The sequence below is a fragment of the Bacillus sp. ISL-7 genome (assembly GCF_018613065.1).
Genome location: NZ_JAGGQW010000040.1, coordinates 1 through 57671 on the forward strand (window position 1 = coordinate 1; position 57671 = coordinate 57671).

At 33.2% G+C, this 57671-nt stretch carries 69 protein-coding genes and 2 pseudogenes (1 of these 71 running past the window's edge); 62 read left to right on the top strand and 9 right to left on the bottom strand.

Features of this window, described 5'->3' with window-relative positions; translation table 11 throughout:
- Window positions 1–138 precede the first annotated feature (138 nt).
- Genes J7E66_RS15515 through J7E66_RS15530 form a run of 4 tightly spaced genes read left to right on the top strand, consistent with a single transcriptional unit; the run spans window position 139 to window position 3601 of the window.
- Window positions 139–963, top strand: coding sequence for an electron transfer flavoprotein subunit beta/FixA family protein (locus J7E66_RS15515; RefSeq protein ID WP_215001481.1), 825 nt, complete (start codon window positions 139–141; stop codon window positions 961–963).
- A gap of 34 nt (window positions 964–997) precedes the next feature.
- Window positions 998–2029 carry an electron transfer flavoprotein subunit alpha/FixB family protein gene (locus J7E66_RS15520; RefSeq protein ID WP_215001483.1) on the top strand — a complete coding sequence of 344 codons (1032 nt, stop codon included), beginning with the start codon at window positions 998–1000 and terminating at the stop codon, window positions 2027–2029.
- Window positions 2022–3317 carry an FAD-dependent oxidoreductase gene (locus J7E66_RS15525; RefSeq protein ID WP_215001485.1) on the top strand — a complete coding sequence of 432 codons (1296 nt, stop codon included), beginning with the start codon at window positions 2022–2024 and terminating at the stop codon, window positions 3315–3317. The genes J7E66_RS15520 and J7E66_RS15525 overlap by 8 nt, the downstream gene beginning before the upstream one ends.
- Window positions 3317–3601, top strand: coding sequence for a ferredoxin family protein (locus tag J7E66_RS15530; RefSeq protein ID WP_168242623.1), 285 nt, complete (start codon window positions 3317–3319; stop codon window positions 3599–3601). The genes J7E66_RS15525 and J7E66_RS15530 overlap by 1 nt, the downstream gene beginning before the upstream one ends.
- 270 nt (window positions 3602–3871) lie before the next feature.
- On the opposite strand, the gene J7E66_RS15535 is transcribed toward J7E66_RS15530, so the two are convergent.
- Window positions 3872–4099, bottom strand: coding sequence for a helix-turn-helix domain-containing protein (locus J7E66_RS15535; RefSeq protein ID WP_215001487.1), 228 nt, complete (start codon window positions 4097–4099; stop codon window positions 3872–3874).
- A gap of 129 nt (window positions 4100–4228) precedes the next feature.
- On the opposite strand from J7E66_RS15535, the gene J7E66_RS15540 reads away from it, so the two are divergent.
- The 14 genes from J7E66_RS15540 to J7E66_RS15600 all read left to right on the top strand — a co-directional run bounded on the left by J7E66_RS15540 (window position 4229) and on the right by J7E66_RS15600 (window position 13397).
- Window positions 4229–4465 (top strand): hypothetical protein, encoded by a 237-nt coding sequence (locus tag J7E66_RS15540; RefSeq protein WP_215001489.1) that lies wholly within the window; start codon window positions 4229–4231, stop codon window positions 4463–4465.
- Window positions 4466–4512: 47 nt separating this feature from the next.
- Window positions 4513–4758, top strand: coding sequence for a hypothetical protein (locus J7E66_RS15545; protein ID WP_215001491.1), 246 nt, complete (start codon window positions 4513–4515; stop codon window positions 4756–4758).
- A gap of 15 nt (window positions 4759–4773) precedes the next feature.
- Window positions 4774–5088, top strand: a complete 315-nt coding sequence (locus J7E66_RS15550; RefSeq protein ID WP_215001492.1) for a hypothetical protein — start codon at window positions 4774–4776, stop codon at window positions 5086–5088.
- 33 nt (window positions 5089–5121) lie between these two features.
- A complete protein-coding gene (locus J7E66_RS15555) occupies window positions 5122–5346 on the top strand; it encodes a hypothetical protein (protein WP_215001494.1) in 225 nt (74 codons plus the stop codon).
- A 273-nt stretch (window positions 5347–5619) separates the two neighbouring features.
- The gene (locus J7E66_RS15560; RefSeq protein ID WP_215001496.1) at window positions 5620–5820 is read left to right on the top strand and encodes a helix-turn-helix domain-containing protein; all 201 of its coding nucleotides are present in this window, start codon (window positions 5620–5622) and stop codon (window positions 5818–5820) included.
- Window positions 5821–5844: 24 nt separating this feature from the next.
- Window positions 5845–6228 (top strand): hypothetical protein, encoded by a 384-nt coding sequence (locus tag J7E66_RS15565; RefSeq protein ID WP_215001498.1) that lies wholly within the window; start codon window positions 5845–5847, stop codon window positions 6226–6228.
- A gap of 356 nt (window positions 6229–6584) precedes the next feature.
- Complete coding sequence (locus J7E66_RS15570; protein WP_215001501.1) at window positions 6585–6761, top strand: hypothetical protein; 177 nt, start codon at window positions 6585–6587, stop codon at window positions 6759–6761.
- 45 nt (window positions 6762–6806) lie between these two features.
- The gene (locus tag J7E66_RS15575; RefSeq protein ID WP_215001503.1) at window positions 6807–7496 is read left to right on the top strand and encodes a replication/maintenance protein RepL; all 690 of its coding nucleotides are present in this window, start codon (window positions 6807–6809) and stop codon (window positions 7494–7496) included.
- Between the two features lie 400 nt (window positions 7497–7896).
- Window positions 7897–10731 (top strand): hypothetical protein, encoded by a 2835-nt coding sequence (locus J7E66_RS15580; RefSeq protein ID WP_215001505.1) that lies wholly within the window; start codon window positions 7897–7899, stop codon window positions 10729–10731.
- A 355-nt stretch (window positions 10732–11086) separates the two neighbouring features.
- Window positions 11087–11794: a BRO-N domain-containing protein gene (locus J7E66_RS15585; RefSeq protein ID WP_215001507.1), complete on the top strand. Its 708-nt coding sequence runs from the start codon at window positions 11087–11089 to the stop codon at window positions 11792–11794.
- A gap of 117 nt (window positions 11795–11911) precedes the next feature.
- Window positions 11912–12484 carry a hypothetical protein gene (locus tag J7E66_RS15590; protein ID WP_215001508.1) on the top strand — a complete coding sequence of 191 codons (573 nt, stop codon included), beginning with the start codon at window positions 11912–11914 and terminating at the stop codon, window positions 12482–12484.
- Window positions 12481–12609 carry a hypothetical protein gene (locus tag J7E66_RS32320; protein WP_285289225.1) on the top strand — a complete coding sequence of 43 codons (129 nt, stop codon included), beginning with the start codon at window positions 12481–12483 and terminating at the stop codon, window positions 12607–12609. The genes J7E66_RS15590 and J7E66_RS32320 overlap by 4 nt, the downstream gene beginning before the upstream one ends.
- 110 nt (window positions 12610–12719) lie before the next feature.
- Complete coding sequence (locus tag J7E66_RS15595; protein ID WP_215001510.1) at window positions 12720–13118, top strand: hypothetical protein; 399 nt, start codon at window positions 12720–12722, stop codon at window positions 13116–13118.
- 54 nt (window positions 13119–13172) lie between these two features.
- Window positions 13173–13397 carry a hypothetical protein gene (locus J7E66_RS15600; RefSeq protein ID WP_215001512.1) on the top strand — a complete coding sequence of 75 codons (225 nt, stop codon included), beginning with the start codon at window positions 13173–13175 and terminating at the stop codon, window positions 13395–13397.
- An 88-nt stretch (window positions 13398–13485) separates the two neighbouring features.
- Here the strand turns inward: J7E66_RS15600 and J7E66_RS15605 are convergent, their stop codons facing one another.
- Entirely contained in the window at window positions 13486–13656 is a 171-nt protein-coding gene (locus tag J7E66_RS15605) for an aspartyl-phosphate phosphatase Spo0E family protein (RefSeq protein WP_215001514.1), read from the bottom strand.
- A gap of 154 nt (window positions 13657–13810) precedes the next feature.
- On the opposite strand from J7E66_RS15605, the gene J7E66_RS15610 reads away from it, so the two are divergent.
- The 20 genes and pseudogenes from J7E66_RS15610 to J7E66_RS15705 all read left to right on the top strand — a co-directional run bounded on the left by J7E66_RS15610 (window position 13811) and on the right by J7E66_RS15705 (window position 30322).
- Window positions 13811–14062: a hypothetical protein gene (locus J7E66_RS15610; protein WP_215001516.1), complete on the top strand. Its 252-nt coding sequence runs from the start codon at window positions 13811–13813 to the stop codon at window positions 14060–14062.
- A 502-nt stretch (window positions 14063–14564) separates the two neighbouring features.
- Complete coding sequence (locus tag J7E66_RS15615; protein WP_215001518.1) at window positions 14565–15056, top strand: phage terminase small subunit P27 family; 492 nt, start codon at window positions 14565–14567, stop codon at window positions 15054–15056.
- A complete protein-coding gene (locus J7E66_RS15620; protein WP_215001520.1) occupies window positions 15049–16743 on the top strand; it encodes a terminase TerL endonuclease subunit in 1695 nt (564 codons plus the stop codon). The genes J7E66_RS15615 and J7E66_RS15620 overlap by 8 nt, the downstream gene beginning before the upstream one ends.
- A 13-nt stretch (window positions 16744–16756) precedes the next feature.
- Window positions 16757–18022 (top strand): phage portal protein, encoded by a 1266-nt coding sequence (locus tag J7E66_RS15625; protein ID WP_215001522.1) that lies wholly within the window; start codon window positions 16757–16759, stop codon window positions 18020–18022.
- Window positions 17985–18591: pseudogene (locus J7E66_RS15630) on the top strand (HK97 family phage prohead protease). Before J7E66_RS15625 ends, J7E66_RS15630 begins: the two are co-directional and overlap by 38 nt.
- Window positions 18592–18615: 24 nt before the next feature.
- Entirely contained in the window at window positions 18616–19767 is a 1152-nt protein-coding gene (locus tag J7E66_RS15635) for a phage major capsid protein (RefSeq protein WP_215001526.1), read from the top strand.
- 64 nt (window positions 19768–19831) lie between these two features.
- Window positions 19832–19990: a hypothetical protein gene (locus J7E66_RS15640; RefSeq protein WP_215001528.1), complete on the top strand. Its 159-nt coding sequence runs from the start codon at window positions 19832–19834 to the stop codon at window positions 19988–19990.
- On the top strand, window positions 19980–20264 hold the full coding sequence (locus J7E66_RS15645) for a head-tail connector protein (RefSeq protein ID WP_215001530.1): 285 nt from the start codon (window positions 19980–19982) through the stop codon (window positions 20262–20264). The genes J7E66_RS15640 and J7E66_RS15645 overlap by 11 nt, the downstream gene beginning before the upstream one ends.
- A gap of 14 nt (window positions 20265–20278) precedes the next feature.
- Complete coding sequence (locus J7E66_RS15650; protein WP_215001532.1) at window positions 20279–20614, top strand: phage head closure protein; 336 nt, start codon at window positions 20279–20281, stop codon at window positions 20612–20614.
- The gene (locus J7E66_RS15655) at window positions 20607–20966 is read left to right on the top strand and encodes an HK97 gp10 family phage protein (RefSeq protein ID WP_215001534.1); all 360 of its coding nucleotides are present in this window, start codon (window positions 20607–20609) and stop codon (window positions 20964–20966) included. The genes J7E66_RS15650 and J7E66_RS15655 overlap by 8 nt, the downstream gene beginning before the upstream one ends.
- The gene (locus J7E66_RS15660; RefSeq protein ID WP_215001535.1) at window positions 20963–21277 is read left to right on the top strand and encodes a hypothetical protein; all 315 of its coding nucleotides are present in this window, start codon (window positions 20963–20965) and stop codon (window positions 21275–21277) included. The genes J7E66_RS15655 and J7E66_RS15660 overlap by 4 nt, the downstream gene beginning before the upstream one ends.
- Window position 21278: 1 nt before the next feature.
- On the top strand, window positions 21279–21845 hold the full coding sequence (locus J7E66_RS15665) for a major tail protein (protein ID WP_215001537.1): 567 nt from the start codon (window positions 21279–21281) through the stop codon (window positions 21843–21845).
- A 10-nt stretch (window positions 21846–21855) separates the two neighbouring features.
- Window positions 21856–22209: a hypothetical protein gene (locus tag J7E66_RS15670; RefSeq protein WP_215001539.1), complete on the top strand. Its 354-nt coding sequence runs from the start codon at window positions 21856–21858 to the stop codon at window positions 22207–22209.
- A 253-nt stretch (window positions 22210–22462) separates the two neighbouring features.
- A complete protein-coding gene (locus tag J7E66_RS15675) occupies window positions 22463–24880 on the top strand; it encodes a phage tail tape measure protein (RefSeq protein WP_215001541.1) in 2418 nt (805 codons plus the stop codon).
- Complete coding sequence (locus J7E66_RS15680; protein WP_215001543.1) at window positions 24877–25020, top strand: phage tail family protein; 144 nt, start codon at window positions 24877–24879, stop codon at window positions 25018–25020. Before J7E66_RS15675 ends, J7E66_RS15680 begins: the two co-directional genes overlap by 4 nt.
- 15 nt (window positions 25021–25035) lie before the next feature.
- Window positions 25036–25695: pseudogene (locus J7E66_RS15685) on the top strand (phage distal tail protein); the annotation flags it as partial.
- A gap of 54 nt (window positions 25696–25749) precedes the next feature.
- Window positions 25750–27294 carry a right-handed parallel beta-helix repeat-containing protein gene (locus J7E66_RS15690; RefSeq protein WP_215001545.1) on the top strand — a complete coding sequence of 515 codons (1545 nt, stop codon included), beginning with the start codon at window positions 25750–25752 and terminating at the stop codon, window positions 27292–27294.
- A complete protein-coding gene (locus J7E66_RS15695; RefSeq protein WP_215001547.1) occupies window positions 27291–29102 on the top strand; it encodes a phage tail spike protein in 1812 nt (603 codons plus the stop codon). Before J7E66_RS15690 ends, J7E66_RS15695 begins: the two co-directional genes overlap by 4 nt.
- A 153-nt stretch (window positions 29103–29255) precedes the next feature.
- The gene (locus tag J7E66_RS15700; protein WP_251032949.1) at window positions 29256–29648 is read left to right on the top strand and encodes a phage holin family protein; all 393 of its coding nucleotides are present in this window, start codon (window positions 29256–29258) and stop codon (window positions 29646–29648) included.
- Window positions 29648–30322 carry a M15 family metallopeptidase gene (locus tag J7E66_RS15705; protein ID WP_215001549.1) on the top strand — a complete coding sequence of 225 codons (675 nt, stop codon included), beginning with the start codon at window positions 29648–29650 and terminating at the stop codon, window positions 30320–30322. Before J7E66_RS15700 ends, J7E66_RS15705 begins: the two co-directional genes overlap by 1 nt.
- A gap of 41 nt (window positions 30323–30363) precedes the next feature.
- On the opposite strand, the gene J7E66_RS15710 is transcribed toward J7E66_RS15705, so the two are convergent.
- From J7E66_RS15710 to J7E66_RS15725, 4 genes are all read right to left on the bottom strand, one after another.
- The gene (locus tag J7E66_RS15710; RefSeq protein WP_215001550.1) at window positions 30364–30711 is read right to left on the bottom strand and encodes a hypothetical protein; all 348 of its coding nucleotides are present in this window, start codon (window positions 30709–30711) and stop codon (window positions 30364–30366) included.
- Window positions 30712–30815: 104 nt separating this feature from the next.
- Window positions 30816–31175 carry a YhjD family protein gene (locus J7E66_RS15715; RefSeq protein ID WP_215001552.1) on the bottom strand — a complete coding sequence of 120 codons (360 nt, stop codon included), beginning with the start codon at window positions 31173–31175 and terminating at the stop codon, window positions 30816–30818.
- Window positions 31150–31317: a hypothetical protein gene (locus tag J7E66_RS15720; protein ID WP_215001554.1), complete on the bottom strand. Its 168-nt coding sequence runs from the start codon at window positions 31315–31317 to the stop codon at window positions 31150–31152. Before J7E66_RS15720 ends, J7E66_RS15715 begins: the two co-directional genes overlap by 26 nt.
- The gene (locus tag J7E66_RS15725; protein ID WP_215001555.1) at window positions 31289–31504 is read right to left on the bottom strand and encodes a helix-turn-helix transcriptional regulator; all 216 of its coding nucleotides are present in this window, start codon (window positions 31502–31504) and stop codon (window positions 31289–31291) included. Before J7E66_RS15725 ends, J7E66_RS15720 begins: the two co-directional genes overlap by 29 nt.
- 281 nt (window positions 31505–31785) lie before the next feature.
- Here J7E66_RS15725 and J7E66_RS15730 point away from each other — a divergent pair, with 281 nt between their 5' ends.
- The 22 genes from J7E66_RS15730 to J7E66_RS15830 all read left to right on the top strand — a co-directional run bounded on the left by J7E66_RS15730 (window position 31786) and on the right by J7E66_RS15830 (window position 51896).
- On the top strand, window positions 31786–33063 hold the full coding sequence (locus tag J7E66_RS15730; RefSeq protein ID WP_215001557.1) for an FtsK/SpoIIIE domain-containing protein: 1278 nt from the start codon (window positions 31786–31788) through the stop codon (window positions 33061–33063).
- Complete coding sequence (locus J7E66_RS15735; RefSeq protein WP_215001559.1) at window positions 32999–33592, top strand: replication-relaxation family protein; 594 nt, start codon at window positions 32999–33001, stop codon at window positions 33590–33592. Before J7E66_RS15730 ends, J7E66_RS15735 begins: the two co-directional genes overlap by 65 nt.
- Before the next feature lie 13 nt (window positions 33593–33605).
- Window positions 33606–34088, top strand: coding sequence for a hypothetical protein (locus tag J7E66_RS15740; RefSeq protein ID WP_215001561.1), 483 nt, complete (start codon window positions 33606–33608; stop codon window positions 34086–34088).
- A 296-nt stretch (window positions 34089–34384) separates the two neighbouring features.
- On the top strand, window positions 34385–35026 hold the full coding sequence (locus J7E66_RS15745; RefSeq protein ID WP_215001563.1) for a hypothetical protein: 642 nt from the start codon (window positions 34385–34387) through the stop codon (window positions 35024–35026).
- Window positions 35027–35170: 144 nt separating this feature from the next.
- On the top strand, window positions 35171–35995 hold the full coding sequence (locus tag J7E66_RS15750; RefSeq protein WP_215001565.1) for an ATP-dependent DNA ligase: 825 nt from the start codon (window positions 35171–35173) through the stop codon (window positions 35993–35995).
- A gap of 137 nt (window positions 35996–36132) precedes the next feature.
- On the top strand, window positions 36133–36603 hold the full coding sequence (locus J7E66_RS15755; RefSeq protein WP_215001567.1) for a hypothetical protein: 471 nt from the start codon (window positions 36133–36135) through the stop codon (window positions 36601–36603).
- A gap of 125 nt (window positions 36604–36728) precedes the next feature.
- A complete protein-coding gene (locus J7E66_RS32885; protein ID WP_374103854.1) occupies window positions 36729–37241 on the top strand; it encodes a CBO0543 family protein in 513 nt (170 codons plus the stop codon).
- A gap of 160 nt (window positions 37242–37401) precedes the next feature.
- On the top strand, window positions 37402–37959 hold the full coding sequence (locus J7E66_RS15760; protein WP_215001569.1) for a CBO0543 family protein: 558 nt from the start codon (window positions 37402–37404) through the stop codon (window positions 37957–37959).
- Between the two features lie 302 nt (window positions 37960–38261).
- Window positions 38262–38612, top strand: a complete 351-nt coding sequence (locus J7E66_RS15765; protein WP_215001571.1) for a hypothetical protein — start codon at window positions 38262–38264, stop codon at window positions 38610–38612.
- 161 nt (window positions 38613–38773) lie between these two features.
- Window positions 38774–38968, top strand: a complete 195-nt coding sequence (locus J7E66_RS15770) for a helix-turn-helix domain-containing protein (protein ID WP_308162515.1) — start codon at window positions 38774–38776, stop codon at window positions 38966–38968.
- A gap of 4 nt (window positions 38969–38972) precedes the next feature.
- A complete protein-coding gene (locus J7E66_RS15775; protein ID WP_215001573.1) occupies window positions 38973–39140 on the top strand; it encodes a hypothetical protein in 168 nt (55 codons plus the stop codon).
- A gap of 132 nt (window positions 39141–39272) precedes the next feature.
- Window positions 39273–39458 carry a hypothetical protein gene (locus tag J7E66_RS15780; protein WP_215001575.1) on the top strand — a complete coding sequence of 62 codons (186 nt, stop codon included), beginning with the start codon at window positions 39273–39275 and terminating at the stop codon, window positions 39456–39458.
- 244 nt (window positions 39459–39702) lie between these two features.
- Entirely contained in the window at window positions 39703–39969 is a 267-nt protein-coding gene (locus J7E66_RS15785) for a hypothetical protein (RefSeq protein WP_215001577.1), read from the top strand.
- A 79-nt stretch (window positions 39970–40048) separates the two neighbouring features.
- The gene (locus tag J7E66_RS15790) at window positions 40049–41182 is read left to right on the top strand and encodes a site-specific integrase (RefSeq protein WP_215001579.1); all 1134 of its coding nucleotides are present in this window, start codon (window positions 40049–40051) and stop codon (window positions 41180–41182) included.
- Window positions 41183–41291: 109 nt separating this feature from the next.
- Entirely contained in the window at window positions 41292–41576 is a 285-nt protein-coding gene (locus tag J7E66_RS15795) for a ferredoxin family protein (protein WP_168242623.1), read from the top strand.
- Window positions 41577–42385: 809 nt separating this feature from the next.
- On the top strand, window positions 42386–42742 hold the full coding sequence (locus J7E66_RS15800; RefSeq protein ID WP_215001581.1) for a hypothetical protein: 357 nt from the start codon (window positions 42386–42388) through the stop codon (window positions 42740–42742).
- Window positions 42729–43886 (top strand): type I restriction enzyme HsdR N-terminal domain-containing protein, encoded by a 1158-nt coding sequence (locus J7E66_RS15805; RefSeq protein ID WP_215001583.1) that lies wholly within the window; start codon window positions 42729–42731, stop codon window positions 43884–43886. Before J7E66_RS15800 ends, J7E66_RS15805 begins: the two co-directional genes overlap by 14 nt.
- A gap of 1013 nt (window positions 43887–44899) precedes the next feature.
- Window positions 44900–45088 (top strand): hypothetical protein, encoded by a 189-nt coding sequence (locus tag J7E66_RS15810; protein WP_215001585.1) that lies wholly within the window; start codon window positions 44900–44902, stop codon window positions 45086–45088.
- 349 nt (window positions 45089–45437) lie between these two features.
- A complete protein-coding gene (locus J7E66_RS15815; RefSeq protein WP_215001587.1) occupies window positions 45438–46910 on the top strand; it encodes an AP2/ERF family transcription factor in 1473 nt (490 codons plus the stop codon).
- Between the two features lie 434 nt (window positions 46911–47344).
- Window positions 47345–48613: a phage lytic cycle repressor MrpR family protein gene (locus J7E66_RS15820; protein WP_215001589.1), complete on the top strand. Its 1269-nt coding sequence runs from the start codon at window positions 47345–47347 to the stop codon at window positions 48611–48613.
- Between the two features lie 359 nt (window positions 48614–48972).
- On the top strand, window positions 48973–49932 hold the full coding sequence (locus J7E66_RS15825; RefSeq protein ID WP_215001591.1) for a hypothetical protein: 960 nt from the start codon (window positions 48973–48975) through the stop codon (window positions 49930–49932).
- Between the two features lie 656 nt (window positions 49933–50588).
- Window positions 50589–51896, top strand: coding sequence for a DEAD/DEAH box helicase family protein (locus J7E66_RS15830; RefSeq protein WP_215001593.1), 1308 nt, complete (start codon window positions 50589–50591; stop codon window positions 51894–51896).
- 589 nt (window positions 51897–52485) lie between these two features.
- On the opposite strand, the gene J7E66_RS15835 is transcribed toward J7E66_RS15830, so the two are convergent.
- Window positions 52486–54216: an Ig-like domain-containing protein gene (locus J7E66_RS15835; RefSeq protein ID WP_215001595.1), complete on the bottom strand. Its 1731-nt coding sequence runs from the start codon at window positions 54214–54216 to the stop codon at window positions 52486–52488.
- A 1136-nt stretch (window positions 54217–55352) separates the two neighbouring features.
- The gene (locus J7E66_RS32890) at window positions 55353–55745 is read right to left on the bottom strand and encodes a transposase (protein WP_215001597.1); all 393 of its coding nucleotides are present in this window, start codon (window positions 55743–55745) and stop codon (window positions 55353–55355) included.
- Window positions 55746–56308: 563 nt separating this feature from the next.
- Here J7E66_RS32890 and J7E66_RS15845 point away from each other — a divergent pair.
- Window positions 56309–56455 (top strand): hypothetical protein, encoded by a 147-nt coding sequence (locus tag J7E66_RS15845; RefSeq protein WP_215001599.1) that lies wholly within the window; start codon window positions 56309–56311, stop codon window positions 56453–56455.
- A 253-nt stretch (window positions 56456–56708) separates the two neighbouring features.
- Here the strand turns inward: J7E66_RS15845 and J7E66_RS15850 are convergent, their stop codons facing one another.
- Window positions 56709–57200, bottom strand: coding sequence for a hypothetical protein (locus J7E66_RS15850; protein ID WP_215001601.1), 492 nt, complete (start codon window positions 57198–57200; stop codon window positions 56709–56711).
- 336 nt (window positions 57201–57536) lie between these two features.
- Here J7E66_RS15850 and J7E66_RS15855 point away from each other — a divergent pair, with 336 nt between their 5' ends.
- Window positions 57537–57671, top strand: partial view of a GNAT family N-acetyltransferase gene (locus J7E66_RS15855; RefSeq protein ID WP_215001603.1) — the start only. Its footprint extends 390 nt past the window's final position; only the first 135 of its 525 coding nucleotides appear in the window; its start codon is at window positions 57537–57539; the stop codon falls past the right edge of the window.

Consider the following 57671-nt stretch of genomic DNA (forward strand, 5'->3'; position numbering starts at 1 on the left):
GATTTTAGTTTAGCGTTTACAACTGTTTGGTACTATGCTTGTGTTGCGATTCATATATCGTAAATAAAAGCATTTTTAAACCATAGGAAGCAAACGCTTTCAATAATCTCAGATCATATGGAGGAGGGAAAGTCCTACATGCATATTGTCGTATGTGTCAAACAAGTACCAGATACAAAAATTATTAAAATTAATCCTAAAACCAACACACTCGACCGTCGCAGTGCACCAGCCATCTTGAACCCTTACGATGCCCATGCAGTTCAGGAGGCCGTAAAAATTAGGGAAATAACAGGAGGTACCATTTCCGTCTTATCAATGGGACCACCGCAAGCGACTGATATTATCAAGAAGAGTGTGGAAATAGGTGCTGATAAAGGATATTTAATTTCTGACCGTGCCTTTGCAGGGGCAGATACACTGGCAACTAGTTATGCGATTTCGAAAGCTTTAGAAAAAATCAATAAGGAACACCCAGTTGACATGATTATTTGTGGGAAGCACGCGATTGATGGTGATACAGGACAAGTTGGACCTGGTATTGCAAGAAGAATGGATATCCCGCCAATCACTAATGTAATTGAAGTGTCTGAAGTCAATCAGAAAGAAAACACCGTTCTTATTAAACGGAAATTAACCAATGGCTATGAATTGATTCAATCCAATCTTCCATGTTTATTGACGGTTGAAAAAGAAATTAATGACATCGATTATTCGCCAATGCCGAACATGATTAAAGCGGCAAGGTACGAACCAATTATTTGGGCAGTAAGTGACTTTGAAAATGTAGAACGGTCGCAACTAGGACTAAAAGGTTCACCAACCATTGTTGGAAAAATGTTTACGCCACCACGTCCAGAAGGCGGGAAAAGACTAGAGGGTACTAGTGATGAACAGGTTAACCAGTTAATGGCGTTGTTGATGGAGAAAAAGGACCTGTTAACAATCCAATCATCTAAATAAAAACGATTATCTTTTGTCATGGGGGGGAATATACATGAATCTAGACGATTATCGGGGAGTCTGGGTATTCATCGAACAAAACGATGGTAAAGTAGAAGGCGTTTCTCTAGAATTACTTGGTGCTGGAAGGAGGCTAGCGGATAAATTACAAGTTCCTTTAGCGGGCTTTTTACTAGGCAATGAAGTAAAAACTTTAGCAAATAAAATTATTTCTTATGGTGCAGATATCGTATACATGGTCGACCACCCTGTATTGAAGAATTACCGTACTGAATCATATATGAAGGGCGTAATGCTCCTCGCTGAAAAATATAAGCCAGAAATTATCCTTTATGGCGCAACACCAAACGGTAAAGATTTAGCTAGTGCCGTAGCAACAGATTTAAACACAGGATTAACTGCGGATACTACAATGCTTGATGTGGATGTTGATAATAGATTACTAGAAGCTAGCAGACCTGCCTTTGGCGGTAATATCATGGCGACAATCCTATGTAAAAAACATCGCCCGCAAATGGCAACCGTCAGACCAAAGGTAATGAAGGCACTAGAACCGGTATCAGGAAGAACAGGTAAGATTATTGAAGAAAAAATATCACTGCAAGAAGAAGACATGCGTACAAAAGTGTTACAAATTGTGAATGACGTAACAAAAAAGGCCAATCTAGCTGATGCACATGTAATCGTCTGTGGAGGGAAAGGAATGGGAGATGTGCAAAACTTCCAGCTCCTTTATGAATTTGCGGAAACGATTGGAGCGACTATTGGAGGTACTCGTGATGTGGTTGAAGCAGGCTGGCTGCCACACCATCTTCAAGTTGGCCAAACTGGTGAAACAGTTACACCCAAAATTTATTTTGCTATAGCACTTTCTGGTGCAATTCAGCACGTTGTCGGCATGAAAAATTCGGATGTAATTATCGCTATAAACAAAAATCCAAATGCACCAATTTTTGATGTTGCCACATATGGAATCGTAGGAGATGCTATGGAAATTCTCCCAAAACTTATCGAGCAATTTAAGCAGCTTAGAACTGAAAAAGGTGGTGAAATAAGCTATGCATGAAAAATTTGATGTGATTGTCGTTGGGGCAGGTCCAGCTGGAAGTGCATGTGCCCTCACGTGTGCCAAAAATGGACTAAACGTTTTGCTTATTGAACGTGGAGAATACCCAGGAGCCAAAAACGTGATGGGAGGGGTATTGTACCGCAAACAAATGGAAGAATTAGTTCCTGAATTTTGGAAAGAAGCACCACTTGAGAGACCTGTCATTGAACAGCGCTTTTGGATGATGGATAAGGAATCGGTCATTCAATTCGGCTATAAAGGTCTTGAATGGGGAATGGAACCATATAATAACTTTACAGTCCTTCGGGCTCAGTTTGACCAATGGTTTGCTAAAAAGGCAGTAGACGCCGGGGCATTACTTATTAATGAAACGGTAGTAACTGAATGTATAGTTGAAAATGGCAAGGTTGTCGGGGTTCGTACTGATCGTCCGAATGGAGAGGTATTTGCAAATGTCGTGGTGCTTGCAGACGGTGTTAACTCTCTTCTTTCAAAACAGTTAGGCTTTCATAAAGAATTTCGTCCAGATGAAGTAGCCTTAACAGTAATGGAAGTTGTTAATTTACCAAAAGAAAAAATAAATGACCGTTTTAATTTGGAAGATAACCAGGGTTGTACAATTGAAATCTTTGGTGATTCAACAAAGGGTAATCTTGGAACCGCTTTTGTTTACACGAATAAAGAGAGCTTGAATATCGGAGTGGGTACAACACTATCGAGCATGATCAAAGCGAAAATCAAGCCATATGAGCTTCTAGACTACTTAAAAACTCACCCCATGGTCAAGCCAATGCTTGCTGGTGGAGAATCTGCTGAGTATCTTGCTCATCTTATTCCTGAAGGTGGTTATCGTTCGGTACCGAAAGTAGCTGGTAATGGAGTTATAGTCGTCGGTGATGCAGCACAGCTAGTAAATGCCATTCATCGTGAAGGTTCGAATATGGCGATGTCATCAGGAAAGATGGCTGCTGAAGCCGTAGTTCAGGCACATAAAAGTGGGGACTTCAGTGAATCAAGCTTAAATAGCTACCGTGACGCGCTTAATAGTAGTTTCATAATGAAGGATTTAGAGAAGTACAAGGATGCGGCACATACGTTTGAGAAATACCCACAATACTTTAATGAATATGTTCCAATGATGAATAAAGCGATGAGCAAGTTCTTTACAGTTGATGGGACTCCAAAGCGTGAAAAACAAAAACAAATAATGAAGAGTGTAACTGCGGAAAGAGGAACAATTAGAGTATTGCAAGATATCTATCGTGCTTGGAAGGCGGTGAAATAATGTCAACGAAGAATATCGAGGAAAAACAGTATCTGCTCCGTTTTAAGTGTGATACAAAGTCTCATTTGACCGTAATGGATCATGACGTATGCATGACAAAATGTCCCGATAAAATTTGTACAGTATTTTGCCCAGCGGAGGTTTATAAGTGGGAAGGAACACGGATGCAGGTTGGCTATGAAGGATGCCATGAATGTGGAAGCTGCCGGATCGGCTGCCCATACCAGAACATTAAATGGGAATATCCAAAAGGCGGACACGGGATTGTATTCCGTTTAGCGTAAATTGGATATAAATGAAAATGTGACCGTGTGTGACCAATCCGTGAGCATTTTGTGAGCAATTGTGAACAAAAAAAAATACTCTTAACTATTCGTATGGGTGCTATTTATTCGCCAAAAACTGATTACATTCTCAGACATCATATACGTCCATATAAGCCTTCTTGGGAAAAATAAGGTAGTTGTACCTGAAATGGATTTAAACAACCTGAATGAACCAATAGACTATTCAGAACACAAAAAAGAGCCTTCAGTTAATTGAGGCTCTTTTGTTTATTCATTTTCTTCATACTGGAATAAATCTTCAACGTTACATTCAAGTGCTTTGCATATCTTATCCATATTATCTACTGAAATTGATTTTACTTGATCCTCTAAATTTAGAGCATTATTATTTGCCCACTGACTTATTGTGTTTGGTCGGATACCTGTAGTTTTAGAAAGCCAATACATTGTTTTTCCCTTTTGATTCAATACTTCATTAAGTTTGAATTTAATCATTTCTACAACCTCCAATTTTTTTCATTATAACATTAAATTTAACGCTTGACGATAATAACTCAAGATGTTAGTATTAACTCAAGAGGTTAATAACTTCCAAAAAATTAGAAGAAAAAGGGAGAGATTTGAATGATGAAAACTCAAACAGAAAAGAAAAGCTTTACTGTATTTACTGAAATCCAAATTCCCGTTTCCGTATCCCTTGAAGCACATGATGAATTTGAAGCAATTCAAGCAGCAACATTGAAACTAGACCAAAACGCAATATCAGCAATTGTAATGAACTTCATTTTAAGTAATGGAACAGTTTATACCCCTAATGTTCTTGATTGGAAAACTACTGGTTATGAGGTATTTGAAGACTAATACATACCCCTTCTTTTGAAGGGGGTTTACACTAGGAGGGTTTTATAGTGTTTGACTTACAACTTTACAGACAATTGATCATCAGAACAGAGTTTATAATCCAACAGGATAAAAATTTAGATGAACAATATGTCCAGTTCCTACAAACAATTAAAGATAGTCCAGAGTTTGAGGAATTTCAAGTTGAGATAGAGGAAGACATAAGGGAATTTGGAGTTTCAGAAGATGAAGTTTACTTATACATGGATGTAATGGAAAGTTTCGTTAAGGTTAAACCAATACCTGCTTTTTAAAATGGGGGAGATAATATGGTAACAATGGTTCAATTACAAGAAGCGTATAAGGTAGGCATGGCAAAAAGGAAACCTAGCATCAAGAATTTCCTTAGACAATGTGTTCAGGATAATAAAGATGAAATTATCAAAGCCCTAACAAACATGACACAATTCGATTCTATATACATAATGGAAACATTTGCTTTTCAAATCTTAGGTGGGATGTTCAGTGAGAAGGAAAAAGAGGAGTTAATTGAAATTATCAAAAGTGGAAGTCTATTCAAGATTAAAGATCAACTTATAGATGCTTTTTACAATGATAAAGACATTAACCAACTACTAATTTAAGTTTAGTAGTTATTTTTTTAAGGGAGGTATTGAATGATGGTTGATTTCGAAGGATTAGACATTCAAGGTGCTTATCGAGAAGTTAGTATTGACCGTGATTGTTGTATGCAGGGGATGAGACAGGCAGAGGAAACATTTTCAGAAGGTTCAGTTGAATGTGACAGGTCATATAGTTATTGGTATGCACGGTACAAAAGAATGACAAGTGTTTTAACATCCATAAGGGCATTAATCGAACAGGGTTGTATGGGACGATAAAGAGAATCGTTTAAAGGTTAATTGGAACGGATAGATTGGCTACATTAGAAATGGAGTGGCATTAACTCTGTAATAAAATTGTAATATTTAAAAGGCTTGACATGAAAAGGACGATAATATTAATCATTCTGTATATTTATTAATCGAATCGCAATTATAATATTTCTTCTAGGTGTTATTGGAATTGTTTTATAACATGATTTAAATTTTTTACTCGAAAAATTGCAAAAATGGCAAAATGCTATACTAAAAGTAGCAAAGGGAGGTGATGAAATGACAGGTCAGGTTATAAAGGAAATCATTAAGAAGAAGGGATTCAAACAGAACTACATAGCAAGTGAAGTCGGGCTACATCCAGTAACACTGAATAAATATTTAAATGGTAAAACGGAAATTAAAGATACAAAGATTTATAGGTTATGTGAATTGTTGGAAGTTGAATTTATTTTGGAGAAAAACGCTAAGAAAAATTAACTATTAAACAAGGGAGAAGAACAAATGGAATATTATAAAAAACTTTTTGAAAAATATGGAGTTATGGTTGATGATACCGATTGCGACAATGTTATTTACTATAATGACAAAACAGAAAGTGAATTTTTAAAAATAACGGAAGGTATGTTAGAACCAGAAAACTCAAGATACATTGTAGTAGAAGTTTATGCTGACAAAGAACTGTTTGATTATAGTAAAGAATGGATAATCGAAGATCTTTATGATAATCCAAAAATTCAAGTATATAAGATTAAAGAAACAGTTAAAAATGAATTTTCGGAAATTGATCTTTTCAACTATATTAAAACATTATTTGAACTAGATTCAACTGTAACAAAAGAGGAATTTGTAAGTATTCTTAAAGACTTAAATTGTTGGTATTTATAAATAAAATAAGCCAGTGCGTGGGAACACTGACTAAAATATTTAAACTTTCATTTGCTAAATCGAAATAAATCGCTACAATAATAGTATGTAAATACAAATAGGACAGTACCAATTTGGTATTGTCTAACTTTTTCATCTATTTTTGGGTTTAAACCCAAATTTAATAATTTAATAGTCTACTTGAATCCTTACTAAGAGTATATATTCAATCCGATTTTTTGTAAAGGAAAAATTGGAACGAAATAAAAATTAATTTAAAAATGGTTCAAGAGGCAAATTTTAATAGAATAAAATTACAGTTTTATTCGATAATCACCATTTAAAATGAAAGTTTTAACCGAAGGGAGGTGTGGAAGATGGAATTTAACAAGAATATGCTGTTTTTCTGCTATGATTTCAGCTTGAAAAATAAACTGAAGGCTAATGGTATTAAATTCATTACAACGGCCATATCGAACGATGAGAGACGTTTCTGGTTGTTCTGGAGGACTGAAGAAGTAAATGTAATTATGCAACAGCACATTAATCAATAGGTTAATGCCTACAACTTAAACAATTATACAAAGGAGAAATGATAAATGGCAAAGGATTTTAAGATTCAGGTTCCAACAGAAATAGTAAGAAGTAACAGTTTGTCTTCAGGAGAGTTTGTATTATTGCTCAAGCTTATAGATGCCTACTACGGGCAAACAACTAAATCATTAGAAATCTCAGTTGATTATAAGGCATTAATGTTTTATTCAGCAATAAAGGATCAAAGTACATTTAAAAAGCGTCTCGAAGGATTACATAAGCTAGGAATAGTTGAAAATGAGATAGGAGACCTTCCCCGTAAAGGTGAATTGAAAATTAGCTTAAACAAAGATGTCATTCCTCAATTAAGAGATGCTAAAGGAGTTTTTACACAACTACCTTCCATTGTTATAAGTCGAAAGATGATTGAAAGTGTGGGGGACACTGGCATAAGGCTTCTTTATTATTACATGAGTTATATTAACCCTAAAAGTGTAAATAAAAATAAATGTTACGCTGCTGAAAAAACGATTGCTGAACATTTAGGGATAACTGAGAAGACTGTGATCAAACATAATAAGATTTTAAATAAACTTAAGTTTATTAAAATTGAAAAGCATGAAGTTGAAAAGGATATATACACAACCGTAAACGGAAAGGAAAAATATCTCTTCCAAAAATATAACAATCATTATTCTTTGAGGTTGGATAAGATTCAGGAATTTTACAATAAAACAACTTCAATTACTGCTTAAATTACCTACCTGTAATTTATCGGAGATAATCGGAAAACTTTCGGAGATAATTTGACACTTTATCGGAGATAATCGGAAAACTTTCTGCGATAAACTACACACTAATAAGACCTAATAAATATACAAGTAATATACATAGAAAGATACAAGTTAGATACAGTATTACACCGTCAAGAAAAATCGTTTTGACGGATGTGAATAAACTTTTTCTTTCTCATTTGTTGTTATGTTCCTGTACGTTTAATTTCAACTTTTACATAATTTATTAATTTAGTAGTTTCAAATTGTTATAGCTTATTTTTTTACATAATTTTTCACCTGTATCCGAACGATTTTTACATACTTGGTTTTAAATGTACGTCTTATACAATTACCCAACTTTAAAGGAGAATGATAATCAATGACAAATTTATCAAATAGAGTATTAGTTTATTCAGTGAGTACGGATGCTTTCTTTAATGAAGAGGAAACTGAAATTTCACAAGTGTTAATGAATTTGCGTCTTGCTAAAACTGAATTGGAAAAAGTTAATGATAAAACTAAAAATACTAAAAAAATTACTGATACATTTGCTAAGTTAGTAGAAATTTTCAATACTAATGAAGTTGAGGTGAATATTGCTGATATGCAAGACGTATTCGCTAAAATTGACAAGTTAGTTGAATCATTGGGTACTAAGCTAAAATTAGAAATTGGAAAGAAAATAATTAAATCAGATGCAAATAAACCTAAACAAGAACCGATTATTCCTCGTTCATTAAGACGTGATCATCTTATTACTTATAGTAAAATGAGGAATAAAGAAGTTAATAAAACTAACAATGTTGTAGCATTATTTGAAAGCAGCCTTACTAGAACGTTAAATTTAAGTAATACAGAAGTAAACGATGAAATTATTATTGTTAAAGCATACCATTACAATGTACTTGAAGATTTAATCCTAAATGGTTTCAAATATGGTGATGATAAGGAGTACGTATTCTTCTCTGCTAGTAGTGGACAGATGAAAAAGAAAAAATGTGTATTCATCAGAAAAGATAAGTGGGAGAAACATCAGGGAACATTCTTATGTGGGTTAACTTGGGATAGAATCAATTCCACTGAGTTTACGAAGGGTGACAAAGTTGAATCAGGTATTAACATTAATAAATTTTTGGCATATTTGAGCCTCCTAAACACCGCAACAACTAAAATGACTAACTTTGATATTAATCAAGTTGTGGTTGTTCCAGATTTAGAAATGAATGTTAAAGGTATGCTTCAATTTATTGACCATAAAACATACATAATGGATAAACCTGAAATGAAGGAAGTTCCAATGAATGTATCAGATGGTGTTGGGATTTGCTTGCCAACTGTTAACAAAAAGGCATTTCAGATTCGTGCCAATTGGACGAAGGGCTTAGTCGTACCGTTCGATTTTAAGACTTTCGCTAAAACAGAAGCAAAAGGAAACTACACTATTACAGACGTTTGGGGAAATCCTCACCATATCATAAATGATAACGTAAAAATTATCCTATCAGCTTCACAACTGAAGACTTGGAAGTACTACGAGAACATGGATGAATTCAGACGATTCTTTAATGATAATAAGTGTGAAGCTGGTAAGACAAATGAGGAAGTGGAGACAAAGGATATTCACCTAAATTACCAGTACCTTCAATCATTAACTAACATGGAAAAATCTGATTTAGTGAAAATTGCTGAAACTACAAATAACGATATTGAACAAATTGGGAGCAACCTAGACGTAATGTTACGCTCCATTGGTGCTACGAAGGAGAATGATAAGAAAGACGCTTTACAATCTTCCATATACATCTACAACAATTTACTCAATGATCCATACGTTAAGGAAATGATTAAAAGTAAAAAAGCAGCAATGGTTAAGGAAGGTAAAGCAGGTTCATTGAGAATAGAAGAAGGTAAACGCATGTTCATCATTCCTGACCTTTATGGATATTGCGAATTTCTATTCAAAGGGGATAAGAACCCTAAAGGACTACTTGGTGATGGTAAGGTATTCGGAAATAAAATTCCTTCTGGTAAGGTCAATCTAATGCGTTCACCAGCACTTTCAAGAGAGCATGGAGTGCGTGATAGCATTAAGAATGATACATTGGAAAATTGGTTCATTACTGGTGGATTGTTTATTTCTAATCATGACCTTGTTGGACGACTTCTGCAAGCAGATTTTGACGGGGATCAGGTAAATGTGTGTTGGAACTCTACGTTCGTAGAAAAATGTGAAGAAGCAATGGAAGGTGTATATCCACTATATTACAATATGGCTACTTCACCAATTCAAAACATTGATGAAAAGTCCATCTACACCAGTTTGATTAGCAGTTTTGGTGGTTCAATCGGAATTATTTCAAACCAAATCACGAAAATCTGGAATTCATCAGGAAAGTTTACTGAGGAGAAATTAAACGCAATCAAGTTACTCTGCATGTACAATAATTACATGATAGACGCATGTAAGACCAACTATTTGCCAAAGCCACCTACACACATCAAGAAAGCTATTAAGGAATTTACCAATGATAAGACACCGTACTTTTTCCAATTCGCCAAGGGTAAGAAAGCGACTGAGGTTGCTAATAAGTCATTGGTAAGCGTTAAAAGAGTAAATGGTGAAAAGGGTATCTACTTTGTAGTTAGCAAGAAAAAGTATACACCAGTGGTTAATATGCTAAGTGACATTATCACTAAAAAGAATATCTCCTTCAAATCAGTTGCAGATAAAATGGATTATAAAATGCTTATGAGTGTTAATAAGATTAAAAGTAAAGGTAAGTTAGTGGATGACATAATCAAGGAAACTTACGATACTATTAACAAAAGTAAAAAGTGGATGCTTGATAAGGAATCTGACGATTACAAGGAAAATAAATACACTTACATTGCAAAAGTGATCAAGGATGAAATCATGGAAATGGTTCATTACGTGGATGAAAAAGTCACTGATGGTTACGTGGCTAATGTATTGGTTGAATACTTATACAAAACTAAGGACGCAAGCAATAAGAAAACTCTTTGGGAATCATTTGGAAAAATTCTATTCGCAAACTTGAAGTTTAATTTGGAAGGATTGAGGGATTGTGGATGTTGTGGTGATGAATTTAAGCCTGACTCACACAAAGATAAGTATTGTTCAGAGGATTGCAGGTCTAAAATGAACAGTCGACTTACCAATAACAACGCGAAAAAGGAAAGGAGTAAAAAATAATTTGATTGAGGAACTACTAGAGTGCTAGAAACATTGATTTGACGGTCTTTCTGTCACTCTAGTAAATATCCTATATAGGGAAGGGAAAACTAACGGCACAAAAGAGAGTTAGTACCTTCTCTTAATTTTTAAAAATGAACATAGTTATCTCTTTGATATAATTATAACACTTTTATTTTTAGAAAGCAAGGATTATTTTATTTGTATATTTCAATGGGTCTCATCCACCCAATATTGGTAGTGCGGACTGCAGTCTAATTAACTGTAGTCCTATTTTACATTACTAACATTATGATGAGGTCGATTGAAGTGTATAAGGGATTATGCGCTATCAATATAAAAAGGATGATGAAGTATGAAGAAATTTGAAAGTCGTGTTGTTTTAGGTCATGAGTTTGGTATTTATGGAAATGCAGAGGAGCCTTTATTTTTAGCTAAAGATGTAGCAGAGTGGATAGGGCATAGTAATGTAAGTAAAATGATTAAAGATGCGGAATTAGATGATTCGGAGACTATTAAAGCTAAGGTAAGCACTCTAACTAATAGTTATAATGCTATGTTTCTAACAGAAGATGGTATTTATGAAGTTTTAATGCAATCGAGAAAACCTATTGCTAAACAAGTAAAAAAGGAAATTAAAGTGATCCTTAAGGAAATTAGGCAAACTGGTGTCTATATACCTGATACAGCCACAGAAGAACAAAAATCATATCATTACAATATGCTGGATATAACATTCAAGAAAATCGGTGCTGAGTATTTTATGGAAGAGTATAAAGCTTGTATTAAGTTTCATGAGTCCGTTAAGACTAGATTAGATTATGAACGTTCAAGTAAAGATAGACGATCTGATAAGAAACGTACTGTTGCAGAGTCTAAAATTAAGGTTATGGAAAAGGTATTGAGGATTGCAGAGGAACGTGAGCATCAATATAGAATGAACTTCCAGTGGGAATTGAAGTCATTGATCAGTGAAGTTGTAAAGGTCATTCAATTGGATATTAAGACGGTTAAGCACAATCAAACAAGAGGTAAGTTATCTCAAGTTAATAAGATCGGATGATTTTTCTTTAACTGATTTTTGTACATACTTCTACAAATTAAATTATAAATAATCAGATAGATAGAGTCAAGAGGTTTATTTTCTCTTGGCTTTTTTATTTTATTGGGGGGAATAAAGATGAAAGGAAAATCAGAATACGAAGAAGTAATTTTAACACCAATTCCAGCGTATAGAGGATTTAGTAATTACCTAGCTGATACGATGAGTGGTCGCATATGGTCAAAGAAAAGCAATAAATTTTTAGCATGTACACCGAATGATAACGGCTATGTGTATGTCACTTTAATTGATGATAATGGTAAATCAAATAGTTATGGAGTTCATCGTTTGATAATGGCTTCCATGTCAGGTATCCCAATTGAACAGTTTAAGCGTGGTGGTATCGAAGTGGATCATTATCCGAATGAAGAGGAAAAACACAATAATAGTATAAGTAATCTTCAGATGTCTAGCCGAAAATTACAATATCGTGAAAGCATTCGGGCTAAAATGGGGAAAGGTAAACGACTTAAAGAGGAACAAGTCTGTGAAATACTTGAACAATTGCAGGAATGGGAATCTGACGAGAATAATAAGTTAAGTGATTTCATACACATGGCTGCGGAAGCTTACGGTCAGGGTTACAGAAATCTTTGGAATATTGTTTATGGTAAGACATGGAAGCATTTGCATAATGAGGTTTCAGTATGATTAAGGATAGTACATACGAGAAGAACAAACAAATTAAGGATAATTACATAAGCGATACTAAAAAAATAGCAAGTTATCAAGTGGAAAATGGCGTTGTGGTTAATGTGAAGTACATTGAAGAATAATAATTACATAACTTTGTAACAAATATTTACATAATCTTGCAGGACTATTGTCACTCTTTGTTGAATATTGGGAAAGTAACTATCTTACTATTCAATAAGGAGTGTTATTAATGAGTTGGAATAATGATGATTTTACTAATTATCACAATGCCCCATCTGCATGGTATAGTGTTCAAGCTAATGGTAAGGTTGATATTAGTGAAGAAATGGGAACTGATGGAAAGATTAGCTTGCAACCTTGGGGAATGTACAAGTTGGTAAAGGATTGGTTGAAATCTGGTCATCAATTACCTGAGGACGAAAGACAAGAATTAATCGACCTTTTAACTAAAAATAAAAAAGAATCTGTGAAGCTGTTATCAAGGGATGAATTTGTATCACTCGATTTAGGTAATAAAATTATGGAGCATATAAAAAACAATCCAATTGATCCTATACAAGGAATTAGAGAATATACAGCCAAAAATCAGGAAGAAATTAAAAATATTATTAATAGTATTAAAAAGTAGAGCAAGTCCTTCGGGATTTGCTTTTTTATTTTGTCTAAATGGGGGAATTAAACAGTGAAAGAAATTGAAAGGTTACAGTTAGAAAATAAAGAACACTTTAGGGCAATTGAAGAAGGGCATAAGAAGATTGAAGATTTAACGTTTAGTGAAATAGTAATAGATACAAAAAGGTTGGTACGTGATGCAATCAAACAATGCAATGAGATACAGTTTTATCATGAAAAAGCGATTAACCTTTATGATGAGATGTTGAGTCTGTGTGAGAAGTTGAATAGTTGACCCATATTGTGTAATAAAGAACTTGGATTTAAAAATGAAAAAATACAGGGTAGATACTGAATCTGGTAGAAAAGCCAGCGATGGGGAATTAGTTAATGATCATTTGATATTTTACTATATATTCATCTAGCTTGTGGCTGAGTGCAACTGTTTTTTTACTTGATAAACCTTCTTTAAGTCCAGTTTGGATCATTTCTTGACGTATGGACTCAATAACATTCTTTAGTTCCCTTTTTTCTACACTATTTAACACATGCATCCTAAATTTTGCTCCTTTTTACAAAATACTTGAAAATAATAACATTAAAAGAAGGGGTAGGACAAGAATATAGACATTTAATTTAAATGGTAAATCAAACCAAATGTATTTAATGACCGATGAAAAAGACGTAACAAAAAGGGGGAAAGTAATCATGGATAGATTTCAAGATTTATTATTTGAACAGAATGAATTACATACTATTTATGATTATATTAAAAATGGTGATGAACTAAGTAATGACATGTTAGAAAAGCTTAGTAATTTATGTTCAGATAGAATGTATGAGATTGATGGACAATTAGATTACTTAGAGTTTGAAGCAGAACATGGTACAGGTGTACTTAATGATGATGGAACCATGATGACACTCGAAGAATTAGATGCTCATGTTAAAGAGTTGTAGTTATTGTGGTAACATCCATGACATAAAGTATCAATGTCCAAAGAAACCTATTCGTGAGAAGAAGGTAACACTTGTAGATAAGTTTAGATGGGGTCGGAGCTGGCAAAACAAACGCAAACAGATTAGAGAAGACAGGGATAAACACATGTGCCAACTTTGCATTAGAGAACTGTACGGCACACAACAGAAGTATAACTTTACTAATATACAAGTTCATCACATAGTACCAGTGGCAGAAGATTATAGTAAACGATTAGATGATAACTGTCTCATCAGTCTTTGTCCATATCATCATTCAATGGCTGAACGTGAAGAGATAAGTAGAGATGAATTGTTAAAGATTGTAATTGAACAAGAAGAAAAATTTAATATTTAGTCCCCCCGGTCTTTTAAAATAAAAAAATTTAAAAAATAAATACACCGACTGGGAACTTTTCTTCACGATGTTTTCCGAAATGGGTAGTTTGAAAATATTAACAAATAATGAAAGGTAGGTGATATTGTGGCACGAGCATCTAAACCAGTAGATTTACAAACCGCACATTTAACAAAAGAGGAATATAACCAACGCAAACAAGTTGAACAGAAATTGAAAGGTCACGATGACTTAGTGTACAAGCCACCAAAACACCTTTCAAAAGAGGAAAAGAAATTATACAAATTTCTGGTTGAGGAATTAAGGACTTCTGGAATATTAAATAACTTAGATATTACAATTTTAGAGACTACAGTTGATGCTGTTGTAAGAATGCAGGAGTGTAAGAACATTATAGATGAATATGGACTTGTAACCACTAAAGAAGATGGTACATTGATCAGGAATCCTGCGAGTATCATATATAAAGATTACAATTCTATATTCAATAAATGCTGTATGGAGCTTGGTCTAAGTCCTTCTGCAAGGTCTAAATTAGCCGTACTGAATGTGAAAAATGAACAGGATAAACAAGATCCATTGTTGCAGCTTCTTAGCGGAAGTGATGTAAATGGATAGTGTTAAAGACAGTAAAGCTTATCAGTATTGCCAATGGTGCATTGAAGGAGATAATCAATATGTTAGTAAATACGTTAAGAAACAGGCTAAAGCATGGATAGATATTGTTGATGGTAACAATGATGAAGCTTATGTAGATGAATCCATGTTCAATAAAATATGTGGCATACTTAAATTAATGGTACATCCAGATTTAGGGTGTTCTATTTATGAAGGTATGGAAAAGTATCAATGGTTCTTTATTGTAGCTACATTGTGTACAGTTAGTAAATCTGAAAAAAGCAGATATTATGAGACTAGCTTACTTGAAATCAGCAGAAAAAATTATAAAACTTTTGGTAGTGCGATTGTATTTATAATTGGCATGTTATTAGAACCTAAATTTTCTCGGTTCTTTAGTGTTGCACCTGATTATAAGTTGTCATCAGAATTAAAATTAGCTGTTAGGAAAATCATTAAGTCTAGTCCATTACTTGAAAACAGATTTAAAATTAAACGTGATGTTATTGAGTGTAAGCTCACAGAGAGTGAATATACACCCTTGGCTTACAGTAATGATGGTATGGATGGGAAACTTGCTAATATATATCTAGCTGATGAAGCAGGAGTACTTGATGATTATCCAGTTGAAGCAATGAGAAGTTCACAAATCACTTTAAAGAATAAACTAGGTATAATAATCAGCACACAGTATCCAAATTTCAAAAATGTAATGTTAACTGAGATTGATTATGCAAAACGTGTATTAGATGATTTAGTTGAAAATAAGAGATATTTTAGTTTATTGTATGAACCTGATGAAAGTATTAGGAAGCAATGGGAAAATAATGATTTCGTAATTTATCAATCTAATCCTGTTTCCGTAGACAATAAAAAAGTATTTGAAGCTATAGTCGATAAACGGACTATGGCTATTTTGTATGAGTCCAAACGTGAGAATTACTTATGTAAGCATAATAATATCCAATACAAAGGCTTAGGTGCTGATGGTTATGTGTCTAGTGATCAAATTAAGGCATGTAGAGCAGTTAAAGAGTGGAGTTGGTACGGCAAAGACGTATATATCGGAGCAGATGGAGCGGAAAGCTTTGATAATTCTTCGGTCAGTATGCTTGGATATGATGAAGAAACAGGTATAGTTCACTCGAAAACATGGTGTTTTGTACAGGAAGATTACATCGATGAAAAGAGTAAGAAGGAAAAGTTTGACTACAGAAAGTCTATTCAAGACAAAAACACAATTATTTGTGGTGAATCTGTACTTGATTATGCTCAATTTGAGAAGTTTGTGGTCGATTTACATGAAGAATATGGTGTAAATATTGTTGGTATAGGCTATGACATTAGGAATCTTAGAAACTCTGCTCAGAAGTGGGAAAGAGATCATGATTTAGTGACAGTTGAAGTAAAGCAGCACAGTAGTGTTTTACATCCTACAATAAAGTGGCTTAAAGAGTTGATTCTAGATAAAAAGTTTTCTTATTACAATAACTTAGCCTATGAGAATAACTTTACTAACTCCAGACTCACTGAAGATACAAACTTAAATAAGTATATTAATAAGAAAGTTAGTGTTAAAACAGCCGGAAAAGTCGATATGGTATTTGCTACTGTAAATGCTCTGTATCTCCTTCAACAAGATGTAATCTTTAATTCTGATAGTGGTTGGACTGCTCAAGTCATTTAAAGGGGGTGATAAATTGGGACTAATAAAAGAATGGAAAGAATTTAGACAGTATCAAAAAGAGGAAAGAGCAACTCTTGAGGAACTTCTTTTAAGTGCAGGGATAACGACTGGTGATATATCTAAACAACAAGCCCTTAGTATTCCTGCTGTTAGTGCTTGCACAGACATCATATCTGATACTATTGCAAGTCTGCCTGTTTATCTTTACAAAGAAGAGAATGGGAAAGTTGTAAAAATAGAACAAGATAATCGAGTTAGTCTTTTGAATGATGATACTAAAGATACTCTCGATGCTTTTCAATTTAAGAAGGCTTTAGTTGAGGATTATTTGTTATGTGGAGCTGGCTATTCTTACATAAAACGAGAGAGAAATACGGTAAAAAGTTTACATTATGTTAGTAATCCTAATCTTTCTGTCAACATTAACGCTGATCCGATTTTTAAAAGTTACGATATCTTAGTTAATGGTGCAAACTATAGAGATTTTGAATTTATTAAACTCGCTCGAAAATCTAAAGATGGTGTGTCAGGAACTGGCATAATCAAAGAAAACAATACAATTTTATCTGTAGCCTACAATTCATTAATTTTTGAAGAAGTGTTAGTTAAAACGGGTGGAAATAAAAAGGGGTTTTTGAAAAGTCAAGGTAAATTAAGTAAAGAAGCTATAGATGAACTTAAATTAGCTTGGAATAACCTTTATAAAAATAACAGTGAAAACGTTGTTGTTTTGAATAATGGATTGGATTTTCAGGAAGCTTCAAATACATCTGTTGAGATGCAATTGAATGAGCAAAAGAAAACTAATTCAGCGGAAATTTGTAAGATATTCCTTACACCTTCTTCGATACTGGATGGAAATGCTTCTGATGATGTTTATAACAATTGGATTAAGAATTGCATACTGTCTAAATTAAAAGCAATTGAAACAGCTTTAAACAAAGACTTACTTCTGCCATCTGAGAAGGAGTCTTTTTATTTTGCGTTCGATACAAATGAATTGCTTAAAGGTGATGTCGAAAAGCGCTTTAAAGCTTATGAAATAGCGTCTAAAAACGGAATTATGCAAATTGATGAAATCAGGTATCGTGAGAACCTTGAACCTTTAGGTCTAAACTTCATCAAATTAGGGTTACAAGATGTCTTGTACAATCCGAAAACCAAAGAAATTTATACTCCAAATACAAATAAAAGTGCAAGCATGGATAGTCCAAACGGTAACTCGGAGGGGGGTGATAATATTGCGGATAGAAATAAGGGGGAATCAGGTAATACTTGATGGATATGTGAATGCAGTAGGTCGAGAATCTAGAATTCTACCTTCAGCAAATGGTCGATTTAAAGAGCAAATTGTACCTAAAACATTTGAAAAGGCATTATTAAAATCTCAAAATGTGGATTTACTCTTTAATCATGACAAAAATAAAAAACTTGGTTCTACTCAAGATAAAAACCTCGAATTACGTGAAGACAACATTGGATTACGGGCAATTGCTATTGTAACTGATGAAGAAGTAATTCAAAAAGCCAAAAATGGAGAATTAAGAGGCTGGTCTTTTGGTTTTATTGCTAATAAAGACAAATGGGAAGAAGGCTCAGATGGAATTCAAAGGAGATTTGTTGAAGATTTAGACCTTTTGGAAGTGTCTGTTTTGGATAAAACACCTGCTTACATTGCTACATCCATTGAAGCTAGAGGAGAAGACTCTTACATAACCGAGCAGAGAAATGAAGAATTTACTGCTTCTGTATCTGTTGAAGATATTTCTAATGATCAAAAACATAACGAAAAACGTGAGGAAAGTCAAATTGACTACTCAACTTATGAAAATGAAATTGAATTCCTAAAATTGAAAGGTGGAAAATAATATTATGAAACAACTAATTAAAAAAGTAGAAACTAGATCAATGCCAACACTTGTGGAGCAACGTAACAATTTACTTGATGAAATGGAAGGACTAGTTAACAAATCTAAAGCTGAAACTCGTTCATTTACTGATGAAGAAAGCAACCGTTTCGATGATATCAAGAAAGAAATTGCTAAGATTGATAAGACTTTAGTTGCTGAAGAAGAGTCAAGAGCATTCGAAAAGAAAGAAATTAAAAAGGTTAATGCTGATGAAGAACAACGTGCATTAGAAGTTGGAGAAGAAAAACGCTTTTTAGAATTCGTTAAAGGTGATTTCCGTGCATTGGATGCAGCTTCAAACGGTTCAGTTATCCCAACCATTATTGCTAACAAAATCATTGATAAAGTTCGTGAACTGTCTCCAATTTACACTAAAACTACTATTTACAATGTTGGTGGAGACCTTCAATTCCCTGTGTATGATTACACACAACACACTTCATCTTATGCAACTGAATTCACAGATTTAACTGTATCTGGTGGAACTTTCACTAACGTTAAATTAACTAGTTTTGTAATTGGTTCTCTTGCTAAAGTTTCTCGTTCTTTAATGAACCGTTCTGATTTTGATGTACTTAGTTACATTGTAAATGCTGTTGCTAAATCAATTGCAGATTTCTTAGAAAAAGAACTAATTGTTGGAACTGCTGGTAAAATGACTGGTGTTTTATCTGCTCCAAATGGTGTTCAAACTGCAACAGTTGCGACTCTTGTTGCTGATGACATTATTGATTTACAAATGACTGTACCTGAAGTATACCAAGCTCAGTCTGCATTCCTTATGCACAAAAATACACTTAAAGCTCTTCGTAAGCTAAAAGACGCTAACGGTCAATATATTCTAAATGCTGATGTAACTCAAGCTTTCGGATTCTCATTGCTTGGTAAACCAGTTTATATCTCTGAATCTATGCCTAGTACAATTGCTACAGGTAATAAAGCGATTGCTTACGGAGATTTATCAGGACTGTACGTTAAACTATCTCAAAATGTAGAAGTACAAGTATTAAATGAATTATATGCTGCTCAACATGCTGTTGGAATTGCTGCATTTGTAGAAGCCGATTCTAAGATTGTTGAACCACAAAAACTTGCTGTATTAACAGTTAAGTAATTTAGTTATTTAAAAGGGGTTTAGGGTTTCCTTCCCCTTTTTCCTTATTTTAAGGGGTGATTTTTTGAAAGTAAAAGCATTAATAAGCATTATTGGTAAGTATTCATTAAACGCTGGTGATGTAGCAGTAATAGTAGATAAGAACATACTTAAAGACCTTTTAAAGCATGGATATGTTGTAGAAGTCAAGAATAAGCAGAAGGTGAAAACTGATGGTAATTAGTGAAATCACCATTCAAGATTTAAAGGATTATGCAAGGATTGATCATATTGAGGATGATTTTTTGTTCTCTAGTATACTTGAAGCTTGTAAATCTTATATTAAATCCTACACTGGTCTCACATTGGAACAAATGGACGAAAAAGAGGATTTGCCAATAGCTTTATTTGTTCTTTCTAATGAGTTATATGAAAATAGGACATTTACTGTAAAAGATGACAAAGTGAATGTAGTTATAAAATCTATTTTAGACATGCATTCTGTTAACTTGTTGTAGGGCGGTGAAGGTTAATGAATCCAGGAGAATTTAAACACCGTATCATATTTCAACAGATAAATATTGTAAAAGATGAATTAGGACAAGAATTGAAAGAGTGGACGGATTTTAAAAGTGTTTGGTGCATGATTAAAACTATTCAAGGTCGTGAATACTTGGCGGCTGCAGCTACACAAAATGAAAATACAGTTCGTTTTGTTGTTCGATATGCATCAGATATTGATTCCTCTATGCGTATTGTGTATAAAGGAAGATTATTTGAAATAGTAGCCCCACCAATCAATGATGATGAACAAAATAAAACATTAACTATAATCACCCGTGAAAAAGTAGGTGAAAATAATGTCTAATATTAACGATTTAACAAACGAAATTATGAGGGAATTACAGCGATATACCAACTTAGTAGAAGAAGAAGTTGAAATATCTAAAAATGAAGTTGCAGATCAACTTGTTGAAGAATTAAAGCAATCTAGTCCTGAAGGGATAACAGCTAAGTATAGTAAAGGTTGGAGAGTAAAAGAAGTAGGTAATAAAATGATTGTTCACAATAAGACACGGTATCAATTAACCCATCTTTTAGAAAAAGGACATGCAAAAACTGGTGGAGGACGTGTACCAGCTAAAGTTCACATTGCTCCAGCTGAAGAAAAAGCCGTAAATGAATTTTTGGACAGAGTAGAGCAGGCGATTAAACAATGACACTAATTGAATTAAAAGCAATTCTTGAAGCAAGCGGTTATCCGGTTGCTTATTCACATTTCAATGAATCTATCACTCCACCCTATATCTGTTACTTAATCACTTATTCTTCAAATCTTATGGCTGACGATAAAGTTTATAAGAAAATTGACAATGTTCAAATTGAATTATACACATCCAAAAAGGATTTAGTCGCTGAGAACAACCTTGAAACATTATTAGATGAAAATGAAATTCCTTATGAAAGCATTGAGACTTTCATTCAGGCTGAACAAATATTCCAAAAAATTTACGAAGTGAGGTTATTATAAAATGGCAGAAAATAAAATTGTTTTTGGTTTAAAAAATGCAAATTATGCAGTCATTACAGAAGGTGTTGATGGTACTTTCACATATGGTACACCAGTGCCGTTAAAGGGTGCTACATCATTAACATTAGAACCAAAAGGAGAACAAACGAATTTTTACGCAGACGATTTATTATATTATACTGCATCTACTAACAGTGGTTACGAAGGAACTCTTTCATTAGCAAGCCTTACAGAAGCGTTCCGTAAAGACGTACTAGGGGAAATTTTAGTTGCTACAGATAATGTTTTATCTGAGAGTGCTAATGCTAAACCAAAGAGTATTGCTTTATTGTTTGAGTTTGATGGGGATCAAAAAGCAGTACGTCACCAATTGTTAAATGTTTCAGTTTCTCGTCCTGGTCTTTCTGGATCAACTAAAACTGAATCAGCAGAACCAACTACATCTGAATTGAAATTTGTTGCTGCTCCACGTCCAGAAGATGCACTTGTTAAGCGTTCAACAACAGCTACTACTACAGCAGCAGTTTATGATGCTTGGTACTCAGCAGTTTACGAACCAACAGTGTAGGTGATAACTAATGGAAAAAACAATCTTAATAGATGGTAAACAAGTTCCTTTTAAATCAACAGGTGCATTACCATTGCGTTATAAAATGCAATTTGGAAAGGACTTTTTCAAAGAATTTTTAAAATTAATCCCTCAGGATAAGTTGAATAATGTTCAAGATGGAAGGCTGAAAGCAGAAGATATTCAAGATTTAGATTTTGAATTGTTTTATAACATTACATGGGTATTAGCAAAAACTGCTGATCCCTCAATACCTGATTTATTAACTTGGTTAGATAGTTTTGAAGAATTTCCAATTGGTGACATTATTGAAGAAACACAGGATTTGTTAATGAAATCTCTTCAACAATCAAAAAAAAAGTAAGTGAGCAAGGGAATGATGATGATGAGGAAATTTCCACTGAATTATATCAAGCCCTTGCCTATAAATGTGGATTGAGACTAGAAGATTTAGAATCTATGACAATGGGTATGGTTCTGGATTATGTTAATGATTATATTGAGATGCAAAAACCAGCAGAAGAAAAAGTAAGAAAAGCTAAACAAACTGACTTTGATAACTTTTAACCCTTACTTATGTAGGGGTTTTTTTAGTTCCTTAAAAGCGAGGTGAGATAATGGCAGGAAGTAGAATTAAGGGCATTACCGTCGAGATTGGTGGCGATACGGTAGGCTTACAAAATGCCTTGAAGGATGTTAATAAGAAAAGTAAAGACCTTCAAAAAGAATTAAAAGACGTTGATAAATTGTTAAAGTTTAACCCTAACAGTGTTGAATTATTAGCACAAAAACAACAACTTTTAAATGATCAAATTGAAGCTACAGCAGAAAAATTAAATCAATTAAAAGAAGCTGAACGTCAAGTTCAAGAACAATTTGAACGTGGAGATATAAACGAAGAACAATATAGGGGTTTCAGACGTGAGTTAGAACAAACAGAACAATCTTTAAATCGTTTTCAAAATGCACTTCAGGACATAGATACAGAACAGCAAAATCTCGGTCAAGCAACTACTCGATTGAGTAACTTAATTGAGGTATCAGGTTCATCTATTGAAGATTTAGCAGATACTTTAGGTACTCGTCTTGTTAGAGCAATCCAAAATGGTACTGCAACATCAAGAGACTTAGAAACAGCTTTTCAACGGATTGGTAGAGCAACAATTGGAACAAGGGGAGACATTAACCGATTACGTTCTGCTATTGATTCTATTGATGACGGTAGTTCTATAACAGATGTAAGACGTGATTTACAACAACTTTCAAGTGATGCTGGTGATGCAGAAGAATCCGTTGATAATTTAGGTGGAGCATTAGAAGGACTTGCAGGTGCATTACTTGCAGGGGGCGGTATTGAAGGTGCTGTCGAGAAGGCATTAAGTAATGCTGAATTGAATGCTAAAGTTGATTTACTATTTGATGTTCCAGATTCGTCTAAGCAATCCATTAAAAATATTATTAGTACTATTGAAACATACGGAATAGACGGTGAAACAGCACTTGAGGGTGTTCGTAGGCAATGGGTTTTAAATGGTACTGCAAGTGATAAAGTTAATGCTGCAATTGTTAAAGGTGCTGCTGTTATTGCTACAACATATTCAGATATTGATTTTACTGAATTAATTCAAGAAACTGGTGAGATTGCTAAAGGATTTGGAATATCAAATGAAGCAGCTTTAGGACTTGTTGCATCGTTATTAAAAACAGGATTTCCGCCTGACCAACTTGACATTATTACTGAATATGGAGTCCAACTAAAAAGAGCAGGTTATAACGCTAATGAGATTCAAGCTTTATTTGAAGCTGGTGTTGATACAAAATCATGGAATATAGACGTACTTTTAGACGGTCTAAAAGAAGGTCGAATTATATTAGCTGAATTCGGTCAAGGATTATCGAAATCACAAAAGGAAATGTTAGAAGGTACAGGTATTTCAGCAAAACAACTAGAGACTTGGGGTAAGGCTGTAGCATCTGGTGGAGAAAAAGGCAAGAAAGCAATGAGTGAAGTTGCTAGTGCTGTCAATGGCATCACAAATGAAACTCTAAAGAATCAGATAGGGACGATGATTTGGGGAACTCTTTATGAAGAGCAAGGACAAAATATTCTTGATACCTTGATTAATGCTAAAGATAAAACTGTTGATTTAAAAGATAATCAAGACATGTTAAATGGTTCTGTACAAAAATTAGATTCAACTCCAACAGTTCAACTGAATCAAGCTATGTCTGATTTAGCTACAGCTTGTGCGCCTGTACTAGCAATTGTTGCAGATGTTGTATCTAAAGTGGCTGAATGGATTTCAGCAAATCCACAATTAGCAGGTACAATAGCAGCTATTATTACTGTACTTGGTATATTAGCAGGAGTTTTTATGGTAATAGTAGGTGTAATGGGAGCTATGGCAGTAGCGGCTGGGGTAATAGGTGTAGGATTACTTCCTTTAACTTTGATTATTCTTGCTGTAGCGGCTGCAATTGCTGCTGTTATTGCAATAGGTGTCCTTCTCTATAAGAACTGGGATAAGATTCAGGAAAAGGCAGGAGAATTAAAGGAACGAGTAAAGGATAAGTTTGAAGAAATCAAGAAAAATATTAAAACTAAAATCAAAGATGCTGTTGATTATGTAAAAGATCAGGTTGAAAAAATTAAAGGTTTCTTTAATAAAATGAAACTTAAATTACCTAAAATTAAACTTCCTCATTTTAGTATGTCTGGTGAGTTTAGTTTAAAACCTCCAAGTGTACCAAAAATGTCTGTAGAGTGGTATAAAAATGGTGGTGTATTTCCTGCAAACAGTCCTAGATTAGTAGGTATGGGTGATGCAAGTGTACCTGAAGCAGCTTTACCATTATCAGATAAAGTATTAGGTACTATTGCTAATATGATTAGTGATCGGATGGATGGTGGAGGTAATGGAATTATCATACAAAATATGACCGTTCGTGAAGAAGCAGATATTCAGAAATTAGCAAGAGAACTTTACAAATTACAGAAAAGCAACGCAAAAGGGAAAGGGGTGATTATGCTTTGATAAAACTTGATGATATTCCAATTAGTAACTGGGGGTTGAAAGTGCAGAAAGAGCATGATCATCCTGCACTTCCTGAACTAAGGACAAATACAATGACTATTCCCAATATGGATGGTGAAAGGGATTTTGGCTCTAAGTGAGGTACAAGAAATTTTAGTTTTCCTTTAGGATTCATTGAATTCGATAAAACGCAAAAGCAAATGAGAATTAGAGAATTCGTTGCTTTTTTATTTGATCAAAAAGGTAAACCACGAGAAATAAAACTTTCTTTTGATTATGAACCAGAAAAATATTATTTCGTGAAAGTCTCAAATGGATTTTCGCCACAAAGGGTATTTGGATTTGCTTTCTTTGATTTACAATTTACAGCTTTTGACCCTTATGCTTATGCAGAACAAACTTACAAAGATACTGGTATTGTTACAGGTATCCAATATGATAGTGGATATTCGTATGACAGTGATTATTATTATGAAAATCCTACATCTTTTCAATGGGTGTATTCAAGTCATTATAGTGGAGTTTATAGTTATTCCTTCATGGAGATTCCTTTTATTGTTGAAATAAATGGAACAGTAATGAATCCAACTATTACTAATCAGACAACAGGAGAAACAATTATTTTACCAACAATAACAAATCAAAAGTTAACATTGGATTGTAAAAAATTTACTGTAAAAGTGAATGACGTAAACAAATTATCACAATATTACGGTGACTTTATTAATCTTGTTTCTGGTGATAATTCCCTTCTATTTACAGGTGGTTCACCAAATGCAACAGTAACATACAAATGGAAACACAAATTTATATAGGTTAAAACAAAGGGGGCTGAAATCAGTCCTCTATTTTATTTTGGAGGTGGGACTATGCCCTTACAAGCAATATCTGGTGAAATCAGATCACAGATGCTTAATGATAATTTTAGTTTTTTAGATGGTGAAAAAATAGGCAAGGGGAATCTTCCTTTCTTTAATGTCAAAGATTCAGGGGCAATAGGGGATGGGGTGGCAGATGATACAGTAATTATTCAATCTGCTTTAGATAAAGCATCCACTTTAGCTTTTCCTTCAAAAGTAGTCATTCCTGCTGGTACATACAAACTAACTGCTGAATTATTAATTAAGAAAAACACATATTTAGAATTACATCCTAATGCTGTTTTGAAAAGGTCACATAACGGAAATATCATACGTAACTATCGTACAACTGATTCATTTGCTGGTTACAATGGGAATGGAAACATTGTTATTGATGGTGGTACATTTGATTGTAATGGTGCAAACTTTACAACAACTTGTAATGGAATAGCTTTAGCCCATGCTGAACATATTCAAATTCGTAATATTACCATTAAAGATGTTGTAAATGGTCATGCGATTGAAGCAACAGGTATTCGTCACTGGTCTGTTAGAAATAGTAAATTTCTTGGATACAAAGATACGGACACAACGCATTATTATAACGAAGCAATTCAAGTTGAACTTACAAATGAAGCTGGTTATGTAGGTAATTTAGATGATTATACACCTTCACATTTTGGGGTTGTAGAAGGATGCTACTTTGCTAATAGTGGAACAAGTGGATTTAGTCCTTATCCGTGTGGAGTGGGTGCTCATGGAGCAGCAGCTAATATTTGGTATGACTATATCAGTGTAATTAATAATACATTTGAAGCTTGTTCTTATTGGGCTGTTCGTCCGTTTAAGTGGTCGAATGCTATTGTTCAAGGGAACAAAATGAAGAATTGTGCAGGTGGAGTTTACGTTGCAAATCCTGCAACTGGTTCAGAATCAGCAAAAGACTCAAATGGAGTTGGGCAACCAGCACAACCAACTTACAATGTAATTATTGTTGAAAACATCATGACAGGACTTACTGGTGATGGTATAAAACTCGAAGGTCAATCTGATGCTTATATTACACGTATGAAAGTCGCTGATAATGTCATGGATAGCTTAACAGGACGTGGAGTTTACATGAAGTATGTTAGTCACTCAATGGTTGAAGGTAATGTTATTAATGGAGCAACTAACAATGGGATGTTCATTGACTATTGTGCAAGTATTGATTTCAATGATAACCGAATTTCAAATGTTAATTTCTATGGATTCAACATTGCTGGTACAAATACTGCATTAACCTTTATCAATAACCGAATTACTAACCCTTCACAAGCAACTGATAACCAATATGATGGGTTTATTATTTCTAATGGAAATAGTGATGTTAGGCTTAATAATAACCGTGTAAGAACAGAATCAGGGAAACTAAAGGCAAGATATGGTTGTAATATTCAAACAGGTGTAACAGGAGTTGTACGGTTCGGTAATGACTTCAAGTGTGGTGCTGGTACTGCAAGCTTAATAGATACTTCAACTACACCTGTAACAAGTTCAAGTGATGTAGTATGATAAAAATTTTAAATCAACAATTTGAAACTATTGCTATATTAGAAAATGCGTATAACATTGGATACGAAAAAGTTTTTAATGAGTTATGGACAGCTAACTTTTCATTACCATTAGATGATGAGAAAAACGCAGATTGTAAGTCATTGTACTTTGTTGAAATAACTGATCAAGATGAATACATTGGTTTATTTAGAATTGTACCTTCAACTACAACTAAGAATGAAGGTACAAATGAAGTAAAGTATGAGTGTGAGCATGTACTAGCAGCGTTGTTAGATAGCGTGCTTTTTTTATATCATGACAGAATCAATGTAAAAACAAGTGATGTATTACAATTTCTCCTAGATAAACAGAATACAAAACATTGGAAATTGGGCAAGGTTGATTTTGTTCGTTATTTCTCATATAAATGGGAAAACGAAAATTTACTTTCAGCTTTGTTTAGTGTTCCTAAAACCTTCGATGTTTCTTATCAGTGGACTTGGGATACTTCAACTTATCCTTGGACTTTAAATCTAGTTAACCCTGAATCTGAGATAACTTGTGAGATTAGATACGGTAAAAATCAAAGAAGTATGGAAAAAGAAGAAGACCCTACAGTTATTTTTAATCGAATTTATCCACTTGGGTATGGAGAAGGTGACAATCAACTTACAATAAAATCAGTAAATAGCGGAATACCTTATGTAGAAGATTCAGAATCAATCGCTAAGAATGGTATACGTGATTATATTTTGAGTGATAAGACATTTGAAGATGGAGCGTCATTAAAAGCATATGCTATTTCATTGTTAAATCAATGGAAAGTTCCAAAAGTGACCTATAAAGCAAGTGCGGTAGATATATCATCAATTACTGGCGAAGATTCTGATAAGTTAAAAATGGGACGTATGGTTAGAATGGTTGATGATGATTTAGGTGTATTTGAAGCTAGAATTATGAAAGAAAGTAAATCTGATTTAACAGGTAACTATGGAGATGTTAATTTAGAGATTGGTAATAAAATAGAAACTCAATCTGATTTAGAACGAAAGCAGCAAATTAATGAATTGTATGCTCAGGGTGCAACTAACATTGACAGTCATGATTATAATGATAATGCTGATCAAGATAACCCTGCGGAAATTACATTTTACCTTCCAGATGAGTTAGTTAAAATCAATAAACTTTTACTATCTTTTAAGACAAGTAATTTTAGAGCCTATGAGAGAGCTATTCAAGGTGGTGGGGCTTCTACCCAAACAAGTTCAAGTGGTGGTGGTTCTACTCAAACTAGTTCAACAGGTGGTCAGGCTACAGTAACAAGTGCGAGTGGTGGAGGGACAACAGCAACTTCTTCTAGTTATGTAGAACAACATATTATGTCTGGTGTACCTGAAAACGTTGTAGGTACAGCCAATTACGGAAATCATTTACACGAAGTAGTTATTCCTGGTCATAACCATACAGTTACAATTGCTAGTCATACTCATTCAGTTTCAGTTCCAAGTCATTCACACACAGTAACTATTCCAGATCATTCACATACTGTTGCTATACCTGACCATACACATGCTATAGAATTTGGGATTTATGAGTTAGGTCAATTACCAACTTCCGTAGTTATCAAAGTGGATGATAACACTGTTCCTTTTACATCAGTGGAAGGTGATAATATCGACTTAATTCCTTACCTTTCAAAAGATTCAGAGGGTAAAGTAGACAGAGGATGGCACACAATCACAATTGCTCCAAACGACTTAGGAAGAATTAATGCACAAATTTATAGTCAAGTTTTTATTCAGAGTCGTGGAAATGGCTCTTTTTAATTTTAAAAGTTCAGTCTAGAGAGTCCTTTATGGCTCTCATTTTTTTAGTTTAGTTGGAAATAAATAGAAAAAGACTACCCAACTTTTGAGAGAGAGGTAGTCTTTTTTTGTGGATTTGCACCACAACTTGAGTCTATCAAAGGTGGTGGAATTATGCAACATGGGAAAGAGGTGTTATTAATGCATTTTGATATTACAACAATAGTTGGGAATGTATGGTATGTAGCTTTAGGGGTCATTCTTTTTGATGTAGTTACTGGTTTATTAGCGGCAGCAATTGAAAGAAAACTCAATAGTTCAATCAACTATGTTGGAATGATTAGAAAAGTAGGTGAGTTTGTAGCACTTGCTTTCTTAGTTTTTGTTGATGCTTATGTAGGTGCAAATGGATTGATTATCAAATTGGGTGTTGGAATGATTGTAGCCTATGAAGCTATGAGTATTATTGAAAACTTCAGTCGTATTGGAATTGACATGAAATTTCTAACTAAATATTTCGATAAGAACAAAATAGGGACAAAAAGGAAAAAAGGGGATGGAAAGTAATGATTTATGATAAACGTAATTTAAGTAATATTGAAAAATTAGCTGACAATACGAAAATTGCTGCATTGAAATGGCATGACTATTTGGTGAAAAATAACATTGACATTCTCATCTATTCAACTATTCGTACAGTGGATGAGCAACGTGCAAACGTTAAAAAAGGTGTATCTCAGACTATGAAATCCTATCACATTGTCGGTCAAGCGTTGGATTTTGTTCCAGTTGTCAAAGGTCAACCTAAATGGGATGGATACAATGATAGTAACATTAAGGAAGCTATTGCTGAAGCTAAAAGGTTAGGATTTGAATGGGGTGGCGATTGGAAATCATTTGTTGATCAACCACATTTACAATATAACTATAAGGGATATGGAACTGATGTGTTCGGCAAGTACAAGGAAGAAGTCAAACCAGTTGTGAAAGTTGTACCTAAACCTAAAACATTTCAGTTAACTTATACTCGGATACTTAAAGAAGGAATGTCTGGAACTGATGTTGGTAAAATGCAAGAAGCATTAAATAAATTAGGATTCAACTGTGGAAAAGTTGATAAACAATTTGGATCAAAAACAAAATCAGCATTAATATTACTCCAGAAAAAGCATCTACCACATGAAGTGGATGGTATAGCTGCAAAACATGTTGTTGCTAAGATTAACCAATTACTAAAATAAAATACAAAAGCCCTTCTCTTAATTGAGAGGGGCTTTAACCATTAAAATAGTTTTTTAATTAAATTAGAGTAGATCCTATTATCAATCTCAAGTAAACTTTTCTTCCCACCCTTAAATTGAATCGCAATCACATGAGTTGATTTTGATTTAGCTGAGAGACCTGCTAATAACCCAACAGGACCTAACACAAGACTACCAACAAATGCACGACCAACAGCACTAGTTGCACTTTTACGTTTTGTCTCGTCAAGAACTTCATAAGACTCAACAGTATCTTTATTTATATCCCTGACATTTGCAAAATTTTTCATAAGGCAAATACCACTAAAGGACTCAGAAACGGTAGACCCCTCATAATCTCCTGCTATAACTTTGTTCTTTGCCGCCATGATTAACTTCCCCCAATTTTTTCTGTTTGTGGAAATTATAACATGGTAAAAAATAAAAACGTATATCAAAAATGGATAACCTTAATTTTAAATTTATATTTACTTTAATATTTCACATTAAACAACTTTTTCAATCTACTCGTACCTTCAACTGCCATTGCATCTTCCCAGAAACGCATTCTTCCTTCATATCCATGTGGAAAATATGCGTATTCAATAAATATGTCATCCCTAATTGGTTCAGCAACTTTAATTTTTAATTCCTTCATTTTTGTTCTTATCTTTTTTAAATCAGTTCTTAATATCTTCAATTTACTTTCAACTAAATGTTGATAAGCTTCAGGTATTTTAAAATTTAGATTTGTTGTAAGTTGATGATCATTTTCAAGTATTTGGATAAGGTAATTTGTATAAATATAATCCACTATAAGGTCTTCTTCATTCTTCGGTATCGGTGCTTTCATCTTCATCTTCCTCATAATACTTTTTCATGATCTTATGTTGTTCAGTCATCATATCGTAAAAATGAACTCTAAATTGTACATCCCTCACTGTTAATCCTATTTCCTCGAAATTTTCAATTAACTTTATCCACTTTTCGTTCATACAAATCATCCACCTTACAATTCAATAACTCAGCTAAATCAAACAATTCCGGTGCAGAAGGAAAACTTTTTCCAGTACACCAGTTTGAAATGGTATTAGCAGTTTTTTTATACCTCTGCCTTAAATCCTCCCTTGTATAATCTGACTTATCTATTAACCATCCGATGTTACTCTTTAATTTCCTCATTTTTAATCACCTATTTAATATTTCCCTATTCCTTTTGAAAATCCTTTCATAATTGAATTTGTAGTTATCAAAATTTATTTTGGATAGAAAGGAATAATGGACAATCCATCGCCCATACCATGTATTAAACCAAATGAAATTCCACCTTAGTACGATTCCAAGGAATATTCCAGATGTTGAAATATCAATAGTTTCGACACTTTTTTCACTATTCCAGATTGATGCAACTAATTACTCTGTAATTACTAAAGAGGTGGCGTGGAAAGAAGGAGGAATTAAGTATGATATTTGAAGTAGCTTCAACAATTTTAATGTCAGCAATTTCTTTGAAGGCTAATCAATCAAAAAGTGGGGCAGGGTACGATTCAAAAAAAATTAACAAGATTTTTTCTTTAAGCGGACTCAATGTTAAGGACGGCAATCAAACATTAACTGCTCAACAAATCAAAAAGGAAAATTATGATTGGGGTGTCGAGTATCGATATAGAATTCCACTCGGTAGAAGTTTTGAGGATTATCTTTCTAAACAGAAGACGATTGAAGCAGGAATAAACACCCGACAAGTTAAACTTCAATTTAAAGACCTCAAATCATTGAAATTAGACCGAAATATCATCAGTAATATAAAAGGACTCTACACGAAAAAACTCACTGATAACAAAGAAATAGAAATGTCTTACGATGGATTATTAATGATAAAAGTCTATAACCTTCCATTAACATCGGAAGTCATTTACACAAAAGATTTATTTGAAAAATGTAATGGTTGGGAAGTACCTATTGGTGTTACAAGAACAGAGTTAATCAAACATGATTTTGATGAAGTATACAACATGATCGTGGCAGGGAGTCCTGGTTATGGAAAATCAGTTACATTAAAAAATATCATTACTTCCTTAGTCGTTAGAAAATCAAAGGATGTAAAATTCACACTCATAGATTTAAAGGGAGGGTTAGCCTTTAATCGATTTAAAAAATTAAAACAAGTTGATACAGTTGCAAAAACACCAAGCGAAGCTTTAATTGCTTTAAAAAGTTTTCAAGATAAGATGGTCAAAGTCATCGATTATTTGTTAGAAAAGGGGTTTGAGGATGTAAAAGAGGCAGGTATCAAAGAAAGATATTTCTGTATTATAGATGAAGCAGCCGATTTATCAGGGGAAAGGGAAGCACTTGAAATTGTAAAGGATATTGCAAGACGTGGACGTGGAGCTGGTTTTCGTTTAATCTATGCAACCCAATATCCAACTAATGAGACTTTGCCATCCCAAGTTCGTCAAAATTGTGATTCTAGACTTTGTTTCATGCTTCAAACAAATATAGCAAGTAGGGCAGTGTTAGATGATGGTGGAGCTGAAAATTTACCATTTATAAGAGGTAGAGCAATTTATCAAACGGATAGAAATACCACTATTCAAACTCCTTTAATAAAAAACAGTGATATTGACGAATGGATTAACCCTTTCAATGTTACAAAGAAGGAGGAATTAAATAATGAAACCCTTGAACAAACGACAAGAACAAATACTTTTGTCGCTAAAGAAACTAGATTATCTTGATAGAGATCAATTAAACAGAATCCATCGACTAGGTACAATCCGCAATACTAATCGTATCCTCAAACAATTATCCCTCTATTTATCTAGTTATCGAGAAGACTATTCCACAATTTATTATCTCAATAAAGATGGCAGAGAGTATGTTACTTCTGAAAAGGTAAGAAAGAAAACAAACTTTGTGAACCATGTGATTATGAGAAATCAATTCTACATTTATGCAGGCTTTCCGAGTGAATGGAAAAATGAAATGGAGCTTAATGACGGAGAAATCAAGGTAATTTGTGATGCCTGGTTTAAGTCAAATAGTAAATTTCACATCTTAGAAGTGGATTATCAGCAGACCATGAAAGAAAACAGAAATAAAATTGAAAAGTACAAAGGACTATATAAAAACCAAGGCATGGAAAAGAAATTAGGGTATGTTCCACCATTAATATGGGTAACAACGACAGAATTAAGAAAGAAGAAATTAGTTGAGTTATGTAAAGGATTACCCTATGGAGTTTACACCATCAATGACATCAAATAAGGAGTGATTCATCATGAAAACTAAAGCAATCAAATTTGGTGAATTTATGAATGGTGATTATAAAGTAAAGCAAAAAGAGAAAAGACAAAGAATTATTCGTAAAACTACTAAAATAGCAACAGCAGCAATTCTTCCATTAGTAACTTGTGGTTCTGTTGGAACATTAGGATTTGCATTGACAGCATTAGCGGCTACAACGTCAACCAATGTGGTTACTGTGACTGCTCCTATAGCTGTAACTGTTGGTGCAAAGGAATGGATGTCAGAAACAACTCTTAGCACTTTAGCCCATGTTCTTGATCCAGTTGTAGATATTCTAGTTGCTCTAAGTTTTCCGATTGCATCAGTTATCATTGTAGGCTCATGTTTTCAGTTCATGTTCGATAGAGCAGATAAAGGATGGCAGATGATTCAAAACGCTGGTTTAGGTTACGTCTTAATTCAGGTATCCCCTCTTATTTTGGACGTATTAAAGCAAGTAGGTAACGCTGTCTAAAATGAGGGTTTATATAAAATTACATCTAAGGAGGCTACAAAATGGGAATTAAGATTATGATTGATGGTGTTAAATATGCACAATGTAAAGAATGCGGAGTGTATCACAAATCAATGAAGGGCAAAAAGAATAGAAAACAAATTGTGTGTACAACGAAATAACATGAGGAGAAGCAATTCTCCTGTTTTATTTCTCCAAAATGGAAGTTTAAAATTTTTATAATGAAATAATGTCCAATCATAAAATGAAGCTTGTCCATAAAATATAGTAATTTGAATGAAAGGATGTGATTTTTATTGAGTAAATCAAATTATTGTGAACATTGTGGAAATCGAATCAAAAATAAGAATGAAAACGAAATCGAAAATAATCCGACAAATACGAATACAAATATTCCAATTATTACCGTAAATCCAGTAATCAACATACCACCTATACCAACACTAACACCAACACCAACACCAACTGGAGAACAGGGAATATTGACGGAGTTTAATTTTGTAGAAATTCCTAGCCGAGGTACCATTGGTAACACTCCATTACAATTAAACGAAACACCTTTGGTGCTAAATATTGATGATACAACAGATCGCGTATTACTAACAGTTTCTGTTCAATGGCATACTGTTCCCGCAGGCAGTGCTACAAGTACGCTTACATTGTCTATCAGACGTCGAAGACAAGGTGAAATGGAATTTTCTGATCCTATCTGCACTTTTAGTGATAGTGCTAATGGTGTTGGGGGAGTAACAAGTCCATTTACCTTTCCTTTCATTACTACGAGTATTATTTGTGTTGATAACGAACCTATTGTAACTCAAGGTCAACAACAAGTGGAATATATTGTAGAGGCTAGATCTCCTGGTACTCTTACACTTGTAGATATTGGAACATTTACTGGTTCTGAAATTGAAGCTAACAACCCAACCAACCCATGATTAGATAAAGAGACGATTGCTTATTGGCAGTCGTTTTTTTCTTTATGGTTAAAAACACAAGTGACAGAAATGGTGTTTTTTTTACATTTAATTACCATCTAAATGAAAATATTGTCATGGTACAATTACTATGAGGTGGTTTATTTGTTTATTTCTCCTATGCTATTACACAAAACAGAACATCCTTTTGACGATGATAACTATATAACTGAGTTAAAACTAGATGGTTTCCGTACCATTTGGACTAAGTTTGATAATAAAGTAAGAATTTATACAAGACACAAGAATGAAATTACATCTAAGTTTCCTGAGTTAGTTAATCTTCCTATGCCTGACGGAACAGTTTTAGATGGGGAAATTATAGTAACTGATCAGCAAGGTAAACCCGATTTTGAAGCAGTTATGGAACGTTTTATGAGTAAGAAATCCGAACACCAAATATCATTTAGTGTTTTTGATATTATTTACTACAATGGTAAAAAGGTCACTAACCTACCTTTAATTGAACGCAAGGCTCTGCTTGAGGAAGTAATACCTGAAGATACTCCATTGTTTAATAAAGTACAGTGGCTTGAGGGAAACGCAGAACAATACTTTGATTTAATTCAGCAGCATGGATTAGAGGGAATAGTTCAGAAGAAAACAGATTCAAAGTATCAGGTTAACAAGCGTTCTCATGACTGGTTAAAGGTTATTAATTATCAGTATGAGAATGTCTATATTTCAGGGTTACGGAAAGATGAGTTTGGATTATTACTTAACTTTGATAACGGAAATTACGCTGGATTAATGGAGTTTATGCCGACACCTAACAGGAAACAGTTCTATACACAATATAAAGACTTTATTGTTGAAGAGAATGATAAGTTTGTCTATCTTGATCCTAAATTAAAACTCAAAGTTAAGTATAGAAATCTAACAAAAAAGGGACTTCTTAGAATCCCTAGTTTTGTGGGGTGGATTAGTTAAGAGTGGCTTAAATAGTCATTCTTTTTTATTTTTAAAATTGTTTAACGATTTTCTTCTTCAACTACCGGGCAGGATAGTTAAATAACGAAGGAGACATAATAAGTTAAATGATTCCTTTTAAATAGTGGGGTATTAATATGTCAATGAAAAATAAGTGGTTATTTAATATTGCAATGGTATTACTCTCATGGATTACAGTTTCTTTTTTGGAAAGGCGAAGTATAAAGAGATTTTTTCCAGCCTTTATCTTTGTGTTTTTAATAAATTGTATTGATGTTCCGATTGGAAAGAAACGTAGATGGTGGTCTTTTTATAATAAACCACATTCCTTTTTTCATAATGAATTTCCTTTTTTAATAGGTCCAATGTTGGCGGTGGCTTTATGGACATTAAAATGGACATACGGAAATTTCAAAAAGTTTATCTTGCTAAATGCTCTTTTCCAATTAATTTTTACATTTCTAGCTAAAAGTTTATTTGCAAAGATAAAATTATTTAAATTAGTTCGACTTAATGCATTTCAATTCTTCTTATACTTCTTGTACAAGGCTTTTTTCTTATATGGATTTCAATACATTTATGAAAATAAAAAGAGATTATTCAACTAAAGGGTGCGATACTTCAACAAGGGTATCGCTTTTTCCTTATGCAACTAACGGGGCAGGATTGTGGAAGAGGAAAAAGTATTAATTTTAACTTTTTAGCAGATATTAAAACAAAATGTTAATTAAGGGTGTTACAATTGCGTGTTATTCTGTGCCTAACTCTTGTACTTTGTTGCTGGAAATTCGGAGATTTAAAAAACTGGAGAAAATACTATCCCACTATCTTATACCTGGCTGTAAATAATTTATTATATAGCTTCTTTGTTAGCGGAAAAAAATTTTTTCTATGGAAGTTGGAACCTGATTTTTTATTAAGTAGTACCTTTTCATTTTTAGTACAAACTTTCATTATTTTTCCATGTATTGTAATACTGTTTTTGTCTTATTTACCTAAGTCTCGGAAGAAAGTAATAATATATTTAATAATATCGGCATCAATTCTTGTTGTTATTGAAACAATAATGTATATTGCTGGTAAAATCACATATCATAACGGATGGAATTATTGGTGGTCAGTAGCCTTTAATTTCTTATGGGTTATTATGTTGAGATTTCATTACCTTAAACCAATTCCTTCTTGGTTTGTTTCGTTTTTATTTACAGTATTTTTTATCATTTACTTTCATGTTCCGTTGCCATAACACTAAACGTTCCCTTAATCAACTAACGGGTGCGATTCTTCAATAACGAAGGATCGTTTTTCTTATTCAAGTAACTGGGCAGTTTATTGAACAAGGTAACACATTTACAATGCATAGTTCTCTTTTGTGGAAGCATACTTAAATAAAAAAGGACTGCGACATGAATAAGTTTCAAGAAATAGAAAAGCATTATGAACAATTACGGAATTTGTGGTTGGATTATTGGACTCAAGAAGTGCTTTTTACTTATCAGTGGTGGACAATGATTGTTGTGTTGATTATCCCTTTTTTTCTGTGGTGGAGATTGGTGGATAAAACTCGGATAATAGAAATAAGTATGGTTGGACTATTTGTATCTATTATTGCTTTTATATTAGACCAAATTGGTTCATCACTAGGTTATTGGACTTATCCATATACTTTAACACCTTTAGAAAGAGACTTGTGGGCAGTCGCAGATTTTTCGATTATTCCCTTTTTTTATATGATAATCTATCAGTGGTTTCCTAAGTGGAAAACATTCATATTAGGCACTGTAGTATTTGCATTATTCTCTGCATTTGTTGGAGAAAGTATTTTTCAATGGTTGGGGATTTATGTATTGTTAAAATGGAAGCACATTTACTCTATCCCATTTTATGTGTTATTAGGAATATTAGTAAAAATCCTACTAGAAAAATTTAAATTGATTGAGGTTATTTCTAAAAGTAAAGAATAATATTCTTGTTAAGCTAACGGGTGCGTTACTTCAATAAGAACAACCAAAGTCTGCAAAAACAGATGTTTACACATGAGAAGTGGCTGAAATGGTCACTCTTTTTTTTTGTGGGAAATTTGTCGAAATATTCTAAATAATACTAATTAATATTGTGGTAAAATTTACCTATATATAGTAGGGGGGATGTTATTTTGAACGTTGAAAATATTAATACAATTATTCGGGAAATAAGAAGTTCAATAATTATTTTAGGTTAGGCTAGATGAAAGTGAACTAAATAAATTAGAAAGTGGGAGTCTATTATGGGGAATCCAGTGGGTAAAGCGTTAAGAGTACTTGGAATAGTTGAGATTATTTCAGGGGTTATACTAGGTTTAATTTTAGGAAATAATGATGAGATTTATGGATCATCAATTAATTTTTCAGTTTTCATACTCTGGTCAGCAGCAGGATTTGTTTCAGGTATGATTTTTGTTGGATTTGCTGAGATAATTGATTTATTAAATAACATTAGCATAAAGTTAGGTAAAACTGATTTGGAAACTAATATAAATGAATCGAATGAAACCAGCAAAAATAATGAAGTTTACTCTCCTACAAAAGAAAAATATAAAATATATAAATCTGTAATGTCCGATAAAAAAGAATTGTGATTCTTACAAAGTCCTACTTGGATAGTATTTAAGTTTAAAACATGAGTGGCTGAAATGGTCGCTCTTTTTTTATTATCAAATTAATTAATATTAACTGAAAATTTTGACATAAATATATTTATATTAGTATAATGATTTTGGATTGGGGGTGCAACATAGGTGTGACTAATCATAAAAAAGTAATTTTAGATGTTAAAGGTGTTATGGAATTAATAGGTATTGGAAGAAATGGTGCTTATGAATTAATGAAAAGTGGAGAATTTCATGTAGTAATGGTCGGTAAAAAATATATGGTACATGAAGAAGTATTCCATAATTGGCTAAAAGGCAACTCCAAGACCAAAAAAAGATGGTGATAATATGAAAAGAAGTAAGAAATTTATTACAGAAGATACGATAATCAATATAGATGAAGATGTTTTCAAAATCAAAGCGCAAAAGTTATATTGGGAATTATTTGTAGATTACGTTAATAACAAGTACGGATATACAGTGTTGGAATTAAAGATAAAAGAAGTATTGGAATGAAGAAAAAAAGCACATTGAAAGTTGTAAAAGTGACATTTCTTGAGAAAGTGGATATCAATGAATATTTTAAATCTATACTCATTGCTCTTTTAAATGAAGAAAAATACGAAAAGGATGGATTGAGGTGAGAGGATGAAGCAACTTGTCTTCAACAATAGAGAATACCATGTCACCGAACAGATAGATAAAGTGATATTCAAAGACAAATCAAATCAACCGTTTAAAGTTAACTTTAGTTTCAGTAAAGATCCTATCAAAAATAAAATAGCTAAGGATGGTCTTACCATTTTCTTTACAGAGATTTTCAGGGGAGACTAATTTATGGATAGAAATGTTGATCACTATTCTGATTAGGAGTGGCTTAAAATAGTCACTCTTTTTTTTTGTCTATTATCAACTTAATTATTATTAAATATCAATCTATTATCAACTTAATTATTATTAAATATATTTTTATAGATTACTGGTATAAAATTTAAAATTCTGGGGACAAAGTATATTAGCATCTGTGGACAAGCATTTTTTATTAATAAATTGCGAATGAATGTGGAGGTGGCTAATTTTGCCGAAAATAAAAAAACAAAAATTTAATCTTACAGAGAGACACTTATCGGGAGAGGTAGAAAAAGTTCATTTACCACATGATTTGAAAGGAAGGTTTTCTTCAAAGAGGATTATAGAAAGAGAAGTTAAGCAACGTTCAATTAAGTTGGTTAAAGTAAAGGGTTCATACGGTTCCTTTGTAGTAAAAGAAAAATTGATTCCTGATGAAGTGAGAGCAACTTTATTCGGAGTGGCAATAGTTGGAGTTCTTATTACGGTATTTTGATAAGAAGTTATTTCTTTGATATTTGTGATAAAATTAATACCAGCGAATAGTTAAGAGTCACATAGGAGGCTCTTACACAATGAAGGGTAGTATCAAAAAGGACAAAAAGACAGGTAAATATTCCTTTGTAGTGGATATAGGTAAAGATGCTACTGGTAAAAGGAAACAAAAGATGAAAAGGGGTTTTTCAACGAAAGCCGAGGCAGAAAAAGAACTTGCCAAATTAATAAATGAAACCAATGAAGGAATTTATTTTGAGCCACAAAAAATGACAGTGGATGAATTCTTTGAAATGTGGTTTAAAGAAAGAAAGTCTTCTGTAGAACGTACGACTTATAACAACCAATTAGCATTTTACAAAATTTATATCACACCGAGAATGGGATCACTGAAGATGTATGAAGTAACACCGATATTTCTTCAGAATTATGTAAATGACTTAATGGAGTATACCACACTTAAAGCAAGCACAATTCATAAATTATTTGATGTGTTGAAGGTGTCATTTAAAAAAGCGGTAAAGTTAAAAATCATCAAAGAAAATCCTTCCTATCTTGTTGATCTTCCGAAAATCAAAAAGACAGAAATGAACGTTTGGGATATAAAAGAGGTCAATTTTTTCTTAGAGGAAGTATCAAATGTCAAACGACCAAGTAATTATCTAACCGCTTATTTATTGGCAATATTAACAGGATGCCGTCAAGGTGAGATATTGGGACTTAGATGGAGAGATATTGATTTTGAAAACAAATTCATTTACATCAAACAAACCTTATCCCATGATGGAAAAGAACTAAGAAATGCTGCTAAAACAAAAGCAAGTATACGTTCCATTTCTATACCAGATATACTAATTAAGCAACTGAAAAAAGAACGAAAAACATGTTTAAAAAACAAATTGAAATGCGGTAGTGTATACGAAGATCATGATTTAGTCATTTGTACCAAGCATGGTCGTCCTGTTCAATCATCAAATCTCATTAGAGGATTTAAAAAGGATGTTAAAAAAGTGGGTCTTCCGGTGATAAGATTTCATGACTTAAGACATACCCATGCAACGATGCTTATCAGTCAAAATATCAATCCGAAAATCATTTCTGAAAGATTGGGACATGCCAGAATAGGAATTACGCTTGACATTTATAGTCATGTTCTTCCAAGTATGCAACAGGAAGTTGCTGCTAAATTAGATGAAATCATAAAGAATATTTGATTTTTGTGAGCAATACTGTGAGCATAGATAGACAAGTCAATGTAAAACCGTTGGTATATTAAGCATTTCATAAGAAAGTTCCCCTTCGTGCTTGGAAGGCGGTGAAATAATGTCAACGAAGAATATCGAGGAAAAACAGTATCTGCTCCGTTTTAAGTGTGATACAAAGTCTCATTTGACCGTGATGGATCATGACGTATGCATGACAAAATGTCCCGATAAAATTTGTACAGTATTTTGCCCAGCGGAGGTTTATAAGTGGGAAGGAACACGGATGCAGGTTGGCTACGAAGGATGCCATGAATGTGGAAGCTGCCGGATCGGCTGCCCATACCAGAACATTAAATGGGAATATCCAAAAGGCGGACACGGGATTGTATTCCGTTTAGCGTAAACTCATTTGGTCACATAATTCAGATTAAATGTGACCACGTGTGACCAATCCGTGACCAATTTGAATATTGATTATTTTATGTATTTCAACGATTTTATTACTAATGAAGTGACCAATTGTGACCAAAATACTTTCTGTAAAGGTTTCCTAATTTAAATCAGCTTTATTAGTGTGGTTGTAAAAAATTGGATGTTATTAAGTGTTTTAAATAATAAAAAATGACCGTTCATCACCAAGTGAACGGTCTTCTTTTTTGTCCTAGACATTACTTGAAATCAAAAATTTAATGATGTCTAAAACATGTTTGTATATGATTGCTATTTCTTGCTCATTTCGATAGGGGCGGCTAAGCATTATAAATTACTATATTCATTTCGACATACGGGAGCATTAATGGGCGGTAAGCCTTTCACCTTACAAGAGAATTTAGGACATTTTCATATGAATGTGGTTTGAACAAATTTCCAGCCCCGGATATTTTGTGTGAAAAGCAATTTTAGTTTTAGCATTTGAATCGAATATTTAATAGCTTTTCCTAAAGCAAAGCAAGGGACAGTTCTTTAGATTATGTAAAAAGGAGATAAGGGACGCACAAGCATCCTTAGGGGAATTTTTATAATTATGTTCTCCCAAGAAAAACAACCTCAATTAAGCCTACTGATTACGGTAGGCTTTTTATTTACCAATAACCATATTGAAAACATCTGATATAATTATTAGCTGAGTAAACTATGACGGAGGGCAGTTCAAATAAAGGTAAAAGACCTAAAATTTAAAAATATATCATCATACACAAAAGGGGTAAATCAATGTTTCCATCAAAACTTTCGAACAACAATAGAGAATATTATCTTGTGAGAAAATCATTATCAGAATATGAGTTAAAAGAACTACTGCTACTAAACCCTTATGATGTTTATGCAGTTGTGAATGAGAGTTTAGATGACAAAGGGGTCACAATGTTTACTACTTTCCTAGTATTACATGCAATTGATTTTGAAAATAGAGTTATACTTTATGATGTTTCCCGACAACAACATTCGACAATCACAACCGAACTATGTTTTTTAGCAAAGGGCTACATTGAATTCATTGACGTTGGACAAGTAGACAGATATCCTATTCGATTTTACATAAGGGAAGATAATAAAAATGAAAACATATAAAAGTAAAACAAAGAAATTACTATATTGTCCTTGTCGCCAAATATTCTTACATTATACGCCTGAGGAAGAAGTAAGACAAAATCTTCTACAGTATCTAATTCACGATATGGAAATACCTGCAGATTCGATAAGTACTGAGTTTCCACTAAATCGTATTGATCCTAGATCGAGAAAAAGGGCAGATATTGTTGTCTGGAATAGAGATAGAGATGGGCATGAATATCCATTACTCGTTTTAGAATTGAAGGCAGAACATATTGAGTTAACAGATCAAACACTACAACAAGTAAAATCGTATAATGACATTCTTAAAGCAAAATATATTGGTATTTCTAATGGTTCATATGTGCATCTTTACGAAGTAACAGAAATGGGAATTTTACCATTAACCGATGATTTTTATACATACTCTCAACTTCTAGTTGGAAAAGTGGAATATTCCAAATTTCGTAGATTAAATCGACTTTCCTATCAATTAACTACATACGACAGATATGTAAATCATTTATTGAATATTGGGTATATCGGTGAAGGAACTTCAAAAGAAATGCACCCCTTTATATCGGAGTTACAAAACTTTATTCTATGTGAACAAATACAGCCGAATTATAGGTATAAAACTTTTATTGTTGAAGACTTATCGAACGGGCGATTCGCATATGGCAATGCAAGTGGAGGTAATTTTCCAGGCTATTATAGAAGTTTCATCGTGAATGACTTAGACGGGAATCATGCTATCTATAGAATAGGCATATTTGGAACAAATATATTAGTGAATGATCCCGTATATGGCAACCGTAACGGCAATACCTATTTAAATGTAGCCATTGACGAATCCGGGACTTCATCTAACATCCTTCAACTCAACATAGACCGATTCTTTAAATACGATATACTGAAAGACTCATATGATGTTACTCATAACGGCAGAAGAAATGGCTATAAGAATGCTGAAGTTTTGGAGAACGTACAAAAGTATGCACCCGACCTAATTATGGAAGGGAATATATATATCGGGACATTACCTGCGAATAAATCTATAACAACAAATGATGCCTCGGATTTCATTGAAAGACTCTTAATGTATGCAAATATTCGAGAGAAACTTAATCAAAAAGGAAAAAAGAAAAGAAAAGGAAAATGATATTATTCGGGGGAGAATGATACTTGAAGTAATTAAAACCTTATAAAAGAGTAATAAATTAGGATACTTCTTATACTACCATGAAAAAAAACGTGGTTAGCAACTTACGTTTCGCATTCGAGTTACAAAGATGCGCAGAAAAAAATCGCATAAGTTGTTTTTTTGTTAAGGGTTCGAGATAGGAAGCAAGTATTAGATAAAATAAGTATTTTGTTGCAAATAGATTTTTATATTCTTAAGTGAAATGGAGAGTAGGTAGATGTAAATAAAATCTGCTCTCTTTTTTTTGGGGGAGATCAATTGAAGAAATATATTTAAAGTATTTTGCAATACTTTTGGATTACTATCTTATGTAATTAATTGAAGATTTGTAAACCAATTTAAATAATAAAATACTATAATTGCAATGCTTTTGTTTAATAAAACAGAAAATTCAATAAATTTATTGAATTTTAATTACTCTTTTTATATAATAATAAAAAGAAACAATAGAAGAGGTGAGAAAAATGTTCATAGCTTATTCAGATGCTTAGTTACAAGACAAAAAAGCATATCTTGCCTTCGTAATTGTCTTTGAAGATAAAAGTAAAATAGCAAGAAGGATAGTTGTTGATGAAACGAATAGCATAATTGCTGAAACTTTAGCATTAAAGGAGTTAATTTCTTTCCTCGACTACGACAATTTTAAAGGAGGTTTAATACTTTTTGATTCCAATGGTTTAAAAAGTCACCTAAAACGGTTAGGAAGAAAAAATAATAAATATTTATCTGGTGACACCAAGGAGATCCTTAGAAGACTTAATGTTAAAACTCAGGTAATCCCCCGAAAAATTAATGTTGCTCACCAAGTATGCTCTGAAAATAAATCTTTAAAATCTACTCCAATTTCATCTATTAACCGTCATTACTATCAAAAGGTGGAGGATTTTCCCGATTACCTTTTACAGTTATCTGTCCTTGAAGAATACAGGAAGTTATATAATAAACGTTTTGCTACCTTCCATGAGGCACAGATGAAGCTGAATAAGAAAATTTGGCTTGCAGATATTGTTGAGGATTTAGATGGTGTTAAGTTATATGTCATTCATGATTTAAGAATAAAAGTGCTTGGTATTATTGTAAAGATTAGTAAGGTTAATAATGTTCGAATCAGTAACCATTGGAGAGTGTTTAGAAGGGGGAATAAGTTAAAGAAAATATGAAAATAAGTGATCAATTTGTCTCATTATTGCGTTATATAGGATATTTGTAAGATGGCAAAACGTTTACAAACCAATTCTTTTATCTAATTCAAAAGTTGGAAAATAGGATATTTTGCAATTAGGGTTTAATTAGAAAGGGGAAATCAGAATAATAATCTCTGATGAAGTTTGGAAAAAAAATAAGGACAAATCGTTAGTTCTTACTAATCTAAAGATAAATGACCTTAGTTTAGGCTCTGGTTACTACATTTTTGTAGCATGTGACTATTGTTTAAATGTGAACGTAAATCCACCAACAGCTATGTACAAGCAATATAATAATTACAATAGAAGTAGAAGAAATGTCGAAATGGACTGTTGTCCAACGCATCAAGGTTTAAAAAATGAAGATATTTCTTTGCGAAAATATGGTGTAAAAAATTATATGCAGGTAGCAGAGATAAACAGAAAGGTAGCAGATAAACGAAGAACCCCTATAGAAAAAATTACAAATGAGTTCAAAAAAAGAGGGTTAATTTTATTATCAAAAACCTTTAAAAATAATACAGAAAACTTGTATTTCTATTGTGGAAAAAATGATGAGCATAATTTTGAAGGACCACAAGATATTACCTATGCTAACTTTACACATGGTAGAAATGGAAAAGGTTCTGGGTGTAAGTGGTGTAGCAAAGAAGAGCAAGTATTAGGACAAAAAGGAGAAAAGAGTCATTTTTACAAGGGGGGGAAAACTCCGATACAAACGTATTTAAGACAAAGATTAAATGTTTGGAAAATCGAAAGCTTAAAGTCTTATGATTACAAATGTATTATTACAGGTGAAACTAAAGATTTGGAGGTTCACCACTTATATAGTTTAAACCTTATTGTAGATGAAATAATAAAAGAACTTAATTTAAAATTACACAAAAAAATTAGTGATTACAGCGAAGATGAATTAACTAAAATAGAGTACTTGTTCATAGAAAAACATAAACAATATCCACTGGGGATACCTTTAAAAAAATCCTTACATAAAGAATTCCATACAATTTATGGTGACAATGCAACTATAGAAGATTTTAAATCTTTTCTAAACGATTACAATAATAAAAAATTAGACTTTAACTTTTCCTCTTCTTTAACAAAGGAAAAGTACTTCCCGTATAAGAATAATAGGAGTTCCAAATATCAATATGTTAGTTATGTCTCCAGTCAGGATAAATGGCAGGTAAGTATTCCTATTCCATGTGGGGGAAAGATGAATTACAAAAATATTGGTAGATATAATAGTGAATATGAGGCCGCTGAAGCGTGTAATAAAATGTTAATAGAAGTATATGGAGAGAATACAACAACAACAATAAACCGTTTAGATGAAAATGATAAGCCCGAAGGTTATGAATATAGAAATAAATTTCACTCTTTAAAAGAAAATACAGCATCAAGATATTTTGGAGTAACCTTCGAAAAGTATACCAAACGTTGGGTAGCAAGAATTAGAGTTAAAAGTCTTGAGGAAAGGGTATATATCGGGTCATTTGAAACAGAATGGTTAGCGGCAGTGGCTTATAACAATAAAGCTGAAGAGGTGTTTGGTGATAAAGCTAAATTAAATAAACTAACTGATGAACACCTTCAAGAAAAACTAAGTTATGTACCCAAACAGAAAATAACGTCATCTAAGTATCGGGGGGTATCTTATAATAAACGAGATAAGAAATGGTGTGCGTCTGTTCTTTGGAAAGGCGAAAGAATTCATATTGGATATTTCGTTCAGGAGGAAGAGGCTGCGAAAGCATACAACCAGTTTCTAATAAAAAATAATATTACTAAGCCTTAACCAATATAAATTAAAGATTCAAAAAGTTAAAAGAGCAGTCACAAGGCTGCTCTCATAATTGAAATAAATTTTTTTGACACCTCTGTTTATTTTGATAGTGCTTACCCAATCCAAAGAACTTAGAATAAGCAACTTGGAGGAGTAGGATAGCATAAAACAGGGGCATAAGGGTAAAACAGATCAATCATTTAACTAAATAAACTGTAACAATATCGACTCGTTATGAAGACTGAATAAAGAGAAAAAGGAAAACTTCAAAAAATATTAAAATAAAGTATTGCAATTTCATAAAAGGGAATGTAATATATCTAATATATTATCCGTTTTATAAAACTAAATTATTGCAACAGCATTTACGTAAAGGTATGATATTGTGGAAAAAGCTTAACGAGTTTAAGCAAAATAAATATTGAACTAAATTTATGGAGGAAATGATGAAATTAAGCTATGACAAGTTAAAGAAGGAAAAAGAGTTTATAAATAAAACAATTCATGATATCAGTTCAATCGAAGTTTTAAGAAATCGAATTGAAAAAGAATTGTCAGCTGTAATTGAACCAAACGTTGCCAAAGCTATTTTTAACGGAACTAAGGATATTTTCTCATTAAGCAATAACGAGATGTATTCATTCTTAGCTCTTTTATACAAGAAAACAAAGGATGAAAAATTAAATCCATTTAATTACAAACAAACTGCAGCTATAATGGCCAACATTGGAAAGACTCAGCAAAAAATATACAATCCAGAGTTTAAAGAGAAGTTTTTGGCAGATCATACTGTAAAGGGTAAGGGTTATTCAGAAGAAACAAAAAGAGTTGTACGAAGTTTATTTGGCAAAATTGGTAAGCTTGAAAGATATAATGAACAAGACATTTATGAATTCAATAGACACAGCTTTGAATTAGTTTTAAAGGAGTTGAATGCAACCACTGTTAGAAGTCTTCAAAGTTCGATTTCTTCTTTAGAGCAGTATATAAACTTTGCAATTAAAGAGGGAAAAATCGATAAGTCTAAAGGAAATGTGGCTAGTTTATACAGTAAAAGTAAAGAAATCTCTCGATTCTTAAACAAAGAAGCAGAGGAAAATATGTTCTTCACAAAACAAGAAATAGATACACTTGCAGCATATGCTGAAAATTCCCAAGATGGTGTTATATTAAATCTAATATTTGACGGAGTCAGTCACAAAAATAAATTCCTTGAGCTAAGAAATATCAGAATTCAAGATTGTGACTTCGATGAGATGATTATCAATATTCCACAATTAGTTAATGAGGATTCTGGTGAAGTATATCCTCCTAGACAAGTACCTATAAGCGCATCTACAAAATTAATGATTAAAAGAGCAATGGACTTCGATGAGAAGTATGTAAGCATAAAAGGAAATAGTAGCCGTAATTATAAGATAGCAGTTAGTGACTATATTCTACGGGGGCTTCGTAATAATTATCAAATAAAATGGGAGAATGTTGCTCATAGAATCTTACGTATTGCAGAGGTGGCAGACTACCCCTATTTGAATGCAACAAATATTGCATATAGTGGGCAAATTTATTACGCTAAACAGTTAATGGAATTAGAAGGGGTAACGGTTGATGAAGCATGTAAAAGAATTATTAAAAGGTTTAATATTAGCGATAATGAATCTGCGTATTTCTATTTGAAAGCACGTATTGAAAAGGCGAATAAAATTCTTGAATAATAACTTATATATATTGTAAGGAACAAAGGAGGTGAAGTATGTTTAGGTTTATTACAGAGATTGATGTTGCTGAAAAAAATTTTAATCACTTTAATTAAACTAAAGTATTGCAATTTTTCAAAGAATAAAGTAAACTATATTTAAGGTGGAAATGGTGTACTCGAAATAAAAAAAACATTTTTTAAATCTATAAGGCATCTGTAGAAAAGGTATGTTAGGAAGCTAAAATAAAAAACACAGTAGGTTCAGTTGAAGAAAGAGGGGAAATATGGGAACAATTTCGGTAACAAAGATAAACTTTCAATTAAACTAAAGTTTTGCAACTATGTTATCAAAAAAATAGAAAGAGGTAAATATTTATGAATAAACTAACAATCATGAAATCACAACAACAAGAAGAAATTATTAAAGTGGATCAAGAGGGTGAGACTGATCAGGATGTATTGGTAGAAGTTGAAAAGGAAAATCCTCAGTCAACTGCTGTAGACTCACAATCTACAATTGCTATCATATCAGCAAGAACAAACAAGCACGATAAATCAATTGGGGGTAATTTAACTATGGAAACATTTAACAAACAAGGATTAAAGCTAGCAGAGGAAATTAAAACAAATCCAGAATACAACTTTATCAAAAAAGATCTAATCAAATTTGGCTTCAATTCTATTAGTTTAGAAGAATTAGTGAACTGGGTTTCTTTCTATAATATGAAGGTTTTTGAAGAGATTACAGGTGATAATGTACAAAATGAAAGAAGATTCACTCCAGAAATGTTTGACTTATTAACCAAATCTGAGCGTGAAGAAATTGGTGATATTTCAGAAGAAGATAACCAAGATCAAATTGTAGGTTACTTTTACGCTGATGGACAAACTCAATACCTTAAAAACAATGGAGGAAAAACAGTTATGGAAAAAAAGAACACTCAAAAAGTATCGAGTATTTTAGAATTAAAAGAAATTAAGACTAGTAGACAACTATTATTTACTCTAATAAAGTCAGAAGTGGTAAGTTTTTATTCATTTAAGCTTGATGAATTTGATTATGATTTTCACTCAAATCATGTGAAAGAGGAGCTATTGGACTTAATGGAAAAGATTTCAGGTGGGGAATACGATGGTATGATAAATGACTTAATTCCAAATGAAAATTATTTTGATAATCCTTTTAACCTTACTGTTGAAACAATAGATGACCTAGAGGGGTGCGGAAATCTTGAGATTAAAGTAAAATTTAATTTTAATTTTATTAAAGAAGCCAAGGCGAGTGATAGTAGTCTTTTAGATAAAAACAGCTGGATGAACAATTTTAGTCTTTAATTGGTGTTATTGGGCAAAGGTTTTGCAAATAACTAATGTGCATCATTTATCATTTCTTTTGTCTACTACTTTAAATTATAGCACCTAAAAGTTCACATGTTGGTGCTGTAATTTTTCCAGAAGATAAGGATGGAACGTGCATTTTGAGGCTCTGAAGTTCCATTTTATCCTTATTTTGTACATGGATTTTCAAAGTGTAACTAACAAAAATAAATCAAAAAAGTAGCGTAAGCAAAAGATTAATTTATTGTAAGGTGCGCCACTTAGCGGTCTACGCTAAGTGGTCACCTCGGCTAGGGGGAATGAGTGAAGAATGAGCGAATGACGTGGCGCTGTAGCCCAATGCTCTTTACCTTTGTCGTAAAATAGCACTAAAAATGGTTGCTAAGTTTTAATGCACATATTGAACCGCCTCATGTCACTAAATACCAATAAAACTCTATCGAATCAAGTACAAAAAACTGTACCCGAATCGGGGTACTAAGGTTTTATCCTTAATAGGTCGATTCGGTACAGAGTTTTTATAAGGATAACTCAACCAAAGTATGTAATAACCCGAGATCATAGCTTCGTTTTTATAGCAAACCACCATAAAGGAGTTGATCGAGATGGCTGCTAACAATAGCGAAACTTAGCCATTAGAAAAGGGAATTAAATTGGAAAAAGTATTAAAAGGCGAAGCAGTTCAAATAATAGATGCCACATGCGGAAAGGGAAAAACTTCTTGGGCAATTCAGCTGATGAATGAGTCTGATGAATCAGAAAAATTTATGTTTATTACTCCATTCTTATCTGAAGTCAGAAGAATCAAAAACTCTGTTACAAATAGAAAGTTTTCAGAGCCTGAGGTGGATAAAGACAACGTAACCAAACTAGACAGTTTAAAACGATTAGTAAGGCAAGGGAAAAACATTGTGAGTACACATGAGTTATTTTCAAATATTGATGAAGCAACATTAACTTTTATCAAATATCATAATTACACACTTATTCTAGATGAAGTAGCCAACGTCATTGTACAAGCACAAATTTCGGGAGATGACATTAAATTATTGCTTGGTCATGATGGGAATGAACCATACGTAACGGTTGATGAATATGGTTTTGTTACTTGGAAAAAAGAAAAATACGATGGCACATTTAAGCGGATTGAAAGGTTAGCCAAGACAAATAATTTGATGATATTCAATAATACAGCTATGTTTTGGACATTTCCTGTTTCAGTATTCAAAGCATTCAAAGATGTTTTCATACTCACCTATATGTTTTGGGGTCAATCGCAGCGGTATTATTTCACCATGTTTGGCGTTCCGATGTATTTCAATTCTGTGGAATTAAACAGTGAAACAGGTCGCTTTGAGTTAATTCCATATGTTAAACCAACACAAGAGGATGTTGCAATCCTTAAACAAAACATCAATATTTATTACCCGACTAAATACAATGAAAAGGATATGAACGTAGTAGGCGATAAAAGAGGTGCGTTCAGTCATAATTGGTTGACAGAGAATGTGAAGGATAAAGAGATGGTTAAATTAATTAAGAGTCATGCTTATAACTTTTACTGGAACAAATGCAAGGTAAAATCTGAAAAAGTCATGTGGACATGCTTGAAGGATTTTGAAAAGAAATTGACTCCTAAGTCAGCAAAGAAACAGTTTGTACAAATAACGGCTAGAGCAACTAATGATTACGTCGATAAAGAAGTTTGTATATACCTTGCAAATCGTTTTATGAATCCAGTTGAAAAGAAATTTTTCGAGTATCACAAAGTCAATGTTGATGAAGATTTCTGGGCGTTATCAGAATTAATTCAATGGCTTTTCCGAAGCAGAATAAGACGTGGAGAACCAATTGAATTATACATTCCTTCAAGTAGAATGAGAGGGTTATTAGAGAAGTATTTAAATGGAGAAGCTATTGCGTGGTTTGAAAAGGAGGAAACCCACACTGTCATTGTATAATTGTCTTTTAATAGATGTTATTTTTTGCATAAGTGATTCTTTGAACCCATATAGTTGTTGGGGTTTGTTCTATTTTTCTTATAGAAGAAATTATATAAAATGCATAAACAGTGATGGAAAAGAGTCATATACATGTGTCTGTCGTAGCGTAGCGAAGATTAGTACATGGTCGGGGAGGAGCAAGTGAGGAACTAACGAGTGACGGGCTGACAAGCCTAAAAGCTTTTTCAAAGGAGAATGCAAAGGAGAAAAAGAAGGCGCTAGCCCCGCCCGTCACTTCGCTTACGCTCAGTTCCTCCTCAGGCTGTTGCTCGTTCTTCACTGCGTTCAGAACGGCAACTATTATAATCATTTGGGATTTTTGTACAATGCTCAGAATGACAAATCATGATTGAACGTAGGAAGGGAATTAAAGAACTTAAAACAAGTTAATAAAACTGTCTTTTATTGTTTGCTAGGAATTGTTTTTGTCTGTTTAAATAAGTAATATAGATGTTACAAGAAGAGGAATAAAAAAGGTTGCTGTAAGGGTTAGTATATGAAAAAACTGACAAAAAGACCCGCTCAAAAAATTGAGCGGGTATTCCTTTTAATTGAAGTGATAATAAAGTCTTATATTGTCTATGAAGGCAGCGTCAGAGCCATAAGCAACAGAACCGTCTTTTCTATATGTTAACATTACAACATGATTTCCAGGGGAAAGATTATGGGTAATATTTTTCCAACTATCACTATAGTAACTACCTGCTTCGTTCACCACCAATTGTCCGTCGATTGAAATACTAAAAATATCACAACAAGGTTCGGAACTTACCAAGTAGTCTAATGAAAGTGATGCATCTACTGCATTTTCTGGAACGCTTACGGTAAACTCACTACTTGAAGAACCGTAATTTCCTATATATGCACTTCTTAAAGCAGTAGTAGAATTGGAACTTTGAGTTTTGAACCAGCTTCCAGTGATATTGAATATATTGGAGTCATTTTCGAAGTCTTCAACTTGGCTAATTTCTTTAAGAACTTGAATTGGCAGTGTCTCAACTGTTTCTCCGTTCGAAAGAAATAACGAAATCAGATTTCCATCAACTTGAAGACCAATTTCTGTTAAATTTGCTGGTACTGTAAATCCAAAATCATAATTTCCGTTTGAATCTGTGGTTGCAGTTCCTAGTTCACCGAATGAAATCTCTTTATTAGCTATAATATTACCGTATTGGTCGGTTAATTGTCCTTGGGCATGAACTTCCTCTCTAGCATTCAATGGTTGTTCTTTTGACAATAAAATAGTTGCTTTTGAAGCTTCAGCAGGAACGACTTGTAATGGACTTGGCATGTACAAAAATCCATTGCTAACTGCGCTAAAAGCTACATTTATACTTTGTGTTTTTGTAGGTGCTTCAAATGGGAAACTTACTACTCCATTGGCTGGACTAGATTGCAAAGTTGGAAAGTCCTCATTTTGAAAAGCTAAAGTTAGTGCTTCATCATTTTCTACTAGGTTGCCATAACGATCAAATACTTCGAACTTTACATCAGTTGTTTTACCAGCTTGAACGGAATCAGTTAGACGTATAGCCTTAGCTGGGTGTCCAGCTAAAAATTCAACTGTTGCACCCGCTTCTTTGGTATTAACTGCATCACGATAAATACCATCATTCGAAGTAACAGTTAGGTTTACAACCTCTTTCTTATGGTCTGTTAACTCAATAATTCCTTTTCCGTTACTCTCTGGTGTAATTGAAACCGAAGTTGCAGAGAGATTAGCAGAGTCAGAGGTTACCTTAACTGAAGCATTTTTTGCAGGTTGTCCGTAATCGTCGGTAACAACTACATCTATCTTTCCGTTATCAGTGGTTCTAACCTTTGTTTGTTCGGGAGAAATACTAAGATGTGTAGCTTCTCCAATCTCAGAACCAGTTTTAAAATTGAAAGCAAAAAATTTCTGGTCAGTTGTAACTGTAATAGTATACGTACTGTATCTATTAAATACATCGTGCGGGATGTTGATAGTCCTAGAACCTACATCATATGTACTAGAAACTTGTTCACCATTAATTGTAACCTGATAGCGCCCTCTTTCGAAAACTCCCGCTTTTTCATCATCGCCCAACACAACTTTTATAGGAGCATCAGGGCGAATTCCAGAAGATTTGTTTTCTGGAGATACTGATGCTACAGACAATTGTGCTAGAGTCTGCTTCGTGGTTGTACTACTACTTGTGGTGCTAGTTGTTTGGTTGTTACTCTCTGCAAAACTCGTAGCTGGACTAACAGTAAGTAGTGCAGCAAGAGTAGTTGCTAAAAGTGCTTTCCTATTCATTTTCAATCCCCCATTTTATATTTTTAATCACATAGAATATAATAACAAGTTTATATTGAGAAAAATGTCGAATTTTGGAGGAAAAATCAGTATTTTTTACTAGGTCGAATAGATTGGTGAATGACCTATTTTTTCCGAACAAGAGACAGAAAATGAGGAAATTCAAGCATTAGAGGATGAAGCCTTTGAATGGATTGAAGATAAAGGTTTTACTGAAGAGGTAAAGAAGTATTTTGATAAAAATAGTCTTATGTTTAGCTAATGAGTGCTTTTGTAATAAGTAGGAACGCTTTTTTACACAGGGGGAATAGGGAGCGATTAAAACCCTTACCTATCTGTATGAAGAAGAGGTATGGTAAAATAAGGGTAATTTATTAAATCTAAGCTATATGACTGATTAGCAACCAGTCGTGATAATAATGATTATTGAAATGGATGGTTATTTTCATCAAGTTCTACTTACAGGTAAAAAGTGTTCCAAACAACAGTTAAAACAAAAATATTTACAAGCAAAAGAATTAACCTATGAGATAAAAGACCTACCTAATGTCTTTTGCAGGCTTCACAATTTTGAACAAATTCCCTATGACTGTGATATTAAGGTCGAGTTTGTGATTGATACTGATACAGATAGAATTTATTCACCTTCTTATTAAGGTAACAGATGCGTTTCTGTAATACAGGAACGCTTTTATTGTATTGTGGTAACGGAGCGGTATGGTGAATAGACAGTCCATAACACACGTCAACAGACACACAGAATATTCGTTAAGCCTTCCTAATGCTTTAAGCGGTATTAATTATCTAACTACAAAATGTACTCTCCAAGAACTGAATATGAACCATTAGGAGAATCATATCGACCTTTTCCCTTAGAGCCTTCTTTCTCCAATAGTTCAATAATTTTGTTCACGGAGGAAATCAGTATCGCTCCCCTACGTGGGGGCAGTTACATATCTCTCTTATTCTATATTCGTCTCTCTTATTCTATTTAGTATCTCTTCTTACAGTACCACCAAGTAACTTAGAGAAGTTACTCTGTTGCAGTGTATAGGATTGAAGTAACTCCTAAGAGTTACTCTGTTCCAAATAGCTTTGAATTAAGTAGTTAGACTTAAAAGCTGTAATAAGTTATGTTAACGAGTTAAGGATTCCCTATGATGTTGAATTATTTGTTCAAACTTATTACTCTCAGTTGAAATTATATACTGGGTATGCCAGAGGCTACTCCCATGATTTATTTTAGAAACTGGAAATTCCTTATACAAAAACCTAGCAGACCCTCCTTTAAGGGCTTTAATAAGGTTTGGAATATAATGAGTGGTTTGGCAGCTAATAGTAAGTATCACACTATTTAAATTGAACTCCAATCCCATTATCTTAAATTCATGATTAAGCGAAACGCTTTTGAAATAATTCTTAATAAAGTCAATTTCATACGTTTCGAGTGGAACATTATTTTTAGTAAAAAAAGCAATGTGATATTGCAGAAAACATCGGTGGTATTTGTTTGAGTATAATTCAAGCATAAGTTCCCTCCAAGCCTTTCTATAATTGTTATAAAGCACAAAATTAGTTCTATTAAAACTTTAACAAAAATTATGAATTTATTACAGCGATTAGGAAAGTGGGATATACAGCGGTTCTTTAGTTTTACACGAGATTAAAAAGAACTTGGAAAACATCCAAGTTCTTTTTCGTGTTGAGTAGAACCATATATGAGGAAGCAGAATGAGTCTTTAATGTCCGCATGCCTTAAACACTCAGAATGGCTCGTGGTGGCTTCTTAAGAGATTTTATCCCCCTTACTACTCTGTTTTGCTCAATATTACATCTGAGGCATTATGTAAGCCTGTTGAGTAGTTCTGAATTAGTGAATTTGTGTGATTCAGAAAGCACACTCAGTTACAAACAAGCATTCGGTAAATTTCCGACACGACTCAAATAATGGACATACTGAAGACCATTAAGATAGTACTGTTTAGTAAAAATCTAATGAAATTCCAGACCAATCGCATGAATTAATAAAAAGTGTAATGTATGTAGCTAGTGATTTCGAGGAAAATAATAGGGAGGAAGGAGGGGGTAATAATTGAAGAATCAACAAATTCCAGAACATAAAATGAATTTTACAGGTGAAGTAGGTCAAGCACTTGAAAAGGCGGCTAATATCGGGACTAATAATATTGCCTCAAAAAAAGTAGCAGCAAAGCAAGTCAATACTAAAGAAGAGAAGTAACGGCAAGTATACTTGAGGTTATTTTGTAAAATAAGGTAGACAAAATACTGCTAAACAAAAGACAGTGAGCAACGTACCAGCTTACTGTCTTTTTGCATAAAAAAAGTTTATGAAGAATAAAAATCCCTTTCTGTTCCCCACTGCTTTAATACTAAAATAAAATATGATAGTTCAAACAAGATGGTAAGCTGCGGATTATGGCGTACCTTCTTGAGGTACATAAAATTTGACTGTCTATAACCTATCGCTCGCTTTATTTTTTAATGAATTTAAAGGCTTGTTGATAATCTCTTCCTTTACTATCCTCTTTCCAAGTTATTACAACCTCAATCTCATTAGCATTTACCGAAACAGGAAAATTGTTTTGAATAAATACATGACCATGTTCATATTTACTTACGTCTCTTACTTCTCTTAGTTCCTTCGGAACTTCCATTTTGAATAGTCCATGCTTAGTTACTGAATTTAGTTCATTACGGAAGCCTTCGATCTTTACGTTATAAACCCTTTTCCCGATATTTGTAACATTTAAGCTATACATATCGTATACGTCTTTTTTTGGTTTTGCCATTTTAGGTTCATATTTTTCAACGTTTCCAAATACAACCTTCCATTGACCAGTTTCCTTAGTAATTGGAACTCTAAATAGTTGAGTTGAGTCTTTATGGGTTTGAGCAAAGACAGACATTGACACCATACTAACCAATACTAAAACTAGAGAAAAAGCTAAAATCTTTCTAATCATTTTCATCCCTCCAAAATGTATTAATCCTGTCATAGTATTCCCAAAGAGATTGAAATAATCTTTGCACACCGCTCTGAAAATTTTAGTGTGTTTTAAGGTGACCTCTTGCTATTAGAGGATGGTAGTAGTGTATCGCAGTTGCTTCTTAATAGTTATTCATTTAAACACAGGATTGAATCTAAGGGTATGATGTAAGCCTGTTGCGACATTCCCTAATGGTTAGCGTTTCTGTACTAAACAGGAACGCTTTTTTGTGTTGAGTTAATGAACAGGTTTGTGGAAGAAGAATGGTGAATTTTATGGTATAATTTGGTATATAGAGGGAGATGGAAATGAATGGACAATGGGTTTATTAAAATTAGAAAAGCAGTTATAACCGATGCAAAAGGAATAGCCAAAGTACACGTTGATAGTTGGAAAACTACATATGCTAACATTGTTCCAAATGAATATCTGAATAATCTGATATAT

Coding starts and splice junctions, on each gene's coding strand:
- J7E66_RS15660 (WP_215001535.1), top strand. CDS start 20,963: ATGACACTAATTGAATTAAAAGCAATTCTTGAAGCAAGCGGTTATCCG.
- J7E66_RS15560 (WP_215001496.1), top strand. CDS start 5,620: ATGACAGGTCAGGTTATAAAGGAAATCATTAAGAAGAAGGGATTCAAA.
- J7E66_RS15815 (WP_215001587.1), top strand. CDS start 45,438: ATGGACTGTTGTCCAACGCATCAAGGTTTAAAAAATGAAGATATTTCT.
- J7E66_RS15525 (WP_215001485.1), top strand. CDS start 2,022: ATGCATGAAAAATTTGATGTGATTGTCGTTGGGGCAGGTCCAGCTGGA.
- J7E66_RS15650 (WP_215001532.1), top strand. CDS start 20,279: ATGAATCCAGGAGAATTTAAACACCGTATCATATTTCAACAGATAAAT.
- J7E66_RS15585 (WP_215001507.1), top strand. CDS start 11,087: ATGAAGAAATTTGAAAGTCGTGTTGTTTTAGGTCATGAGTTTGGTATT.
- J7E66_RS15515 (WP_215001481.1), top strand. CDS start 139: ATGCATATTGTCGTATGTGTCAAACAAGTACCAGATACAAAAATTATT.
- J7E66_RS15730 (WP_215001557.1), top strand. CDS start 31,786: ATGATATTTGAAGTAGCTTCAACAATTTTAATGTCAGCAATTTCTTTG.
- J7E66_RS15810 (WP_215001585.1), top strand. CDS start 44,900: ATGAAGCTGAATAAGAAAATTTGGCTTGCAGATATTGTTGAGGATTTA.
- J7E66_RS15550 (WP_215001492.1), top strand. CDS start 4,774: ATGGTAACAATGGTTCAATTACAAGAAGCGTATAAGGTAGGCATGGCA.
- J7E66_RS15850 (WP_215001601.1), bottom strand. CDS start 57,200: ATGATTAGAAAGATTTTAGCTTTTTCTCTAGTTTTAGTATTGGTTAGT.
- J7E66_RS15565 (WP_215001498.1), top strand. CDS start 5,845: ATGGAATATTATAAAAAACTTTTTGAAAAATATGGAGTTATGGTTGAT.
- J7E66_RS15825 (WP_215001591.1), top strand. CDS start 48,973: ATGAATAAACTAACAATCATGAAATCACAACAACAAGAAGAAATTATT.
- J7E66_RS15580 (WP_215001505.1), top strand. CDS start 7,897: ATGACAAATTTATCAAATAGAGTATTAGTTTATTCAGTGAGTACGGAT.
- J7E66_RS15655 (WP_215001534.1), top strand. CDS start 20,607: ATGTCTAATATTAACGATTTAACAAACGAAATTATGAGGGAATTACAG.
- J7E66_RS15570 (WP_215001501.1), top strand. CDS start 6,585: ATGGAATTTAACAAGAATATGCTGTTTTTCTGCTATGATTTCAGCTTG.
- J7E66_RS15675 (WP_215001541.1), top strand. CDS start 22,463: ATGGCAGGAAGTAGAATTAAGGGCATTACCGTCGAGATTGGTGGCGAT.
- J7E66_RS15695 (WP_215001547.1), top strand. CDS start 27,291: ATGATAAAAATTTTAAATCAACAATTTGAAACTATTGCTATATTAGAA.
- J7E66_RS15535 (WP_215001487.1), bottom strand. CDS start 4,099: ATGATTAAATTCAAACTTAATGAAGTATTGAATCAAAAGGGAAAAACA.
- J7E66_RS15530 (WP_168242623.1), top strand. CDS start 3,317: ATGTCAACGAAGAATATCGAGGAAAAACAGTATCTGCTCCGTTTTAAG.
- J7E66_RS15645 (WP_215001530.1), top strand. CDS start 19,980: ATGGTAATTAGTGAAATCACCATTCAAGATTTAAAGGATTATGCAAGG.
- J7E66_RS15760 (WP_215001569.1), top strand. CDS start 37,402: ATGAATAAGTTTCAAGAAATAGAAAAGCATTATGAACAATTACGGAAT.
- J7E66_RS15780 (WP_215001575.1), top strand. CDS start 39,273: ATGAAGCAACTTGTCTTCAACAATAGAGAATACCATGTCACCGAACAG.
- J7E66_RS15635 (WP_215001526.1), top strand. CDS start 18,616: ATGAAACAACTAATTAAAAAAGTAGAAACTAGATCAATGCCAACACTT.
- J7E66_RS15610 (WP_215001516.1), top strand. CDS start 13,811: ATGGATAGATTTCAAGATTTATTATTTGAACAGAATGAATTACATACT.
- J7E66_RS15775 (WP_215001573.1), top strand. CDS start 38,973: ATGAAAAGAAGTAAGAAATTTATTACAGAAGATACGATAATCAATATA.
- J7E66_RS15710 (WP_215001550.1), bottom strand. CDS start 30,711: ATGGCGGCAAAGAACAAAGTTATAGCAGGAGATTATGAGGGGTCTACC.
- J7E66_RS15790 (WP_215001579.1), top strand. CDS start 40,049: ATGAAGGGTAGTATCAAAAAGGACAAAAAGACAGGTAAATATTCCTTT.
- J7E66_RS15520 (WP_215001483.1), top strand. CDS start 998: ATGAATCTAGACGATTATCGGGGAGTCTGGGTATTCATCGAACAAAAC.
- J7E66_RS15800 (WP_215001581.1), top strand. CDS start 42,386: ATGTTTCCATCAAAACTTTCGAACAACAATAGAGAATATTATCTTGTG.
- J7E66_RS15665 (WP_215001537.1), top strand. CDS start 21,279: ATGGCAGAAAATAAAATTGTTTTTGGTTTAAAAAATGCAAATTATGCA.
- J7E66_RS15540 (WP_215001489.1), top strand. CDS start 4,229: ATGATGAAAACTCAAACAGAAAAGAAAAGCTTTACTGTATTTACTGAA.
- J7E66_RS15805 (WP_215001583.1), top strand. CDS start 42,729: ATGAAAACATATAAAAGTAAAACAAAGAAATTACTATATTGTCCTTGT.
- J7E66_RS15705 (WP_215001549.1), top strand. CDS start 29,648: ATGATTTATGATAAACGTAATTTAAGTAATATTGAAAAATTAGCTGAC.
- J7E66_RS15620 (WP_215001520.1), top strand. CDS start 15,049: ATGGATAGTGTTAAAGACAGTAAAGCTTATCAGTATTGCCAATGGTGC.
- J7E66_RS15720 (WP_215001554.1), bottom strand. CDS start 31,317: ATGAACGAAAAGTGGATAAAGTTAATTGAAAATTTCGAGGAAATAGGA.
- J7E66_RS15765 (WP_215001571.1), top strand. CDS start 38,262: ATGGGGAATCCAGTGGGTAAAGCGTTAAGAGTACTTGGAATAGTTGAG.
- J7E66_RS32890 (WP_215001597.1), bottom strand. CDS start 55,745: ATGCTTGAATTATACTCAAACAAATACCACCGATGTTTTCTGCAATAT.
- J7E66_RS15820 (WP_215001589.1), top strand. CDS start 47,345: ATGAAATTAAGCTATGACAAGTTAAAGAAGGAAAAAGAGTTTATAAAT.
- J7E66_RS15700 (WP_251032949.1), top strand. CDS start 29,256: ATGCAACATGGGAAAGAGGTGTTATTAATGCATTTTGATATTACAACA.
- J7E66_RS15590 (WP_215001508.1), top strand. CDS start 11,912: ATGAAAGGAAAATCAGAATACGAAGAAGTAATTTTAACACCAATTCCA.
- J7E66_RS15795 (WP_168242623.1), top strand. CDS start 41,292: ATGTCAACGAAGAATATCGAGGAAAAACAGTATCTGCTCCGTTTTAAG.
- J7E66_RS15595 (WP_215001510.1), top strand. CDS start 12,720: ATGAGTTGGAATAATGATGATTTTACTAATTATCACAATGCCCCATCT.
- J7E66_RS15555 (WP_215001494.1), top strand. CDS start 5,122: ATGATGGTTGATTTCGAAGGATTAGACATTCAAGGTGCTTATCGAGAA.
- J7E66_RS15755 (WP_215001567.1), top strand. CDS start 36,133: ATGTCAATGAAAAATAAGTGGTTATTTAATATTGCAATGGTATTACTC.
- J7E66_RS15690 (WP_215001545.1), top strand. CDS start 25,750: ATGCCCTTACAAGCAATATCTGGTGAAATCAGATCACAGATGCTTAAT.
- J7E66_RS15715 (WP_215001552.1), bottom strand. CDS start 31,175: ATGAAAGCACCGATACCGAAGAATGAAGAAGACCTTATAGTGGATTAT.
- J7E66_RS15670 (WP_215001539.1), top strand. CDS start 21,856: ATGGAAAAAACAATCTTAATAGATGGTAAACAAGTTCCTTTTAAATCA.
- J7E66_RS32320 (WP_285289225.1), top strand. CDS start 12,481: ATGATTAAGGATAGTACATACGAGAAGAACAAACAAATTAAGGATAAT.
- J7E66_RS15725 (WP_215001555.1), bottom strand. CDS start 31,504: ATGAGGAAATTAAAGAGTAACATCGGATGGTTAATAGATAAGTCAGAT.
- J7E66_RS15740 (WP_215001561.1), top strand. CDS start 33,606: ATGAAAACTAAAGCAATCAAATTTGGTGAATTTATGAATGGTGATTAT.
- J7E66_RS15575 (WP_215001503.1), top strand. CDS start 6,807: ATGGCAAAGGATTTTAAGATTCAGGTTCCAACAGAAATAGTAAGAAGT.
- J7E66_RS15735 (WP_215001559.1), top strand. CDS start 32,999: ATGAAACCCTTGAACAAACGACAAGAACAAATACTTTTGTCGCTAAAG.
- J7E66_RS15605 (WP_215001514.1), bottom strand. CDS start 13,656: ATGCATGTGTTAAATAGTGTAGAAAAAAGGGAACTAAAGAATGTTATT.
- J7E66_RS15835 (WP_215001595.1), bottom strand. CDS start 54,216: ATGAATAGGAAAGCACTTTTAGCAACTACTCTTGCTGCACTACTTACT.